The 57,671-nt window shown below is 60.7% G+C and carries 40 protein-coding genes and 1 tRNA gene (2 of these 41 running past the window's edge); 10 read left to right on the top strand and 31 right to left on the bottom strand.

Annotation, left to right across the window (positions count from 1 at the left end):
• From MWL89_RS02470 to MWL89_RS02455, 4 genes are all read right to left on the bottom strand, one after another.
• Nucleotides 1–3,440: the 5' portion of a cell wall-binding repeat-containing protein gene (locus MWL89_RS02470; protein ID WP_244411622.1), read on the bottom strand. It extends 211 nt beyond the left edge of the window; 3,440 of the gene's 3,651 nt are visible here — the first part of the coding sequence; its start codon is at nucleotides 3,438–3,440; the stop codon falls past the left edge of the window.
• A 52-nt stretch (nucleotides 3,441–3,492) separates the two neighbouring features.
• On the bottom strand, nucleotides 3,493–3,996 hold the full coding sequence (locus MWL89_RS02465; protein ID WP_244411621.1) for a MarR family winged helix-turn-helix transcriptional regulator: 504 nt from the start codon (nucleotides 3,994–3,996) through the stop codon (nucleotides 3,493–3,495).
• Between the two features lie 643 nt (nucleotides 3,997–4,639).
• The gene (locus tag MWL89_RS02460) at nucleotides 4,640–9,502 is read right to left on the bottom strand and encodes a leucine-rich repeat protein (protein ID WP_244411620.1); all 4,863 of its coding nucleotides are present in this window, start codon (nucleotides 9,500–9,502) and stop codon (nucleotides 4,640–4,642) included.
• Nucleotides 9,503–9,573: 71 nt separating this feature from the next.
• On the bottom strand, nucleotides 9,574–10,845 hold the full coding sequence (locus MWL89_RS02455) for an RNA polymerase sigma factor (protein WP_244411619.1): 1,272 nt from the start codon (nucleotides 10,843–10,845) through the stop codon (nucleotides 9,574–9,576).
• Between the two features lie 505 nt (nucleotides 10,846–11,350).
• On the opposite strand from MWL89_RS02455, the gene MWL89_RS02450 reads away from it, so the two are divergent.
• Nucleotides 11,351–13,243: an MDR family MFS transporter gene (locus MWL89_RS02450; RefSeq protein ID WP_102379181.1), complete on the top strand. Its 1,893-nt coding sequence runs from the start codon at nucleotides 11,351–11,353 to the stop codon at nucleotides 13,241–13,243.
• 344 nt (nucleotides 13,244–13,587) lie between these two features.
• Here MWL89_RS02450 and MWL89_RS02445 read toward each other — a convergent pair whose 3' ends face one another.
• On the bottom strand, nucleotides 13,588–13,770 hold the full coding sequence (locus MWL89_RS02445) for a hypothetical protein (RefSeq protein ID WP_102379182.1): 183 nt from the start codon (nucleotides 13,768–13,770) through the stop codon (nucleotides 13,588–13,590).
• Nucleotides 13,771–14,022: 252 nt separating this feature from the next.
• Nucleotides 14,023–14,634 (bottom strand): acetate uptake transporter, encoded by a 612-nt coding sequence (locus MWL89_RS02440; protein WP_244411618.1) that lies wholly within the window; start codon nucleotides 14,632–14,634, stop codon nucleotides 14,023–14,025.
• Between the two features lie 515 nt (nucleotides 14,635–15,149).
• Here MWL89_RS02440 and MWL89_RS02435 point away from each other — a divergent pair.
• Both MWL89_RS02435 and MWL89_RS02430 read left to right on the top strand, forming a co-directional pair.
• A complete protein-coding gene (locus MWL89_RS02435; protein WP_244411617.1) occupies nucleotides 15,150–15,656 on the top strand; it encodes a MarR family winged helix-turn-helix transcriptional regulator in 507 nt (168 codons plus the stop codon).
• A gap of 27 nt (nucleotides 15,657–15,683) precedes the next feature.
• Nucleotides 15,684–18,083 carry a monovalent cation:proton antiporter family protein gene (locus tag MWL89_RS02430; RefSeq protein ID WP_244411616.1) on the top strand — a complete coding sequence of 800 codons (2,400 nt, stop codon included), beginning with the start codon at nucleotides 15,684–15,686 and terminating at the stop codon, nucleotides 18,081–18,083.
• Here the strand turns inward: MWL89_RS02430 and MWL89_RS02425 are convergent.
• Nucleotides 18,034–18,951, bottom strand: a complete 918-nt coding sequence (locus tag MWL89_RS02425) for a tyrosine-protein phosphatase (RefSeq protein ID WP_102379186.1) — start codon at nucleotides 18,949–18,951, stop codon at nucleotides 18,034–18,036. The two genes, MWL89_RS02430 and MWL89_RS02425, sit on opposite strands and share 50 nt — an antisense overlap.
• Before the next feature lie 98 nt (nucleotides 18,952–19,049).
• A complete protein-coding gene (locus MWL89_RS02420; RefSeq protein WP_244411615.1) occupies nucleotides 19,050–20,456 on the bottom strand; it encodes a Sapep family Mn(2+)-dependent dipeptidase in 1,407 nt (468 codons plus the stop codon).
• 102 nt (nucleotides 20,457–20,558) lie between these two features.
• Between MWL89_RS02420 and MWL89_RS02415 the strand changes: the two genes are divergently transcribed.
• Nucleotides 20,559–20,642 (top strand) — tRNA-Leu (locus MWL89_RS02415).
• Between the two features lie 232 nt (nucleotides 20,643–20,874).
• Here the strand turns inward: MWL89_RS02415 and MWL89_RS02410 are convergent.
• The 18 genes from MWL89_RS02410 to MWL89_RS02325 all read right to left on the bottom strand — a co-directional run bounded on the left by MWL89_RS02410 (nucleotide 20,875) and on the right by MWL89_RS02325 (nucleotide 44,210).
• The gene (locus MWL89_RS02410; protein WP_244411614.1) at nucleotides 20,875–22,212 is read right to left on the bottom strand and encodes a serpin family protein; all 1,338 of its coding nucleotides are present in this window, start codon (nucleotides 22,210–22,212) and stop codon (nucleotides 20,875–20,877) included.
• 181 nt (nucleotides 22,213–22,393) lie between these two features.
• Nucleotides 22,394–23,149 carry a peroxide stress protein YaaA gene (yaaA, locus tag MWL89_RS02405; RefSeq protein ID WP_244411613.1) on the bottom strand — a complete coding sequence of 252 codons (756 nt, stop codon included), beginning with the start codon at nucleotides 23,147–23,149 and terminating at the stop codon, nucleotides 22,394–22,396.
• Nucleotides 23,146–25,752 (bottom strand): C1 family peptidase, encoded by a 2,607-nt coding sequence (locus tag MWL89_RS02400; protein ID WP_244411612.1) that lies wholly within the window; start codon nucleotides 25,750–25,752, stop codon nucleotides 23,146–23,148. Before MWL89_RS02400 ends, yaaA begins: the two co-directional genes overlap by 4 nt.
• Nucleotides 25,753–25,834: 82 nt before the next feature.
• Entirely contained in the window at nucleotides 25,835–27,028 is a 1,194-nt protein-coding gene (locus MWL89_RS02395) for an ABC transporter permease (RefSeq protein ID WP_102379191.1), read from the bottom strand.
• Nucleotides 27,025–27,822, bottom strand: coding sequence for an ABC transporter ATP-binding protein (locus tag MWL89_RS02390; protein ID WP_244411611.1), 798 nt, complete (start codon nucleotides 27,820–27,822; stop codon nucleotides 27,025–27,027). The genes MWL89_RS02395 and MWL89_RS02390 overlap by 4 nt, the downstream gene beginning before the upstream one ends.
• 5 nt (nucleotides 27,823–27,827) lie before the next feature.
• The gene (locus MWL89_RS02385) at nucleotides 27,828–29,264 is read right to left on the bottom strand and encodes an efflux RND transporter periplasmic adaptor subunit (RefSeq protein ID WP_244411610.1); all 1,437 of its coding nucleotides are present in this window, start codon (nucleotides 29,262–29,264) and stop codon (nucleotides 27,828–27,830) included.
• Nucleotides 29,265–29,541: 277 nt separating this feature from the next.
• Nucleotides 29,542–31,086: a catalase gene (locus tag MWL89_RS02380; protein ID WP_102379194.1), complete on the bottom strand. Its 1,545-nt coding sequence runs from the start codon at nucleotides 31,084–31,086 to the stop codon at nucleotides 29,542–29,544.
• 492 nt (nucleotides 31,087–31,578) lie between these two features.
• Nucleotides 31,579–32,517 (bottom strand): beta/alpha barrel domain-containing protein, encoded by a 939-nt coding sequence (locus MWL89_RS02375; RefSeq protein WP_102379195.1) that lies wholly within the window; start codon nucleotides 32,515–32,517, stop codon nucleotides 31,579–31,581.
• A gap of 137 nt (nucleotides 32,518–32,654) precedes the next feature.
• Entirely contained in the window at nucleotides 32,655–33,512 is an 858-nt protein-coding gene (locus MWL89_RS02370; RefSeq protein ID WP_244411609.1) for a TM2 domain-containing protein, read from the bottom strand.
• A 176-nt stretch (nucleotides 33,513–33,688) separates the two neighbouring features.
• A complete protein-coding gene (locus MWL89_RS02365) occupies nucleotides 33,689–34,558 on the bottom strand; it encodes a TVP38/TMEM64 family protein (RefSeq protein ID WP_102379197.1) in 870 nt (289 codons plus the stop codon).
• A 24-nt stretch (nucleotides 34,559–34,582) separates the two neighbouring features.
• Nucleotides 34,583–35,521, bottom strand: a complete 939-nt coding sequence (locus tag MWL89_RS02360; RefSeq protein WP_244411608.1) for a PRC-barrel domain-containing protein — start codon at nucleotides 35,519–35,521, stop codon at nucleotides 34,583–34,585.
• Between the two features lie 117 nt (nucleotides 35,522–35,638).
• The gene (locus MWL89_RS02355) at nucleotides 35,639–36,244 is read right to left on the bottom strand and encodes a YtxH domain-containing protein (protein WP_102379199.1); all 606 of its coding nucleotides are present in this window, start codon (nucleotides 36,242–36,244) and stop codon (nucleotides 35,639–35,641) included.
• Nucleotides 36,245–36,492: 248 nt separating this feature from the next.
• Nucleotides 36,493–37,476: a D-alanine--D-alanine ligase family protein gene (locus tag MWL89_RS02350; protein ID WP_244411607.1), complete on the bottom strand. Its 984-nt coding sequence runs from the start codon at nucleotides 37,474–37,476 to the stop codon at nucleotides 36,493–36,495.
• 75 nt (nucleotides 37,477–37,551) lie between these two features.
• Nucleotides 37,552–38,832: an aminotransferase-like domain-containing protein gene (locus MWL89_RS02345; protein ID WP_102379201.1), complete on the bottom strand. Its 1,281-nt coding sequence runs from the start codon at nucleotides 38,830–38,832 to the stop codon at nucleotides 37,552–37,554.
• A gap of 4 nt (nucleotides 38,833–38,836) precedes the next feature.
• Nucleotides 38,837–39,247, bottom strand: coding sequence for a cyanophycin synthetase family protein (locus MWL89_RS02340; RefSeq protein ID WP_102379202.1), 411 nt, complete (start codon nucleotides 39,245–39,247; stop codon nucleotides 38,837–38,839).
• Entirely contained in the window at nucleotides 39,244–40,062 is an 819-nt protein-coding gene (locus tag MWL89_RS02335) for a hypothetical protein (RefSeq protein WP_244411606.1), read from the bottom strand. Before MWL89_RS02335 ends, MWL89_RS02340 begins: the two co-directional genes overlap by 4 nt.
• Nucleotides 40,063–40,081: 19 nt before the next feature.
• A complete protein-coding gene (serS, locus tag MWL89_RS02330) occupies nucleotides 40,082–41,362 on the bottom strand; it encodes a serine--tRNA ligase (protein ID WP_244411605.1) in 1,281 nt (426 codons plus the stop codon).
• 220 nt (nucleotides 41,363–41,582) lie between these two features.
• Nucleotides 41,583–44,210, bottom strand: coding sequence for a hybrid sensor histidine kinase/response regulator (locus MWL89_RS02325; RefSeq protein ID WP_244411604.1), 2,628 nt, complete (start codon nucleotides 44,208–44,210; stop codon nucleotides 41,583–41,585).
• 181 nt (nucleotides 44,211–44,391) lie between these two features.
• On the opposite strand from MWL89_RS02325, the gene MWL89_RS02320 reads away from it, so the two are divergent.
• The 4 genes from MWL89_RS02320 (at nucleotide 44,392) to MWL89_RS02305 (ending at nucleotide 47,206) form a co-directional block, all read left to right on the top strand.
• Complete coding sequence (locus MWL89_RS02320) at nucleotides 44,392–44,595, top strand: DUF6724 family protein (RefSeq protein WP_102379206.1); 204 nt, start codon at nucleotides 44,392–44,394, stop codon at nucleotides 44,593–44,595.
• A 137-nt stretch (nucleotides 44,596–44,732) separates the two neighbouring features.
• A complete protein-coding gene (locus MWL89_RS02315; RefSeq protein WP_244411603.1) occupies nucleotides 44,733–45,605 on the top strand; it encodes a PfkB family carbohydrate kinase in 873 nt (290 codons plus the stop codon).
• Between the two features lie 156 nt (nucleotides 45,606–45,761).
• Entirely contained in the window at nucleotides 45,762–46,310 is a 549-nt protein-coding gene (locus MWL89_RS02310; protein ID WP_244411602.1) for a hypothetical protein, read from the top strand.
• Nucleotides 46,274–47,206 (top strand): response regulator transcription factor, encoded by a 933-nt coding sequence (locus MWL89_RS02305; protein WP_244411601.1) that lies wholly within the window; start codon nucleotides 46,274–46,276, stop codon nucleotides 47,204–47,206. Before MWL89_RS02310 ends, MWL89_RS02305 begins: the two co-directional genes overlap by 37 nt.
• A gap of 76 nt (nucleotides 47,207–47,282) precedes the next feature.
• On the opposite strand, the gene MWL89_RS02300 is transcribed toward MWL89_RS02305, so the two are convergent.
• Nucleotides 47,283–48,875 (bottom strand): FAD-dependent oxidoreductase, encoded by a 1,593-nt coding sequence (locus MWL89_RS02300; RefSeq protein ID WP_244411600.1) that lies wholly within the window; start codon nucleotides 48,873–48,875, stop codon nucleotides 47,283–47,285.
• A 257-nt stretch (nucleotides 48,876–49,132) separates the two neighbouring features.
• A complete protein-coding gene (locus tag MWL89_RS02295) occupies nucleotides 49,133–50,584 on the bottom strand; it encodes a response regulator transcription factor (RefSeq protein WP_244411599.1) in 1,452 nt (483 codons plus the stop codon).
• A 261-nt stretch (nucleotides 50,585–50,845) separates the two neighbouring features.
• Here MWL89_RS02295 and MWL89_RS02290 point away from each other — a divergent pair, with 261 nt between their 5' ends.
• On the top strand, nucleotides 50,846–52,579 hold the full coding sequence (locus tag MWL89_RS02290; RefSeq protein WP_244411598.1) for an FAD-dependent oxidoreductase: 1,734 nt from the start codon (nucleotides 50,846–50,848) through the stop codon (nucleotides 52,577–52,579).
• 366 nt (nucleotides 52,580–52,945) lie between these two features.
• On the opposite strand, the gene MWL89_RS02285 is transcribed toward MWL89_RS02290, so the two are convergent.
• Nucleotides 52,946–54,802, bottom strand: coding sequence for a serine/threonine-protein kinase (locus MWL89_RS02285; RefSeq protein WP_244411597.1), 1,857 nt, complete (start codon nucleotides 54,800–54,802; stop codon nucleotides 52,946–52,948).
• Nucleotides 54,803–55,111: 309 nt separating this feature from the next.
• Here MWL89_RS02285 and MWL89_RS02280 point away from each other — a divergent pair, with 309 nt between their 5' ends.
• Nucleotides 55,112–55,363: an FAD-binding protein gene (locus MWL89_RS02280; protein ID WP_102379213.1), complete on the top strand. Its 252-nt coding sequence runs from the start codon at nucleotides 55,112–55,114 to the stop codon at nucleotides 55,361–55,363.
• 66 nt (nucleotides 55,364–55,429) lie between these two features.
• On the opposite strand, the gene MWL89_RS02275 is transcribed toward MWL89_RS02280, so the two are convergent.
• Nucleotides 55,430–57,463, bottom strand: a complete 2,034-nt coding sequence (locus MWL89_RS02275; RefSeq protein WP_244411595.1) for an MFS transporter — start codon at nucleotides 57,461–57,463, stop codon at nucleotides 55,430–55,432.
• Nucleotides 57,464–57,492: 29 nt separating this feature from the next.
• On the bottom strand, nucleotides 57,493–57,671 hold the 3' end of the coding sequence (locus tag MWL89_RS02270; RefSeq protein ID WP_244411594.1) for a hypothetical protein. Its footprint extends 352 nt past the window's final position; only the last 179 of its 531 coding nucleotides appear in the window; the start codon falls outside the window, past its right edge; it ends in the stop codon at nucleotides 57,493–57,495.

Genomic DNA, 57,671 nt, shown 5'->3' with positions numbered 1-57,671 from the left:
TCCCGGCCCTGCAGCGCGCCGCCCGCCAGCGCGTCGGCGTGCTTGTCGCCGCGGGCCACGGCCACGCTCGAGAAGTCGAGGCGCTCGTGATCGGCGCGGTCAGCCGAGGTCGCCCACTCGGCTATGAGGGAGGCGGTGCGGTAGCGGTCCTCGCCGCCGAGGCGCACGACCGACGACGCGGGCAGGCCCGCGAGCGGGCGGGCCTCCGCCTCGACGGCGGCCGACACCGAGCGCTCGCTGCCGAGCACGAGGATGCGCTCGAAGCCGCCCGTGCGCAGGGCCTCCTTGGTCTTCTCGGACAGGCCCGTGCCGCCGAAGTGCGCGAGGAAGATCGGGCTCTTCGTGTGCGCCGCCCACGAAGACGCCGACAGGGAGTCGGGGAAGTCGGTCGCGAGCGCGACGATGGCGGTCTTGGACGCGGCGGGCCCGAGGCGCCCGTAGATCAGGTCGGCGGTCTCCTGGCGGGTGGCGCCGCCGATGCGCTCGACCGAGCCGGCGCCGACGACGGCGGCGACCTCGGCCTCGACCGAGGAGGTCACCGTGTTCGGGGAGCCGATTATGATCACCTTGGAGGGCGAGAGCGACAGGATCGTCGAGCGGGCGTCGTCCGAGAGCGCGTTGGGGTCGGTGAGCACGATGGGCGCGTTGCCCTCGGCGCCCGACAGCGAGCTCGCCGCCAGCGCGTCGGGGAAGTTCGCGTCGGCGCCCGACGCGAGGATCACGGTGCCGCCCGACTCGCCCGCCCGCCCGTGGGCGGCCACCGCGGCCGCCGTGGCGTAGCGGTGGGGGCCGAAGAGGCGCGCGACCGAGAGGATGCTCTCCTGATCGACGACGGTAACCTTTATCGTCGTTTCCACGCCGCCCGGCGAAGTGAACGACAGATAGTAGATGCCCGCGGAAGCCGGTATGGCGGCGATGCCCGATGCGCTCGGCGTGGCTTCAAGCGCCGTGTTGCTGCCATCGGTCGTCCACGCGACCGCCTGCGCCTCACGCGTGTAATCGTCGGCCGTGAACGCTTTCACATCGGCCGTCGATATGGTGATGCTGTTGGCAGCTACCGCCTCGCCTACGGTCAGATCGACCTCGAGCGCGTCGCGATCGTTGACGGTGAGCTTCGCCGTGGCCTCAAGCCCCTGGTTGGGCGTCGTGAACGCAAGCCCGTAGGTGCCGATGCCGGCATAGGGGGTCGACAGGGCGAGCGATGCGAAATCGATCTCGGACGGATCCTCGACGTCTTTGTCTTTATGGTAGCCGTACTGCCAGTTGACCGCTCCGACCGCATCGGCGTACCCGCTTATATCACCCGATGCGCGAAGATCCTCGAAGCCCTGCGCCTCGGTCGGCGAAACGACAACGTGCTCCTCGGCGACCTCGGGTCCCTCGTAGGCCCACACGCCGACGCCGATGGTGATTTCGGGGTAGCCGGGCTGCGTGTAGTCGTTGGTCGTATAGGTTTCGTAATAGGGGTACAGCCCGTTGGGGTATGTACTGTTCGGCAGCATCTTGAAGCATGCGATCTCGTCTTCGGTCACATCGCCGTAGCCCCATGTTTCGAGCGTGTCCTTCTGCACGAATATCTTGCCGTGGATGCCGCCGGGCATCACCTGGTTGTTCGTCTGGATGTACTCGTAGTAGATCGCGCCCGTCAACGGGTCACCCGCGCTGTTGATGTTCGTTACGGCGTCGCCAGCATGAACCGCAATGCCGCCGCCGAGATCAGGATCGCCGATTTCGACATTGCCCGAAACCCAGAAGTAGCCGCCGTGCTTGAATATTTCGTTGCCGTAGAATCCGCAAGTGAAATCGTGGCTATCGGTCATACCGAGGTCGGTGTGCGGCGAGGGCAACGTACCTTCGGCAACGTTGCCCTTGATGATGGAGTTCTCGAGCACGAACCAGCTGTAGGTCGAACCGTACACCCAGCTTCCGTCCTGGTTGAGCACGCCGCCGCCGTAGCCGTGCGCCGTGTTGCCGGTGATGGATGCGTTCTTGATCTCGAGATGGGTGATCTCGTTGAACACGCCGCCGCCGTGGTCGGCGGTGTTGTTAGCGATGGCGCCACCGAGCAGGTACATATGGTTGTAGCCCGAACTCGCCATGGGCTTGCCCGCTCCGCCACCGCTGCCGAAGGCGGTCAGCGTGCCGATACCGCCGCCGTACGCGGCGCTGTTGCCCGAGATCTCTCCCCCGTAGGTGTACAGACGGCCGATATAGACGCTGTCGGAATACACGCCGATCTTGACACGCGTCGAAACCGAGATGCCGCCGCCGCGCCCCGACGCCTCGTTATCAACGATCTTGCCGCCGTTGATGGTCGCTGTTGCGGCGTTCACATGAACGCCCGCGCCGTCGCCGTCGACGATGTTGCCCGCAATCTCGCCGCCTTCCATAGTGAGCAGTCCGTTGGGGTACGTGCTCAAGTAGAAGGTGTTACCGTAGAGCGCATAGCCGTTCACCATCACGCCCTGTACGGTGTTGTCCCTTATCTCGCCGCCGTTCATGGTGAAGGGACCTTCGGTCACCACCGCCGCATGTGCCGCGTTGAATTCGAAGTTCGATGCGCGCTGCGTGTCGCCCGCCATGCCGGTGATCAGTGCTCCGTCGTTCATGACGAGCTCGCCGTCTGCGTAGGTCATATGGCCGCCCTGCACGAACACGCCCGAGCCCTTCTGTAGGCTCTTGTCGATGGTCTGGTCGGCTGCGCCCGTCACGTCGTTGTTCTGGAGCACGGCACCTGCACCCAGCGTGAGTTTGGCACCGTTCCACATCACCTTGATAAGCGCGTTCTCGGCGGTCACGGCTGCTTTGCTGCCGTCGATGACGATGTCTTCGAGCACCAGGCTCGCGCCCTCGTCGACCATGAGCAGGTACCCGGTGTATCCGGGGTCGCGCGTAAGCTGTTGCGTGCTACGGAGTTGCAATTCGCTATCCGACTGCGCTTTGAGCACCACATGGCCTATGATCCGAAGCTCTCCGGTTACGGCAATGGAGCCCGCCACCTCGACGACGATCGGGTTGGCTTCGCTCGCAAGCAGGTTCTCGGGGTCTTCGAGCGCAGCCTTCAGCTCGTCGAAGCCTGATACCGGCACGGGCTCGCCGTCGAGATCGCTGAGCCCGACCGGCAACTCGCCATCTTCGTCCCAGTCGGAGAGAGGCGATGCTTCGTACACGCCATCATCGAGCACAACGGAACCATCGCCTTCGGACAGAGGCGCATCGGAAGCATCCGAACTATTTCCAGCAGTTTCCTGCGCGTTGCCGTCTGCCTCGATAGGCTCCTCGGATAAAGCGTTGGCGGAGCCATCCGCAAGCGCGCCGTGCCCCGCACCTCCCGCAGAATCGGCGACCTCTTCGCCGGGCAGCGCAGAGGCGACGCCGGGAACCATCGAGGTCGATAGCGTCAGCGCCAGCAGCACCGCCAGCAACCGTCTTGCATTCATAGTCTTGCTCCTTTCGATTGTTGCCGCATGGGACTTGAACCGGATATGATCGTTATCTGTTCGCAGAGGCAGCCGAAGCCCACTGCTCGAAGAACATCGAGGCTTTGGTGATGAGCACGTCGGGGTGCTCGTCGGTTTTGGCGGCGCGCTCGCCGCCATCCTCTACAGGACAGAGATCGACAAGCCGTTCCCCCTCTTCGGTAAGCGCTATGTCGATGCGCCGTTTATCACCGTCTTTCGGCTCGAACACGACGAGGTACCCCTCTTCCTGCAGGGCGTTCACGAACGCCCGCGCTGCCTGCGTAGAGCACTGGTTGGCATGGGCAACTTCGGTTAGCGTCGCCGAACCTCCCCTTGATGCGACTGCATCGAGCACGAGGAACTGCCGCCCCGTCAGATGCCCGTACTTCGTCCTCAGAATGGTGTCGATGCTCTTTTTGAACGAGAGCAGCTCGTACATCTTTTTCTCACGGGGCCGGACTTCGGAGACCGCCCAGACGGCCGGGGCCATTCCTTGCATACCGCCTGTGCCCTTGTCACGTGCTGGTTTTCCCATGGCTCGAACCGCTCCCTTCCTATCGGTGACTCGGCAACGCTACGGCGAGGCCCCGCGGCCGCGTCGAAGCGCATGTCCTTGTTTCGGAGATGAGGGGGCAGGCGAAGTTCGCACCCCGCAGGCGTCGCGCGTACAGGCAAAGCCGATCGGGCGCGATGAAGCGCTGCGCCGCCCGACCAAGCGCAAGCGAAACAACGCCGTCGTCGGCTCGACAAGCGAGCCGACGACGGCGCATATGGTAATATCTTTCATTTTTGCCTACAAGAAGCCGGAAAAACGCGCAGAGAAGCGAGGCGAGATATTGCGCCCCCCCCCAAGGGTTCTTGCTGTCCGCTCTCGTATGGCAAAGCCGATTCTCAAAGCATTTTCCTTCGTAGGTTACCGATCCATTAATGCAATATATTACATTGTAGAGAGAAATGAAAGAACTTTCTTAATTTGACGCAAATGCGCGCCTCCCGCACAACTCTTGCCGATCTGCCCCATTGCGCGATGCCGATGCGCTTGCCCGCCCATCGGCATTCGTCGCATCCGCCAGATTCCATACGTAAAAAGGCCGCCTGCTCTAGGGAAGCAGACGGCCCGTATCAAAACCCGGGCGAAAGCAGCTGGGTGAGATGCCGCTTTCGCACCGGGGATTGACCTACTGTGCGGCACGCTTTTTGCGACGCGACCGAACAACCAAGCTGACGATCGCGATTACCGCTGCGGCAATGCCTCCGACAACCGCCAAGGCGACGGCGATGAACGGTCCGTCTCCCGTTCTTACCAGATCGGAGAAGTAGCCGCCGAGCACCACAGAACCCGATTTTCCACTCGAGAACTCGAACGCCTCCCCGTCCTTCCAGTAAGAGAGCATGCCGACGTTGTTGAGCGTCTTCGAGGGCGGATTATCCCAGACCCTGAACTGCATGGTGATCTCGTTGCCCGTACCGAAACCCGCAGGCACGGTGCCGAAATCGACCACGAGACCGGTGATGTGCTCCCCTGCACTGAGCGAAGGGGCGTTGAAGCTGAACGGCTTGTTCGCATCGATGCCGGAATGAAGCACCGTGCGTCCCTTGTGGTTGGTGTAATACACCACATCGTAGCTCACGTCGGCGGCGCCCGAGAAGGCAGGCAACGATGCCGATACGAAATCGAGTCCTTGATCGGGCTTATCGGTTATGGCGTAACGGTCGAGCGAGGCGCCCCACTTGTTTTCGAAGCCCGTAAAGGTATGGGTGATCGTCTCGCCGGGCTTCACGCTCTTAACGTTGGGGGCCTTCACGAAGTTGTAGTTTTCCTCCTCGGGGCTTGGATCGGGTTTCGGACCCGGATCGGGATTCGATCCGCCGGACGCCTTGTAGACCAACGTGATGGCATGAGGGCCCGTCACGTTCGGAATGCTCGGATTGCCCGACCCCTGATCGGCGCCATTGAGCGCCCAACCGCTGTAGGTGTAGCCGGTCACCGCAGGCGGGGCGTACGAAAACGGATTGCGATGCGCAACCGTCGAGGTGGCTCCGCCCGGTATGGTCCTGCCCGCATCGTCGGCGTACGAGATCGTCACGGTATGGTCCACCGGCTGCACCGTCGCAGTCGCAAGCGGGCTCGTCCGACCGAACGCATCAGTTTGCGTTGCCGAAACAGCATCGCCCCGCGTGAGTATCACGCCAGCCGGCACATCGACTGACCAATAGCCGGTGGCAGCGAGAGGCGTCAAGGAGCTTGCCGATGAGGTTGCCGTCTGCCCGTTTGCGAACGTGACCGTAACCGAATTGCCCCGATCTGCCGACCCGGTGATCGTGAGCGCCGTCTCGAGCGGAGCCTCGATGCCCGGACCGTCGAGCGGAGCCGCGTATACGTAGGAGACAACACGGTCGCCGTTCGCAATGCTCGATTCGATGGCGGGGTCACCCGCATGGAGCGCATCTCCCGGCGCATCCTGGTCGGTCAGATAGCCTTGGTATTCGTATCCAGCGAGGATCGCCGGCGCAGGCGCATCGTCGTGCCCGAGCTCGAACGAGGTCCCCACATTGAGGATTTGGACATCCCGGTCGGTCGAGGGCAGCGGGGCAAGCGCCCCATCAACGCCCCTTGTCACCCATTGCCGGGTAAACGAGAAGTCCTCGAACCCGTCGGGATCGACTCCTCCCCCGCCCGGACCCGGAGGCGTCGCGCCGCCGTTATCGGCTCCGTAGACGTACCACACCTCGGCATTCGATTCGACGCTCGCGATCTCAGGAGTCGCCCCGCCCTCAACCGTCGAACGGTTCTCCTCCGAGGGGGTAGCGTAGTCGGCGCCGACGTACACCATACCGGTAAGGGTTTTGACGTTGGAGCCGTCATAGCGCTCGGCGTGCCCCAGCGTCTCGCTCGTATCCGCCGACACCATCTCGCCTGCACGGTCCACATGATGCTCGGTTACTGTATAGCTCGACTGCTCGTAGATGTAGTACACCTCGCGGTTGCCATCCGAAACCGATGCCGTAATGTCGGGCGCACCCGCATGGGGCGTGGTGCCCGCCGCATCCTGGTCGGTAAGATAGCCCGCGTACGAGTACCCGGTCGGAATGCTCGGCACGGGGGCGTCGGTATCGGCGAGCGCGAAGGCGCTGCCTATGTTGACGATCTGGGTGTCGGACGACGTTGAAGGAAGCGCCGTGAACGCACCGTCTTCAACGGTTCCCCAATGGCGCACGATATCGATGTCCTCGACGCCGTCGGGCTGCGTTCCGCCTCCCGAGGCGCCGGGGCTCTCGCCGCCGCCCGCATCGCGGCCGTAAATCAGGTACAGGTACGTATTGCCTTCAATCTCGTCGATATGGGGTTCGGCCTTGTCGGCGACCAGCGACGGGTTTCCCGACGTCGCCGACGCAAGCTGGAAGCCCTGATAAACGTAGCCGGGAATGTCGGTCGGTTCGCCGTCATAGGAATCCCCGCCGTCGCCCCTGAACCACTCATCGCCGTATCCGGCGATCGGGGTGCCGTTGCGATCCTGGTGGACGTGGATGATGTTGTACTCGGTCGTGAACTCGAAGTGGATTTCGGTATCCTCGGTCAGCGCGGGAAGAATGTAGGTGGTCTCGTTTTCGATGGATAACGGCTCGACGACCTCGCCGTTGTAGGTTATCTCCTTCAGCTTGCTGTCGAAGTACGGAAACACGGTGAACCGCAGCTCCTTGCCCTCTTCGACGTAGCGCCAGCCGCTTGCGAGGTTGCCTTTGGCGATCTCGCGCTCGTTGATCCGATCGTTTACGAAAGGGTTGTAGACGTTGTACGTGTCCACCGTAGCCGCACCTTCACCGCTCGACGTTATCTTGGTTTCGAGGTAGTAGTTGATCGCCTGGTATTCGGCATTCTCAACCGATGTGGGGGAGGTGGCCTCGGGGCCGCGTACGTAGAACTTGCTCGCCTTGGGCGTTGCGCTGAACGCTACCGAATCGATGGTCTCGGGCACGAACGCGGTATCGCTTCCCAGCGAGTAATTGGGAAACGACATCCCGTCGGCACCCACGTACACGATCGCGTTAGAAGCACCGTTGAGCTGCCAGCCACCGCTCGGGAACGTCATGGAGGAGAACTTCTCGAAATCGATGAATCCGCGCGAAGCCTGCGCGTTGAGGGCCGTGTCGCTCAAGGAGTGCATCGACAGGCAACCGGTGAACACGTAAGGGGGAAGCACGGTAATGTCGGTCCCCAAGGCAACGGTTGTGATGTTCCAGCAATTGGCGAACTGCCAGCCGCTTTCGTCGAGAGATGCGACCGCCGTCTTTTCGAGATCGATCACGTTCGGATTGGCCGTCGCGTTGATGAGCGAGTCGCTGAGCGTCCGCAGGGCCTTGCAGCCGGCGAACACGTTGCCGGGCAGCTGCTTTATGCCCGGTCCGAGCGTGACGGTTGTGAAGGCTTCGTTGTTCGCGAACTGCCGACCAGCCGCGTCGAGCGTTGTGACGCCCGTTTTCTCGAGATCGATGACCTTCGAATTGGCAAGCGCATGCTCGGGCGTATCGCTCACCGAGGAGAGGGCTTTCGAGTCGGTGAAGAGGTTTCCGGGAAGCACCTCGATGTTCTTGCCGAGCGCGACGGTCGTGATGGAGGAGCACTGGCTGAACGCGCTTTGGCCGAGCGCCGTCAGGTTGGTGCTCGAAAAATCGAGGACGCCCGGATACGCCCGCACATCGGCTACCGAACCCCCGAACGTCGTGAGCGAGCTGCATGCGCCGAACACGTCGTAGTTGAGCGACGAAACATCCGGCCCTACGGTAACCGCCGTGATGGAGGAGCACCCCCGAAACGACTGCATGCCCGAGAACTGCGTCACACCCGTCGAGGCAAGATCGACGATGCCGGGATTCACCGCCGCGTTGCCGAGCGTATCGCTCACTGTCGTAAGCGATGTGCAGCCCGCAAACGCCGACGCGGGAATTGCCGTGATGTTCGTGCCGAGGGCCACCGTCGTGATATTCTTCGCATTGGCAAGCGCGTACGCGTAGAACTCGCCGGTAAACGTCGACAGGTCGATCGTGGTGATGTTGAGGCTGTTGAGATAGGTCATCGAGGGAGTCGTCGACGAACCGCTTAATTGGAACCTGTTTTGGCCGCCGACTATCTTGAGCGTCGTTGCCGAGGCGATGTCCTCCTCGGAGAAGAGGCTCTTGAGCACGGTCTCGAGATTCGCCCAGTTGATCGGGTTATCCCCCATATCCACGATAAGCTCATCGAGCGCAAGCGGCCCAACAAGCGCTTCGTCCTCGACCGAACGCACGCCTGCGCCAAGCGCCGTGATGGCCGCGTCGGCCTCGACTTCGATCAGCTTGGTGTAGGCGATGGACTCTTCGTTTTCGGGATCGGCTTCGAACTTGTTGTCGCGCTCGGTATCGGCATCGGGAAGCGGCGGAAGGTATTCGGTTCCGTCGATCGTCTGCGCTTCGGCCTTCACGCGATAGGCGCCCGGCTCCACCTCGGAAAAGGAATAGGTTCCGTCCGACTCGGTGCGAGTCTCGGCAATAGGCTGCTCGCTATCGTCGCACAGGGTAACGGCGAACCCGGGAACAACCGCTTCATCGGCGGTGCGAACACCGTCCTCGTTTTCGTCGTGCCACACGAGTCCCGATATCGAAGCTGCGCCGTTCGCCTCCTCGCCTCCGCCGGCATCGGCTGGCGAAGGCGTATCCGTTTCAGGAGCAAGGTCGTCAGGGGCATCGCTGTCGGAAGCCGGCGCAGAGCCCCCGCCCGAAGGCGGCTGCGCACCGGAGCCAGGCGCCTGCTCGGAGGACAAATCGCCTGAGGCTCCATCCTGCTCCGCTCCCTCTTCGCCCTGCCCGGGATCCGAGGTTGCTTCCCCGGGTTCCTGCAGCGTCCCGTCGAGCATCGTCTCGGTGTACTCGAACGACTGGGCTGCCTCGGGCGACGGTCTCGCATTATTGTTATCGGCCGATGCCAGCGGGATCAGCGCCATGCTCGCCACCAGAAGCGCCGCGAGCGCCGCGCCCACTACCTTGCGTTTTCTCGTCTTTAGCATCGTTTCACCTCCTGCTTCGGATTGGTCTTCATGTAAAAGGTCGTTACTCTTCGGCTTTCCCATAGCGAACCTCATCTATCGAACATCGAGACGAACTCGAACATGTCGGGTACGGGACCTGTGCCCCCGAAGCGATACGCCACTTCGACGGCCTCGGTTCCCGGAATCGCCTTAACGATCACGAACAACTGCTTGTCCTGCTTGATGAGCTCGTAGACCGCAAACAGCGACCCTTCGAGCGTTTCGGCGTATCCTTGCTGCGCCGCGCCGAGCGATTCAACGAACGAGGCGACGTCCGGACCGCTGCCTCCCTGACTCGCCAAGGCGAGCAGCCGCTCTTCCCCGTCGCTCCCGATCATGTCGGCCAGCGTTGCGATAGGCGCTTCAGCGGGAGGCTCGTCGACGACGGGCTCGGGTTCTCGTTCGGGAGGCTCGGTCGGCTCTTCAACCGGTTGGACGAGCGCAGGCGTATCGGCCACCGACTCCGCGGGCTCGCCGGATACGACGACGCCCGTCGCAATACCGGCGACGAGCAAGACCGACGCTCCACCGATGGCAAGCTTTGCCGCGACCCCCTGGCCTGCGGCAGCAGCGGCGCCGACGCCGGCTACCGAAGTAACGGCGCATACGGAACCCGCATACTCCATAAGCCGCCGCTCCATATCAACCGTTACCAGGTGCGAGCAATCGAGTTCGTAGATGCGCGCGAGCGTCGGCATGGCCCCCGCCGGAAGCATGGCCGACGCCAGGACGGCACCGCCGTTGGCCTCCTCGATCTTCTTCCTGAGAGCCTGACGCGCTCGCTTGAGATCGTTCGTCACCTTGTTGGCGTTGACGCCGAGCGTAGCGGCGATCTCCTTGTAGGAGAACCCCTCGAAATAGAACAAGAGCAGCGCTTCTTGGTAGTTCTCGTTGAGCTCTTTGATGCGCTCGAGAACGAACGACCGCTTTTCCGCATCTTCGGCATATTCGGCAGGCAAGAACTCCGTACGCGCTTCTTCGATCGACATGATCGCATCGTTTGCCCCGGGATCGCCGCCGATCAGTATCGTATCTCGCTCCATCGCGCCGTTTCTCCGATAGCACGTGTACTTGACGATGCTGTGGAGCCACGAATCGAACGCATCGAGATCCTTGAGCTTCCCGATCCCCCGATACGCCTTGAGCACGGCTTCCTGTGCGCAATCCTCCGCATCGTCGGCATTTCCGGCATAGTGCAGCGCCAGATACAGTATCTTGGAGCGGCACGAGCCGATGAGCGCTTCAAAGGCTTCGCTATCGCCTCGCCGCGCTCTGTCAACCAGCTTTCGCACGTCTGAACGACGTGCCTTCTTCTCACCCATATGCATTCCCTAGTCCGTTCTATGCTCTCGAACGCGAGCGTGGTTTGCGCGCGTTCTATAGGTATAGTTCCCGGGCTGTACAAACATCTGTCACTAAAATGGTAGAAAATCGCAAAATTTGTAATTCATTCCATAAACTCTGATAGATATACCGTAAATCCTAGTTATTACCTATTATTTTTAAAGGGATCATAGTAACTACATAATATATTACCTGTTAGCGGACCCGGGAAGCGGGCGCCGATCATCGGAATCGCCGCATGTCGAACGACTTGTCGGCCCTGCTTCATACCAAACCGCCCACATGTTGCATAGGGTTAATAATTTAGGTACTAAAATAATTCTGAGAATGCCCATATCTGATTCACACGCTCATGGTAACTAAGCCGTAAAATAGTCAAGTTTCACAAAAATGAAAAACAACGCACAGAGGTTCTTCGGCACCGGGCGCGCAAGCGCTTTTTTTACGGCCGGAGCACCAAAGCACAGGCACAAAGGAGCGCATATGGGATTGAGCCGTAAACAGATCATGATGCTGGCCGTTTTGATGTTCGGAACGTTCGTCACCGTCCTCAACCAAACCGTCGTCACGCCGGCACTCCCCTCGGTCATGACCGAGATGAGCGTCGATGCCGCCACCGCCCAGTGGCTCACCACCGGCTTCACGCTCGTGAACGCCATCATGATTCCCATCACGGCCTACCTGACCGACCGCTATTCCACGCGCAACCTGTTCGTGGTCGCGATGGGCATCTTTACGGCAGGCAGCCTGCTTGCCGGCTGGGGGCCGTCGTTTCCCGTGCTGCTCGCCGGCCGTTTGCTGCAGGCGGCGGGCGCAGGCATCCTCATGCCGATGGTTATGACCGTGCTCATGCTCACCTTCCCCGTCGACAAGCGCGGTAGCGCGATGGGCCTGTTCGGCGTGGTCATCGCGTTCGCGCCCGCAATCGGCCCGACCGTCGCCGGTCTCATCATCGACAATGCGAGCTGGCACGACATGTTCTTCATCATCGCCGGACTCTCGGCGCTCGTTATCGCGTGCTCGCTGTTCGTGCTCGAGCGCACCTCCGCACCCGATAAGCAGACTTCGCTCGACAAGCCCTCGGTCGTATCTTCGTCCCTCGGTTTCGGCTGCCTGCTGTACGGGTTCAGCGTGATCGGATCGTACGGGATCAGCGTGCAGGCCGCCATCGCAACCGTCGTTGGCATCGTAGCGCTCGTGTACTTCTTCCGCCGTCAGCTCAAAATGGAAAACCCCATGCTGCAGGTGCGCGTGCTTTTGAATCGGAAGTTCCTCATCGGCACCATCATCGGCATGCTCGTACAGGCATCGCTTCTAGCTGCGGGCATCCTGCTGCCCATCTACCTGCAATCGCTGATGGGTTACTCGGCGACGGTTTCCGGCCTCGTCATCCTCCCCGGCGCCATCGTCATGGGTGCCATGGGGCCGATAGCCGGGCGCCTGTTCGATAAGCATGGGCCGCGCGTTTTGAGCCTGGTCGGCCTCTCGATGCTCACGATCACCACATTCGCCATGGCGTTTCTTGGAGACGGAACCGGCATCGCCTACCTGACCATCCTCTACACCGTCCGCCTGTTCTCGCTCTCGCTTGTGAACATGCCCATCACCACCTGGGCCATGAACGCACTCGACAACACGCTCATCAATCACGGCACCTCGGTGAACAACACCTTCAGGCAGGTTGCCGGCTCGCTCGGTACCGCCGTGCTCGTCTCGATCATGACCATCGCCACCAACGCAGGCAGCAGCTCGATGGATTACGTGCATGCGAACATCTTCGGCATCAACATGGCGTTCGCCGCTGCCGGCATCCTGTGCGTAGTCGGTCTCGGACTCACGATCGCGTTCGTGAAGGACAAGCCCGGCGAGACGGCGAAGACCGATGTCGACAACGCACGCCGCAGCGTGCTCGAAAGCATCATGAAGCGCGACGTGTACGTGCTCGACGCCGATGCGACGGTCATCGACGCCATGAAGCTGCTTGTCGACAAGCACATCAGCGCCGCTCCCCTCGTCGACAACGCCGGCAACGCCGTCGGCTTCGTATCGGACGGCGACATCATGCGCCACCTCTCGAAACGCAGCCAGATGTACGTGGATCCCGTCGTCATGATCATGCAGATGGGGCGCGACAGCACCGACTTTGACGATAAGCTGCGCGACCTCATGCAGATGCAGGCGAAAGACATCGGCGCAAAGGGCATCATCGGCGTCGACATCCACGCCGACCTGCCCGAAGTGTGCCGCGTGCTCGGAGAAAACCACCTCAAGAAAGTGCCCGTCCTCGACGACGGCCATATCGTCGGCGTCATCAACCGATCGGACGTCACGCAGTACTCGATGAAATCGTACCTCGAAAGCGAGCAACCCGCGTAAAGCTATAACGCCGAAGCGCTTCGGCGAAAAATCGAGCACTGCCGCACGAACGGCAGTGCTCGATAGCGCACAGCGGCACGCAACCCAAACGATGGCGGCCAACCATAGTGCAATTCTCCAAAATGAGGCCCAATCTGGCAGAGATTTTCGATCGTGACCCCAAAAACTGCAATTTGCGCGCTTTCTGAGTTGATAGTTTTATGCATCTGCACGAGAGGCGCAGGTCAAGAACGTCGCTTCTTACCTTCAGGGGGTCAGAATCGTAAATCTCTGCCAAAGTTGTACGGTTTTACCGAAAACCCTACCAGCAGCGCACATCTATGACAGCTTATGCGGGACTCCGCCTATTTCTCCGCCCGTTCGGGATGCCCGTGATCCTTTTGCCACGAATCCCATTGACGGTAGCAAACAGCAGCGCGCTGCTTTTGGTCGGGCCACTTCTCGCGATCTTCGGTTGTAACCTCTTCCATGCAACGTGATACGAACGTTTCCTTCTTCTCGTTCGCCCTCGGTTCCGGTAACGGCATGATACGCGCCTCCTATGTTCGCCTTCAGCCCGCTTCGGGCATTCATCGAGCATACCCGCGCGATATGGCGAGCGGGTTACGAGACGGGAAAACCTCTGATGCAGTTTGGCGACCAGCACCCAGCGCAAAGGATTTGCAGCAGCAACCTACCGCACCCGAATGCATCCGAACCAAAACGACGCGTCAGCTCAAGCCGCACATCCCGGCCCCGAACAGCGACACCCTGCCCCTGCCCTGTCCCGATCCCCGTCTCTACCCCTTGGCCCAAAACGCCTTCCCCAGCGGAAGGAATTCTTCTCCAAAATGGCGATTGAGCACGTTAGCGCCTGCTCCATAAAAACTCAGAAGCGAGATGACCAACTCGCTTACCGCTGCAAGCATGTGCGTTACCTCGGTAGCGATGCCAAACGAGCTCAACGCAAGGCCGATGAACAGGAAATCGATGGCAAGGAATATCAAGAAAAGCACCTTGGTCGTGCGCAATGCACCGATCGTCATGAAGGCGGTGAGAATCAGATACGCCAGAAACGCAACGCCGGTCTGCTTCGGATCGAATGCCAGAGCAGCCTGCTGGCCGAATATGCCGCTCGTAACCGCCCAGGAAAACGCCATTGCGCACCAGAAGAACCCGTAGGCGATAAACGCCGTACCGCCGAATACGTTGTTCTTCTTGAAATCGAAAACGCCCGCAATGAGCTGCATGCAGCCGCCCAGAAAGATCGCCCAGCTCATCACCCCAGTCACGCCTTCGGTGATGCCGAGCTTCTGCGTGCATGCCACCAGCGTGATCACCGCAAGCCCGAACAGACCCAACGCGCTCGGATCGGCCAGTCGATCCACGGATTGCGCTTTTTCCTCACCCATCGCAATACCCCCTGTCGTAATTCATAGTGAACTTCTCGAAAAAGTTTCCGCAATGATACTGGCTTTTCCTCAAAAAAGTATGACGATACCTGTTTTGTCAACGAACGTGCCGGATTGTCGGTAACGGCCCCGAAGCGAAACCGCCATTCGAACGGAATCGCCCATGTCCGCCAACCGCCTCCGTGCGACGTTTTTTCCAAGAAAAAACGCAAGGGCAATTATCTGAACTGGGAAAATATAAAATTTACCATGGAAAAACCGTCCAAAACGTCGCACGGAGGCGGTTGAAGGACATCGCGGGACGGGGGGGAGTGCCTTCCGCCCGAATGGCGGCGAACCCGCATGCCGAAGGTGCATGCTTCCTTGTCCATTGTGTGAACAATATAGGTAATGCCTTTCTAATCTGATATCTTCTTATAAAAGCTTTTACTAGAAGCATTATGAACCGAATCGACCGAGCGGAACGTTTGCATGACTAAAGCTCGGGCTGAGACTGCCGAATCGAGGATCTGAAAATGAACGGCCCCCATGCTGCAGAATCGATCGAATCGCGCTACGCCGATCTCGTTCCCGAATGGCTCGACGCGCTCAAGTTGATGGCTGCGCAAAGCGAAGCGTTCGACTCGCTGAACCACGGCGAAGGCCCCGCCCTGCTTTTGCTGCTCAAGGCCGATGCCGGGCTTTCCGCAGGTGCCATGAGCGAGACGATGGGCATCACGACGGGACGGATGGCGAACATCCTGCGCAGGCTTGAGGAGAAGAAGCTCGTCGATCGCACCGTCGTGCCCTCGAATCGCCGAAAGGCGAGCATCACGTTGACCGACGAGGGTCGCGCATACGCTCGCGGTCTGTACGACCATATCAGACGACGGGCGATCTCGGTGCTCGACGTGCTCGGCCGCGACGATGCGGAAACGCTGATTCGCATACTGCGAAAACTCGCCGACAACGTCGGCTCCGAACGCATCCCCGCCCTCGCCGAAGCCGACGACGCCGAGCACCCCGGCATCCGCAAGCCCTAGCCGAAGAACCCGCACGAAAGGATCCGCATGGAGCACATCCCGCAACTCGTCACCGATCTCGCCCTGCTGCTGGCGGTGGCCGCCGTAGTCACCATCGTCTGCAAGAAGCTCAAGCAGCCCCTCGTGCTCGGCTACGTCATCGCCGGCTTCCTCATCAGCCCGGCCATCGGCTGGATACCCAACATCTCCGACACCGAGAACATCTCCACCTGGTCGGAGATCGGCGTCATCTTCCTCATGTTCGGCCTCGGCCTCGAGTTCAGCATCGTGAAGCTTTCGACCGTTGGAAAACCCGCCATCATCACGGCGCTTGTCGAGATGGCGCTCATGATCGCTGCAGGCATGGCGTGCGGCACGCTGCTCGGATGGTCGTTCTATACGAGCCTGTTCCTCGGCGGCATGCTCGCCATCTCGTCCACCACCATCATCGTGAAAGCGTTCGACGAGCTGGGACTCAAGGGGAAGAAGTTCACCGAGCTCGTATTCGGGGCGCTCGTCATCGAGGACATCGTGGGCATCTTCCTCATGGTGTTCCTCTCCACCATCGCCGTAGGATCTGCGGTCGATGGCGGCGAAGTTGCGCTTAAAATCAGCCAGATGGCCCTTTATCTGGTTATCTGGTTCGTTCTGAGCATCATCATCGTGCCCACCGTGCTCAAGAAGGTCGCGAACGCGCTCAACGACGAGATCATGCTCATCGTGTCGATTGCGCTGTGCCTCGGCATGGTCGTGCTCGCCAACGCCATCGGTTTTTCGGCGGCGCTCGGCGCCTTCCTTGCGGGATCGATCCTCGCAGGCACCGTGCAGGCCCCTCGTATCGAGGAGCTGTTCAAGCCGATCAAAGATCTGTTCGGTGCCGTGTTCTTCGTGTCGGTCGGCATGCTCGTATCGCCTTCCATGATCATGCAGAACATCGGCCCCATCATCGCCATCACGCTTGTCACGCTCATCGGCAAACCCATCTTCAGCGGCCTGGGCGCCCTGCTCTCGGGCCAATCGCTCAAAACATCGCTCAAAACCGGCATGAGCCTCTCGCAGATCGGCGAGTTCTCGTTCATCATCGCCGCGCTCGGCGTATCGCTCGGCGTGACGGCCGACTTCCTCTATCCCGCCATCGTCGCGGTATCGGTCATCACCACGCTCACGACGCCGTTCTACATCAAGAACTCCGAGCGCGCGTACCGCTTGCTCGTCAGGATGCTGCCGCAATCGCTGCTCGATCGCCTCGCGAAGCGCGAGGAGAAGGCCGACGAGGACAAGGACAGCAACGTATGGATCGACTATCTCAAGCGATGGGGCATGAAGGTCGGCCTGGTCGTCATCGCGGCAGTCGCCTCCGCCGAGCTGCTCAATGCCGTGAAACCGATGCTTTCGGGGTTTGTGCCGGAGCCGGCGCTCAGCATCGGATTGTCGACCGTCGGCATCCTTATCACGGGGCTCTTCATGTCGAATCTGTTCTACAGCGGAAGAAAGGGCGAGTTCTGGATACTCTGGGTCGAGAACAGAAAGAACCACGTGCCGCTGCTCGCCTTGGCCGCAATCGGGCTCGCCGTCTCGTGCGCCATGGTAATGTACCTCGTGTTCGTGCTCGGAGGAGCGCGCACGCTTTGGTTCCTCGCGCTCGCCTTCGCCCTCACGTTCGCGCTTGCGCGGTCGAAGAGGATCCATTCGGGCTTCCTCAAGCTCGAAACGAGCTTCATCGGCAATCTCAACGAGAGCATCCTCGCCGAGCGGCAGGCCGAACTCGATGACGAGGAACGCGCCTTCTGGGTGGAGCGGCAGCTCTACGTGGTCGAAGTCGAGACGACGCGGACCTTCACGCGCAACGGCACCGAAAACTCAGCCGACTACCTGTTCGGAATCGCCTACAACCTCGATCTCATCGCCATCGAGCGCAACGGCACCATGATCGGCTCGAAGCTGCTGCCCACGCTCACCAAGGAAGATCTGCGCCGCCGCATCAGCGATCCGCACGACGAGCTCGGCATTCGCAAGGGCGATTTGCTCACCTTCCTCGGAACCGAGGACGAAGTCGATGCCTACCTGCAGAAGCTCTTCAAGGAAGATCTGATCGAGGAGGACGAGGCCGCGAGCATCACCCTCGACGAATACCTCGCCGGCGAAGACTCGAAGGTGGACGCATCCTGTTTCTCGTTCACCGTCGGTCCTGCCGCCGAGTTCAGGGGGCGCTCTATCGCTTCGGTCGACCTGCGGGGTTCCTACGGTTCGCTCGTCGTCGCCATCGAGCACAACGCGCTCATCAAGATAAAGCCGAGCCGCAACACGCGCTTCTCGGCAGGTGACCGCGTATGGGTGCTCGCCGACGATGCGCTTTCGCGACCGCTCGTCGAGAAGATCGACGAGATCGAGGCGGATGCTACCCTTCGAGAAACTTTGTCCGCAGCGCTTCCGCTTTCTCGGGCGTAACCCCGAGCACCTGGCAAAGGTACTCGTCAAGGCTGCCGTAGCGCTCGTCGACGGCATCGAGCGCCGCCCGCAAGAACCGCTCGTCAGCCGAATTGAGCACACGCACGCCTTCATCGAGCTTGCCGGCCATACCGTAAGCGGAAAGGGAGTCGAGCACCTCCTGCGTACGCGTTTCCATGTACTTGTTCGTGGCCAGGTAATCGGCGAGAATTGCCTCGTAGGGCACGCCGAGTACGTGGAGCAGCAGCACAGCGGCAAGACCTGCGCGGTCCTTGCCCGCCGAGCAATGCCAAAGCACCGATCCGGGCTGCGCGGACTCTTCGTCCTCCGCAACCGGGTCGGCACCGACGGGCGGCTCGTTTTCCAGCAGCTCATCGAAGAATTGCGCATAACCCTTGCTGCTCGTCTCATCGAGCAGCATGCTCGGGTATATCTCGATCATGAGATCCGCAGGGTTCTTCTCGATGGTCTTTACAGCTTTGAGCAAGCCTTTGATGCCGCCTTCGCGCGTGATGCCGAGCGCCTGGGTATTGAGGATCGGTATATCGACGAACTTCACGCCGTCGAACAGATCCTCGGGATCGGGGCTTTTCAGGCGCTCTTCTTCGGTGCGGAAATCGAGCACTTTCGCAAGCCGGTACTCGTCGATGAGCGCCGCCGCATCGTGTTCGGTAGCACCCGAAAGCGCGCCGGAGCGCAGCAGCATCTTAGGGCGGATCGACCTGCCGTCACGGGTCTTGATCCCGCCGAGATCGCGCGTGTTCGCAAGGCCTTCGAGTTCGATGTGCCCGTCGCCGTCGACGATCGCGCCGTCGGGCAGAGCGTCTTCTTCCAGTGCGATGCCCGGCATCGTGGGTATCAGATCCATGGGGTATCCCTTCTCGTAAACTGCGCGCTTACGCCGCCGAAACGGCAAAGGCGCGCAGCTCTCAATACGTTCGGGCCGCGATCGCGCAGCCCGCGTTCCTATGCGAAGTCGAGCTGCATGAGCCGATCGATCGTAAGGATGTAGATCTTGAGCGCGGTCTTGAGCATGTCCTCGCTCACACCCTCGTTCGCACTGTGCTCGCCCGCAATCCAATCGGGATGGGAAAGCCACGGCATGTTCGGCCCGAAGCTCGCGCCCGAAGCGAATTCGCGCGCGTACGTGCCGCCGCCGATCGTGAACGGCTTCTCGTGCATACCCGTCGCATCGTTGAACGAATCGAGCAGCGCCTGAATCATCGGCGAGTCGGGCTCGACCAAGAACGGCACCATCAGAAGCGTGTTCTCGAAGGTCGCCCCGATGGCGTCGGCGTAAGCGCCGAGCTTCTCGATGAGCTCGTCTGAAGTGATCGAAGTGGGATAGCGGATGTCGATGGTCTGCACGATGCGCCCGTCGTCCATGTGCACGGTGCCGCCGATGAGCGTCAGCGGCCCGAAGTACTCGTCGGAGGTCTTCACGCCGACGCCGCTGCCGTCGCTCGCCGAAAGCAGTTTATGCTGCAGTTCGAGGAAGGCCCGCTCGTCGGTCGAGCACAGGTCGTTCTCGAGCAGATAGTCCACGATGAGCCCGATCGCATTGATGGTGCCCTCGGGCTTGGAAGCATGGCCGCCGATGCCCTGGGCGTCGAGGCGCGCATAGCCGTCTGCGTCGGATACGGTGATGCGGTCGGTTTCCTTCAGATCGGCTGCATCCGCTTTGACGACGGCGAAAGCCTGGGCGGCAACGGCGTTGGTGGCATCGCCCCCTTGGAAGTCGAAGATCACCGCATCGTCGCCCATCTTCTTGCTCGTATAGCGCCCGTCGAAGCCGCCTTTCTCGCCGTAGCACACAGGGAAATCGGCATCGGGCGTGAAGATGAACGCGGGGTCGTCATAGCGTTCGCGGTAATAGGCCACATCGCGCATGCCGCTTTCCTCGTTGCCGCCCATGATCATGCGGATCGTGTAGGGCAGCTCGATGTCGTGCTGCGGGAAGAACTTCATGGCGTACATGGCAACGACGCTCGGACCCTTGTCGTCGAGGACGCCGCGTCCGATCAGATACCCGTCTTTGCGGGTAACCTGGAACGGCTCGAAGTTCCAACCCGAACCGGCGGGCACCACATCGAGATGGCCGATGATGCCGATCTGGGTTTCGCTCTTGCCCGCCAAATCGGCGTACGCAATATGGCCGTCGCAGTTATGGGCGTCGTAGCCGAGCTTTTCGGCAAGCGCAACGCCCGCCTTGAGCGCCTCGGCGGGACCCGGGCCGTACGGAGCTCCCGGCGCAGCGTTGTCCAAATCCTCGGTGCTCGGTATGCGCACCAGGGTATCGATATCCTCGACGACCTGTTCCCAGACCTCGTCGATGTACGCGTCGATCTTCATGCTCAGCTCTTCGTGCTCCATGCCAGCCTCCTGTCATGTTCCTGCACGAATATCGAAGATAAACCGTGCAGGTCTCGATTCTTCTTGGCGGTAGCTCCGCTATCCGCTATAATTTCTGCTTGCGCCCGAGTGGCGGAATGGCAGACGCGGCGGTCTCAAAAACCGTTGTCGAAAGACGTGCGAGTTCGACTCTCGCCTCGGGCACCATACCGCAAACGCAAGCAGCCCCGCAACGGGGCTGCTTTTATTATGCGACGAGCGCTGTTCGAGCGCATCTTTTGTTGCCGAGATGCAACGAGCCGTCACCGACGCGCACCGAAGGCTCGCGCGAAGCCTCGTCCGTACAGGTGCCGCTCGCGTCGTCTGCGGGGGTGCAACCGTCCGCCGCATGTGGGCGCATCGATCGAACCGCGCAGGCATCCCGAGTGCGAACCGGCTCCTAAGCGTTCGCCTCCGGATTTTCGCATACGCCTATGAAGAGCGGTACGCCTTGCGCCGAGCGAATCTCGAACAGGAACGGTCGGTCGAGCGTGAACTCTATCTCCTTGAGGTTATCGGGGGCGGCCGACATCTCCGAAATGCCGATATCGGTGTATGCGCTCGCCTCGGCGCCGTTCTCATCCCACATGATGTAGCTTTCCTGCTTGATGTGGGAGATGTAGGCGGGCGTTGAAGTCAGCTTCGAAAAATCGGCTTCGTCGGAAAACGCCGTCTTCATGCCGAGCGATTCGAGCGGCGGAATCAAGTCGAACGAACTTGCAAACGTCGTCTTGGGCACCGTGTAGGTGATGTAGGCCGCATCGTCGGGATCTGCGGTGAACGCCTCTTCGAGGAGCGCTTCGTCGGAGATGATGTCGTGCGCGCTCACGCCCTCGGCCGGCAGCACGAACGACATCGTGGCCCCGCCGACGAAATCGAGGCTGGCCCGCGTATAGGTATCGGTCTGTACGAAATCGCGCGGCTTGTCGAGCCGCTGCGTCATGAACTCGGCCGTCACATCGCCGCTCGCGGTATGAAACGTATCCTCCCTGGTGCTGGCAGCATCGAACTGGTCCGACCAGCTGCCCTTGAAATACACCGTGTTGATGATCGACATGAGCTGATCGCTCGTCGTCTGCACCTCGGGCTCGATCGTACCGTTCGTGTTCGCGGAAATCCAATCGGCAATCGCCGCATCGGCTTCGGGCGTGCCGAACTCGACCGAGAACGGCGTCGCGTAGAACTGCTGGGTGGCAACGTCGACGAAATCCTGCTCGAACGAATCGCCCTCGCGCATCCAGATGGAGTTGGCAAGATCGATCTTCGAGAACGGATCGCCGTAGAAGACGCGGTAGAGGTTGCCCGCCTCGAGGGGAACCTCCGAGGGGTCGGGCGCTTTGAGCACCGCGTTCATCTCGTCGGCCGTCTGCCCCGCCGCTCCCTGCGTAGCGAGTGCTAAAGCATAGTAGAGGCTGATGGGCGAATAGGTGCTGTTCTCGGATTCTTCCCCGAGCACCGCGCTCGCGGTCTTGTACGAAAAACCCGAAAGCGATTCGACGAACTCCTCGTCGAGTGGGTTTTCGTCAAGCGTTTTCATCCACGCTTCGCCGTCGTCCTCCGATGGCGTTTGTGGAAAGGCGGGCGACGCCACGGCATACGCATCCGCCGTAGAGGCGGACGCGCCGCCGGGCGCTTCGCCGCCCGATGGGGCATCGTTCGTACCGCCCGAACACGCAGCGAGCGTCAGCGCACCTGCTAAACAGGCGATCGCGCCGATCGCGATCAAGTGTCGTTTCATATCGATTCTTCCCTTCGACCTGCAGGATGCTGGATACGCAGCCTGCCGTGCCGCACGGCAGACGCTCGTGCCGCACGCATTGCCTATGCAGTATAGCGACGCTTAACCGGCTCGACAATCGCAACCGCCGAAACGTTGCTGCTACGAATACGAATCGGGCCCGCCGATTGTCGGATCTTTTTCAGCATGTTTCGAATACGAAGGTATCGTCGGTTGAAAGATCGGCGCAGAAGCGGTAGCCCATGACGTCGAACGCCCGCAGATCGGCGCTGTCCTCGATGCCGTTTTCGGCACACCAGCGCGCCATCGAACCGCGCGCCGCTTTCGCAGCCGTGGCCCGCTGTACGAGCCTGCCGCCCTGCATGCGGCCGAACAAGCACGTTACCACATCCATGCCGAGCCGATCGACATACGGCAGCACCGCCTTGGCGTACTCGACCGACGCGAGGTTGACGATGAGGTCGGTCTCCTCGGCAAGCGCCCGAGCAAGCGTGTCGCCCCAATAGCCGTACACGTCCTTCGCGCCGCCCACCGCCAGCTTCGCCTGCATCTCGAGCCGATACGGCACCACGGCATCGAACGGGCGCACCACGCCGTAGAACCCCGAGAGGATGCGCAGGTGTTCCTGCAGGTATTCGAGGTGGGACTCCTCCATCACCGTCGGCGCCAGATGCTGGTACTGGATGCCCTCGTACGAGAGCACCGCAGGCGAGAGCGGCGCGCCTGCACCCCGCAGATCCATCGTGCGAAAGCGCTGGTAGTTGAGCTCGGTCAGCGCATCACTCGTCTTCCAGAGCCGCTGCGCTTCGGCGTAGTCGAGCTTTCGGATCGCCCGCATGAGGACCTCCGCATGCTCGGTGAAGCGGGGCAGATCGCGCCACGCGAACCCGTCATCGACGACGTTCATCTTCTTTGCGGGAGAAACGATGATTTTCATCGAGAGCGCTTCGCCCCCGAGCTCCGACGAACCGCATACGAGGTGATCGCCGCAGCGAAAGCCAGCCCCGCCGCAGAACCCACGACCGCCATCGGCACCGCCGCGCGATCTCCCGCCGCCGCCAAGCTTTCCACCTGGCGGTCGGGCTGATCGACATCCGGGGTGGGCAGCGGCTCGACACCCTGGCTACCGCCGCCCGAAATCGTTACGACGCACTGAGCCGCAACGCTCATGTCGGCATCGCTTTCGGCGCGCACGGTTACGGTGCCCGGCTTGAGCGCCGTGAGCACCGTGACGGCTTCGCCGCTCGTGCTCCGGCCTGTTTCAAGTCGAACGCTCCCGACGTCTCCGGTCACCGACCAGGCCACCGTCGAAAGCGGCAGATTCTCGCTGCCTTCGAGCACGGCCGTCAATTCGACGGGCGCTTCCTCGCCCGCCGAGAGATCGAGGGAAACCTTGTTTCTGCTGAGCGAAAGCGAACGGGGGTACCCCGTCACATTGGCATCCGTTCGGGCCAAATAGTTTTCGGCGCAGGCCATGGCGGCAAAAGTCCAACACGACCCGAGATCGCCCTGGTTCCTCACCGGCGTGAGCGTTCCCTCTCGGCGCAGATCGAACGAGGAAGGCAGATCGGCCGTAAGGCTCAACGGGTCGATAGCCGAATCCTCCGCCGAACCGTCGATGCGCACGCCGATGCCGCCGTAGAGCTCGGGGTTGACGGAGGTTACCGCGATGCTGTCTTCGGTCCTCTCGCGCACCTCGTCTTCGCCGAGCGGATCGCGCTGGCGAAGTCCGACCTCTGCGCACGCCTCAACCTGCGCGTCGACCCCGTCGGCCGCGGGGGAAGCGGCGCGTCCGTACAAGGCATCTTGTCCGCCGCCACCCGAAGCCGGATCGTCGGTATAGGCGCGAATACTCGGGTAGAATCCCTGCTCGCCCACATCGGTAACCGTCCCGCCCTCGTCGATGAACGCCCGTCCGCTCACCTCGACGATACCGCTGATCTCGCCGGGCACGTTTGCGGATACGCCCATCCGAACCTTGTCGCCCTGCGCTGCGGGCCGCACGGTCACGTCGATGCGAAACGCATCCCCCGGCTCGATGGCCGCGGCATCGCCGAGATGGACGGTGTAGTAGCCGCCATAGCGTTTCTCGCCGGTGGCCACGGTTTCGGTCTGCCCGTTCGTCGTGACCGCTATCTCGTAGCGCGCCGCCGATCCGATCGAAAACGAAACGGCCCTGAGCGTTTCGCGTTCCGATTGCCGGTTCACGAAAACCTCCGACGCAGTGAATGCTTCGTCGCTGGTCCAGAACAGGTTCGTTCCGTACGGGTCGTTGAGGTACTGATGGTTGTAGCTTTCGGATGAATCCCCTGCCATGAACACCGTCGGATTGTTCGTGCCGATAAAGGCGTCTTCGTACGAAACGTAAAAGTACCCGCCCTCCCCGGCATCGTCGCCCCACGAGTTCTTGCAGATGAGCGCGCCGTCGTTGTGCGGCTTAGGGGTGGATGCGCCGGTATACCCGAAGCGGTCCAGCGCATAGGGATTGCCCTCGAAGCGATCTTTGGAATACGTATCGTCCCATCCGACCACCGTGACGATGTGGCCGCCGTCGTACGATACGCCGTCCTCTACAGCCTGGTACTCGAAATCCCGCTTGTCGACGAACAGATGCGTGTTGTCCTGCGTAGCGCAGCAGAGCGCCCACAGCACGTAGATGTCGGCAGCGCCGTACGTCATGACGGCCGCTTTCAAATCATCGAGGAAGCTCGCGCTCTGCCCCGAAGGCAGATACAGCGCATTCTGCACATGGTAGGGCGATTGCGTGCCCAGATCGCGGTATTCGAAAGGACCGGCAGCGCTATACGGATCGTCGGATTCCGCTACAGGGCCCGCCCACTGCGAGAAATACGCCTGCGACATGAGAAAATGACCGCCTCCGTTAACGCCGTAATCCCATGCAAAGCCCGAAGCGGAGTCGTTGAGCGCCGTAAGCATGTTCATTTCCGAAAGGTCGAGAGACGACACGGAGGCGGGTTCCATATGGCGCTGCATATCGAGCGTATAGGGGTTCGCCGGGTCGAACGCCCCGTCTAGGCTTTCGACTACCACGTAGTAGCGGCCGTCACCGACGGCGCAGCGAATGCTCTGCAAGCCCGATTCGAACGACGATTCGCGCAGCGTCACACCGCTTTCGTCGCAGAGCCGCATCCGATAGGCGGCTTGAACCGGCGAGGTAAGCATCAAAGCCACCTCACCCGTATCTTCGGTGTCGATCGCGTACCAATCGACATCGTCGGCCGAATGGACGGTCGCCTCCACCCGGGCGGGAAATCCCGTATCGGTAGCCTGCGCAGCCGTATCGTTCGGCTCGAAACGGTCGGGCGCTGCAGCATGCCCCCCTTCGGCCAAGCGGGTTTCTTCCAGCGGCGCAACGGGTTTCAGGGCATCTTGCGGAAGATCTTCCCCGCTCGACGGCTCATCGGCAAAGGCGCCCCTGGGGCCAACGCCCGCGACGGGACACGCCAGCAGAAATGCGAGGGTAAGCGCCAGCAGCAAGACGAGGGAGCGCCTGGCAGCCCCGATACGCATCGTAGTCATGATCACGAACCTCCAGCCTTTCGCGGTCTTCGGTGCGCATCAGTATACCAAGCCAAGCGCTGCGCGCAATCGCCCGAAACCCCTACTGGTACCTGAGCGACTCGACCGGATCGAGCTTTGCCGCACGGCGCGCCGGGTAATACCCGAACACGACGCCGATGAGCACGCAGACGCCGACGGCTCCGAGGATGACGGGCAGCGATATGGCCGGCACGACCGTCATGCCGGGCTGCATCGCACCGACCGCCGCACCGAGGCCCCATGCGCCGAGCAGCCCCATGACGATGCCGATGACGCCCCCCATCACGCACAGCATGATCGCCTCGAGCAAAAACTGCTTCGTGATGTCGCGCCGCCTGGCACCGAGCGATTTACGCAGACCGATCTCGCGAATGCGCTCCGTCACGTTGGTCAGCATCATGTTCATGATACCCACACCGCCGACGAAGAGCGAGATGGACGCCACCGATCCCATAAGCAGCGAGAACGAAGCCATGGTCGTCTCCATCTCCTTGATGATAGAGTCGAAGGAGAACACGTACACATCGTCTTCGCCCGCCAAACCGAAGTAACGCGCCACCGTAGAAGTGGTGGTGGCAACGACCGATTCGATATCGGCACCCTCTCGAACAAAGCCGGTGATCTGCAGGTAGCCGTCCGTGACGCCGAGGCGCTGCACGGCCGTCGAATACGGAACGTAGATCATCGTCCCGTAGGACACGAGCGTCGACGACTGGAGCACGCCGATGATCTGGTAGTCGTCGTTTCCGATATGGATGGTCTGCCCGACCGCCTGCGCATCGACGCTGCCGAACACCTCTTTGACCGAGTTCTGATCGATCACCGCGTAGCGGGCGCCGTTCTTCTCCTCGCTCTCGGTAAACAGCCTGCCCGATTCGAGATTCGAGCCGTTTGCGATAAAATACTCGGGCTTCGCGCAGAAGATCGTGGCGTTTTCAACGGTGGTGGTCCCCGTGCCGACCGAAGTGCCGATCTGCGTCGACCCCGTGATGAACTCGTAATCGGGCATCATCTGCTCAAGTGCATCGAGATCGTCGAACGTGATCCCCTGCGGTGCATTCACGCTGATCGCAACCTGACGGGCCTGAGCGAATCCCAGCTCGCCCATGAGCGTGTTCTGTATGCCCCCGATGAGCGAAGTCATGGCGATAACGGCCGATATGCCGATCACGATGCCGAGGATCGTAAGAAACGACCGCCCCTTGTTCGCCGCAAGCGCATACCACGTTTCGTAGAGGAGATCGCCGAGCTTCATCGCACACCGCCTCGCTGATGGCCGGCCTGTCCACAAGGGGACGCCCCGGGTCCTGCTATGCTGTCGTGCCCGACGGAGGCCGGCATCGGGTCGGTATCTCGGATATGCACCGGACAGTCTTTCCCCGCAAGCTTTCCGTCACGTATGTGGATGGCGCGGTCGGCATGGGCCGCCACATCCGGCTCGTGCGTGATGAGGACGATGGTCTTGCCCTGATCGCGCAGCCCTTTGAACGTCGCAAGCACCATCTCGCCCGTGGCCGTATCGAGGTTGCCCGTCGGCTCGTCGGCCAGAATGAGAGCAGGATCGTTGACGAGCGCCCGAGCGATGGCGACGCGTTGCATTTGGCCGCCCGACAGCTCGTTGCTGCGATGGTCGAACAAGGCTTCGTCGAGGTATACGCTCCTCAGCGCGGATCGCGCCCGCTCGGCACGCTCCTTCTTCGGGCATGCGGTGTACATGAGCGGCATCATCGCGTTGCGCAGCACCGTCGAACGCGGCAGCAGGTTGAACGACTGGAACACGAACCCGATGCGCGTTGCGCGAATTTCCGCGAGTTCGTCTTCATTGTAGGCCGCCACATCGACCCCCTCGAGAAAATACGATCCCGTCGTGGGCGTGTCGAGGCAGCCCAGGATGTTCATGAGCGTCGATTTGCCCGACCCCGAGGGACCCATGATGGCAAGGAACTCCCCTTGCTCAACCGAGAACGAGACGCCTCGCAAGGCATGGGTCAACCCCGATGCCCCCTCGTATATCTTGTGGATGTCGCGCGCTTCGAGGACGAGAGCCATAGCCGCTACCCCACGACTGTTTCAGCGGTAGCCTCCATCGAACCGGATGCGCTCCCACCCGCATCGGCCCCGTATCCCATCGATCCGCTCGCGCCAACGTCGCCGACCATCATGATCTCGTCGCCTTCCGCAAGAGCACCCTTGACGGCCATGGTCAGCCCGTTCGAAGCGAGTATCTCAACGGCGCGCTCCTCCATGTTCGCAGGATCTTCGGGATCGACCACGTAAACGAACCCCTCGGTTGCCGACATGGTCTGCACGGCCGATACCGGCACCATCAAGGCGTTCTCGATTTTCTGGGATTCGATCGATGCCTTCGCCGTCATGCCCGGTTTCAAACGCGGATCGGGCTCGGTTATGAGCAGATCGACCGCATACGTAACCGTACCCGTATACCCCATGTTCGCGCCGTCCGAAGCCCCGGTGTTCATCGTGGCGATGCGGCTCACCGTACCCGTCAGCGAAAGATCGGGGATGGCCGAAAACGTGAGCACGGCTTCCTGCCCTGTCTCGATTTTGAGAATGTCGATCTCGTTAACCTCGACGGACACCGTCATCTGAGAAAGGTCGGCGATCTGCATCGGCGACGCCGCACCTGACGCATTCGCCAGCGCCTTGCCCGGTTCGATGTTGACCGACACGACGCTTCCGTCTATCGCAGCGACCACCGTGCGCTTTTCCGCCTTGGCAACCGCATCGTCGTAGGCCGATTGCGCGTTCGCGAGAGCGGTTTGGGCGCTTGCAAGCGAAAGCTCCGCCTGTTTGATGGCGGAATCGGCTTGGGCGACATCGAACGTCGGAGCAGCGGAACCCCCTACCGCTTCGGCTTCATCGGCAACCGCCGAAGCCGATGCTGCTGCGTTGAGGCCCGCCTGCTTCGAGCGGTACGCCTCATCAACCGCCAGCTGCGCCTGGGAAACGCCGTTGCTCGCCTCGTTGATGCCCTGCTGCGCCTGGACGACCGCCTTGTCGAGATCGTCGTTAACGATCGTGTACAGCGTTTGGCCTGCGGTTACCGTATCGCCTTCCGAGACAAGCACTTCACCGACCAGCCCGTCCACCTCAGGCGTCGCGCTCACCGACGAAACCGGCGTGAGCTTGCCTGAAGCCGATACGGCATCGGAAAACGTACCCCTCTCGACGAACGCGGTCGGAAGCGGCGCATCATCGGTCGGACCCGCGGCCGACGAAGCGAAAAACCAGGTAAGACCGCCCGCGATGGCGATCACGAGAACCGTGCATACGATAGCGATGGTGATGGCCTTCTTGCGCTTCGCCTTCTTGCGCTTCTCCTTCAGGCTGCTGTACGCCCGCATATCGGCGAGAGCATCCGCATCGACGGCTGCTGGGACGATGGGATCGTATGCGTTGTATCCGTACCCCGCCGCCGGCATCCGATGCGGATCGGCTGAGTCGTTCGGGATTTCCTCATTGCGCGTCACAGCGGCCTCCAATTCTCTCGGAAACCAGCATACGGGGTGAGCGGTCAAAAGTACAGCACGACGATCAGGTATCGCAAGCTTGGAAAGAATACGGTCGCAGAAAAGCCCCTCGCGGTAAGGATCGGCGAGGGGCTTATCGGAAAGGAGGCCTTTGGGAAGAGAAGGCCCGAATCGGCTAGCGGCGGCCGAACCGAGGGAGTCGAGTTCGGCCGCGTATCGAGATGGTGCTGCGCGGTTGCCGGAAGCCGCCGGCAAACACGCGCAGCAGCGGTTTCGGCTACTTCATCGCGCCGCCCTTTTTGAGGGCCGGAACGTTTTGCCCGGTTGCGGCCATGCGCTCTTCATGCGACATGCCCGCAAGTTCGATCACCCGGTCGACCGGCAATCCGAGCGCCTCGGCCAAGCGGGTTCCGTACTCCGGATCGGCCTTGTAGCAGTGCGCCGCATGGCGCAGCTTGATGTTATCGGTGCACGGGGCAATGTCGACAGCCGTGTTGGAAACGAGCAACGCACGCTTGTCTTCGGTCATGAGGCGGTACAGATCGCCCGGCTGGTAAAAGGTATCGTCGGTCGGATCGTCCTTCGGATCCCACGCATCCATCGGACCGAACAGATCAAGCGGCGGTTCGGCCGCATCGGCCTGCTGCTGCCATTGCCCGTAGGAGTTCGGCTCGTAGCCGATCGTGCCGCCGAAGTTGCCATCGGTGCGCATCTGGCCATCGCGATGGAATTCCGCATAGGGGCATTGCGGTCGATTGACCGGAATATGGTTATGATTCACGCCGAGACGGTAGCGCTGCGCATCGCCGTAAGCGAACAGGCGGCCTTGGAGCAGCTTGTCGGGCGAAAGCCCGATGCCCGGCACGAGGTGCGTCGGCGCAAAAGCCGCCTGCTCTACTTCCGCAAAGTAATTCTCGGGATTACGGTTGAGCTCGAGGGTGCCCACCTCGATGAGCGGGAACTCCTTCTGGCTCCACGTTTTCGTGATGTCGAACGGGTTTTCCTTGTAGTTCTTGGCCGTTTCCTCATCCATAACCTGAATGCAGAACTTCCATTGGGGGAAGTCGCCCTGGGCGATGGCGTTGAACAGATCGCGTTGATGGCTCTCGCGGTCCTTGGCTATGATGGCCTCGGCTTCTTCGTTCGAAAGGTTCTCGATGCCCTGCTGGGTCTTGAGGTGGAACTTCACCCACGTGCGCTTGTTGTCTTTGTCGAGGAAGCTGTAGGTATGGCTGCCGAACCCGTGCATGTGGCGGTAGCTCTTCGGGATGCCGCGATCCGACATGACGATGGTCACCTGGTGGAGCGCCTCGGGCAAGCTCGACCAGAAATCCCAGTTTGACTGCGGCGAGTGCATGTTCGTATGGGGATCGCGCTTGACAACGTGGTTGAGGTCGATGAACTTCTTGGGATCGCGCAGGAAGAACACCGGCGTGTTGTTGCCGACAAGATCCCAGTTACCCTCAGAGGTGTAGAACTTGATGGCGAAACCGCGGATATCGCGCTCGGCATCCGCCGCACCGCGCTCGCCCGCCACGGTGGAGAAGCGAACGAATACCTCGGTTTCGGTTCCGGGCTGAAACACCGCGGCCTTCGTGTACCGGCTGACGTCGCCCGTTACCCTGAATGTGCCGTACGCGCCCGAACCCTTCGCATGCATACGGCGTTCGGGAATGACCTCGCGATCGAAGTGCGCGAGCTTCTCGATCATCCAGTTATCCTGGAGCATCATGGGGCCGCGTTCGCCTGCGGTCAACGTGTTCTGGTTATCGGCGACGGGCGCGCCGTTTTCGCTGTAGAGTTTGGTGGTGTCCTGATCCATGGGTTGGACCTCCTTGTTGCCAGTCGGCTTGCGCAACGCGGCTCGTGCCGTTTTGTCGACGCAGCCTCTAACCGTCCTTTGGTTGCTTGGTCCAGTGTATCAGGATTGATGCCTCTTATTAGTATTAATTATCAATAAAGATTGAGTACTCATAAAATGCACATCGACGGGAGCGCGCCGAGCTGCGAGCGATACCGAGCGAATCGGCCGCAATGCGATGCAGGGCGGGCGCGATGCAGGACGAGTGCGATGCAGAGGCGCAAACGGAACGGCTCACGATCGACCACTCGTCGTCTGCCCTGATGCGCCGAAATCTACCCAACCCTCGAATCGTCCGGTAGCGTCCCGCCCGAACACACCCGCACGCGCACCACGTCTTCCGCATCTGACGGTCATCCAAAACGGCGGTCTAGCGAAAACGGCAGCAGCCTCACGAAAAACGGGGCCTCCCGAAGGAGGCCCCGCAAGCTGCGCACTATCGAGACGAACGTTTTACAGTGAGAAATCCTCGTCGCCGTTGAAGATGTCGAGCGCATCCTCCACCGACATGTCGGCAAGCGTGATGGCGGAAATGGCCTTGGTCAGGCGCACGGCTTCGTCGAGCGAACGCTGATGGATGTTGCGGCCGGTTGCGTTGCCGCATGCGCCGCCCACGTGAATCTGGTCGTAGAGCTGCGTGAGGAACGTCTCGGCATCGACGGTCGAGCCGCCGGCGCACACAAGCCCGCAGCGGCCGGAGGCCATCGAAGCGATCTTGAGGGCCTCGGCAGGCGAGGTGCCGTCTTCGGGCTTCGGAGGATTGACTTTCACGAAGTCGGCGCCGAGGCAGAGTGCAACACCGGCAGCGCCGGCGATGAGCGCGGGATCCTTCTCAGCCGTGACGGCCTTGCCACGCGGATAGATCCACAAGACGACGATGAGGCCGTTGGCATGGGCCTGGGCGATCAGTTCGCCCGCTTCGGCCATCATGGTGGATTCGAACTCGGAGCCCAGGTAGATGGTGTAGCCGATTCCCACGATGTTCACGCCTGCCTCGCGCATGGCGAGCACGGCATCGAGATCGTAGAGCTGCGGAGAATAGGGATCTTCCTGCTTGGTACCGACGATGTTTGTCTTGGAGTTCATCTTCACGAGGTAGTTGATCTCCGGATAATCGGCTGCATACTGGGCGATCAGGCCACGCTGGCCTGCCAGCACACCGCACACGCCCTGGCTCCCGATCTTGAACAGATGCTCGGGCTCGGCATCGGCGATGTCGATGCCTTCGCCGTAGAAGTCGGCATTCAGATGCTCGATCTTCTGGTCGCATGCAAACAGCATGAGGCGACCCGTTCCACGCGTTGCCAACATGTAGTTGTCAATGTACTCTTCCCGCGATTCCGGCATCACGTCGACCGGCACCTTCACCTGATCACGAGTGATTTTGGGCATGTCTTCCTCCTTTATAGGAATTCCCTTGTAGGAACTAAAACCATGGACTCAATTCTATAGGAAAAGCCCTCGGGACGAAGGCTTTTCACAAGAAATATCGGGGATAGGCCCGAAGCGCTTACGCGCCCAGCGTACGCCTAGAACCATTCCCTCTTATTGAACACGTAAATCTGCTCGAACTCGCTTTGGGACTTCACGAGATAGAGAATGCCCTCGATGAACGCGATCACTCCCATCACGGCAGCGGCCAGTCCAAGCGTAATCAAACCGCCAAGAATGGTGACGGCGAGCATGATGAAGCCGGCCGTATTGTACCCGAGGTAGAACTTGTGGATGCCGAGCGATCCGAGAAAGATGGCGAGCAAACCGGCGGCAACATGGTCTTTCGAAGCCACCACGGGAGCGTACGGTTGCTGGTAATACTGCTGTTGCGGAGGTACGGAATAGGGATTCTGCGGCTGTCCGTACTGGTTGTACTGCGTGTTGTAGGCGCTGTAGGCGTCTTGCTGGGGCTGTTGCCAGTAGTAGCCGCTCTGCGGCTGGGCCGCATCCTGCTGGGGGCCGGCATACGGATTGACGGGCTCTTGCGGGGCGGCCTGTCCGGGATAAGAATAGGCAGAGCCTTGCGATGCCCCCCGATCGGCATACGAGCTTGCAGAATCCGGCGACGTGGCCTGCGCCTGCTCGGCTGCAGGCGCGTACGGTACCCAGTTGGGATCCTGCTCGTTTGCTTCAGGAACCGACACCGGCTCGGCCTCGAGCTCGATAGGACTGCTCGTCACAGCCACGGCCTCGACAAACGAGCCGTCCGCCGCCTCGGCGGACGCGGCGGAGCCGCCATCGGAAGGCCGCTCTGCTCCAGGGGCAGGCACCTCTTCGAGCGAGGCTTTGGCCTTCGCTGCATCGAGCTTTTCCTGTGCGGCTCTCAACTCGGCTTCGGCAGCCGCTATCTCATCGGAAATCGATGCTTTCGCATCGTTATCTTTGGTATCCATGATGACCTCTTTCGGTTGGATTGTTGCCACCATGATACCGAGCAGTATACGTGGTGAGTTGTTCCGTCATAGTTTCGTAAACCATGTTCCATGCCCGACATAGTGATTAACGCAATCGCGGTATTTCTTAAGGTTTGTGTGCGATTCCGATGGCAAGAATCACGCATCCGCACGGATCAATCGTCTTTGTGCTTGGTCGCCTTGCCCACGACATCCATGATCTTATCCTTGAACACGATGCCGAGAACGGCAATCAGCGCCGCTGCAACGAATATGATGACGCTCTCCCAAATACGCCCGTCAACCAACCCGTCGGCTGCGTAGGTCGAAACGATTACCCCAGGAATGCGGCCGATGTTGGAGAGCAGTACGAAATCGCGCATGCGCATATCGGTGAGCGGCACCAGGTACGTGAACACGTCCTTCGGCAAACCGGGAATGAGGAACAGGATAAACACGATCATGTTGAGCTTGCCCGACTTTTCGAACGCTCGGAACTTGTCGAGATACTTGGTCGGCACCATGCTCTGCACGAACGGCGCCCCGAGCTTGTGCACCAACGCGAAGATGAATGCGCTCGAGATGATGCACCCGATAAGAATGATGAGCGCCCCGAACCACGGCCCGTACAACATGCCTGCGGCTACCTGGGTAACCTCACCGGGGATGAACGCAACCACAATCTGCAAGAACTGGAGGCCGAGCAGGATGAACACGCCGACCGGACCGGCATCCCGAACCTTGTCGATGACGCGCTCGACGCCGCCGGGTTCGAACAGCTCCTTGATGTAGGGGAAAATAAGCGCGCAGATCAAAAGCATTACCAAGAAAAACGCAATGAGTCCGGCGAACTTGATGATGTCGCCCTTCTCGAACGACTTGCCGCCGATCTTCACTCGCTGATGCGAGCGCTCGGCAAGCTCCTCTTTCTTCTCGTGGAGCTCCTCGCGCTTTTCGTGGACGTCTTCCTTTATGGCGTGAAACTTTCCCGTATTGCCGGTCGAGCCGTGTCCCGCTGGTTCGTTGCTGCTGCGTTTCTGCGTCATATACCTGGTTCTTTTCCGACTGGATCAGTCGTCGTGGCGTGCTTTGTTGTATTCCTCTTTAAAGGCGGAGAACATGCCCTTTGATTTCTTGATCTGCTTGCCGACCGCTTTCGCCCCCTGATTGACCGCTTTGCCGATCTGCTCGCCCGTGGACTCGGTTTCTTCGACCTCGCCTTCGAGGGCCTTCTTCTTATCGGCGGTACCGCTTTCCTTCTGGAATTCCTCCTTGAATCCGATGAAACCCTCTTTGGTCGCCTCGGCGCGCTCGCCTACCGCTTTCGCGCCCTTGTTGACCGCCTCGCCCGTCTTCTTTACCGCTTTGCCAGCTTTGTCTGCCGCAACCGCCGTTGCCGCTCCTGCCTTTTCGGCAAGACCGCCTTCGGCGACGATCTCTTTGGCTTCGTCGGAAATCAGAATCGCTCCGTACTCGACGTTGTCGGTCTGCACGCCCTCTTTGCCCGTCTGCGCGATGGCTGCACCGACACCGCGCTTGAAGCCGGTGATCAGCTCGACGGGAATCAGACGCTTGCCCAAAAGAGCGTTCGACGTTGCACCGGCATCGGTTTCGACCATCTCCACGGCACCAGTCAGGCGATTGAACGTCACATTGCCCACGAAACCGAACTCGGTACCGTCTTCGGTTAGGATCGGCAATCCGATCCAAAGAACGCAATCGTCCCATTCGACGCCGAGTTTCTTGCAGGCGGCTCGATCGGTTGCATCCGCATCGAGGCGAATGCAGATGCGCCCGTCGATAAGGTCGTATCCGTCGATGGCGACGAACTTGTCTTTGCGATGGAACATCCACAGCAAATCGGGCCTCTTGACAATGAATCCGACAACCCGCTTCTCCTTGGGATGAAACACGATACGGCGCACCTTGCCGATACGCCGCGTTCCCCGTTTGCCCCCGATAACGCGGGTGCCGATTATTTCGTTCGTGGTAATGGAGTTTTTAGCCATGCTTCAGTTTCCAAGGGCACCCGAATATCGGGTGCCCTATTCTCTCGTGATCTGACAGGATCATAGAATGCCAAGCTGCCTTGGTGCCCGAAAGGCACCGCGAGGCGCATGCCCAGCTTACTTGTCGTCGGCGTTTTTCGCCGCGTCAGCTATGGCATCGGCTACCTTGTCGACGGTTTCTTCCGCAGCATCGGCAACCTTATCCTGCACGGGCTCGTCGGCCTCGCTGCCGGAAATCTTGACGGCAACGGAATCGAGCGCGTCATGCGCCTTTTCGGCGACGTTCTTTGCGGCGTCGGCCGCAACGGGAATCTTCTCGTTGACCGCATCGTGAGCCGCCTCGGCGTTCTTGGCAACCTGCGAGGCGATGCGCTGGCGCGCCGCTTCGATCTTCTCGCGCAGTTCGTCGTTCTTCTCGGAGAAGACCGGCTTGACGTTGCTGGCAGCTTCCTGCACCTTCGAGGTGGCCACGTTCACAACCTCGGAGCCCTTAGCGGCAGCGTTCTGATACACTTCCTGGCCCTTAGCGGTTGCATCCTGGTAGAACTGCTGGACGTTCTCGGAAGCCTGGGCACCGAATTCCTGAGCTTCGCCCCAAGCTGCGCCGACCTTATCGGATACTATCGCACGGGTCTCGGAACCGCTGCGGGGAGCGTACAGAAGCGCGATGATCGCGCCGATGGCACCGCCTGCGAGAAACGCCCCGAATCCTTTGTTACCCATAACTGCCTCCTTTGGGATTGCTTTCGATGAGCCACATTATAGGGCATCGCACCTAGCGGCCCTGCCAAAACATCCTTCGCCCACGAAACAGTTGCTTTTCCGTAACCGATACGACCATGGGTAAACAGGCGACACGCCGTGCCTATCGTTGCGCGGGCGGCCTGCTGTCCCACCAAAAAAAGAAAACGGGGTCGGAAGCTCCGACCCCGTCACCGTTTCATCAATTCCTCAGCCGATCCCCGACAGGCCTATGCGTACTGGCTGACCAACCGATCGAGCACGCCCGAAAGCGAGAGGCCCGCCGCCGCACACGCCGCCGGGAACAGCGAGAGCTCGGTCATGCCGGGCGATACGTTGGTCTCGATCACGCATGCCTGCGCACCATCCCAGATGACGTCGATACGGCCCAGATCGTGCAGGTCGTAGGCGCGGTATACCTCGAGCGCCGCACGCTCGATCTCGGCGCGGATCGCCTGAGCCTGAGCCTCGTCAGGGGAAAGCGATTCGAGCCGCACGGGCGTGTAGTATTCGACGGCATCGGCATCGAGGCGGGCGGCGGTGTCGTACAGCCCCGACTTCGGCACGATCTCAACCGGCGGAAGCGCGTGAGCGTCCCATCCGTCGCCGAGAATCGATACGGCCATCTCGACGCCCTCGATCCACTGTTCAATCACCACATGCTCGTCGAAGGAAAGCGCATCGAGGATAGCCTCGCCTAGGTCCTCGACGCGATCGACGCGGTGGACGCCGAGCGCGGAACCGCCGTGAGCGGGCTTGACCGCAACGGGATAACCGCCGATCACGCGATCCTCGACTAAATCGAGCGCCGTCGCGGCACCCATATCCTTGAAGGCATCGCGCGCGATGCTGATCCCCTGGGGCCACGATGCAATGGGCGCATCGCCGGTCATTGCACGGTACGCCGCCATGGTGGTATGAAGCGAATCTTTGTTCCAGGTGCTGCGGCACACGCTCGCAGGCGATCCCACGAAGGGAATGCCGAGGAACTCGAGAAGGCTCTGAATGGTGCCGTCCTCGCCGTGCTTGCCGTGCAGCGCACTGTACGCCACATCGGGGCGCTCGCTCCTGAGCGTCGGTACGAGATCGGATGTAGTGTCGAGCGGCACGACCTTGTGGCCGGCCTCTTCGAGCGCCTCGCACACCTGCTTGCCGCTCGCCAAGGAGAATTCACGTTCGAACGAGCTTCCGCCCATCAAAACTGCTACCTTCATGCTGCTTCCTTATCGTCTCGTTTCGGCGTACGCCGCGCGCCGCCGAATCGGGTGTACATCCAACGTGCGCCGAACTTACCGCTGTGCCGCCTCCGGGCTTGTTGCCTTAATGGCTCCCGCCTCGATAAACGCGCGGTACAGCTCGAGCTGGTCTTCGATAACGGCGGCAAGGCGGCGAATCGCCTCGTCGAGGTTTTCGGGACTCTCGAAGCAGAATGCGAGCCGCATGCAGTTCTGCCCAGCCGATGCATTCGGGAAGAAACCGTCTCCGGGCGTATACGTCACGCCCTTGTCGAGCGCCACCGACAGCATCGAGCCGGTATCCACATAATCGGGCAGCGTCACCCACACGAAGAAGCCCCCTTCGGGATGGGTCCACGTCGCCTCGGGCGGGAAGTATTTTTCAAGCGCTGCGAGCATGGCATCGCGACGGGTCTTGTAGGTATCGACGAACTTTTGCAGCGTCTTCTGCCACGGCGTGTCGGTGAAGTAGTGCTGCACCACAACCTGGTTGAACGCGCTGCCGCACAGATCGGTGCCCTGCTTGACCAAGTTGAGCTTGGCCAAGAAGCTCTTCGGCGCGACAACCCAGCCGGTGCGCAGCCCCGGCGCGAACACCTTCGACACCGTACCGAGGTAGACGACCTGATCGTTCAAGGCGCGCAGTGGCTTCACATGTCCGCCATCGTAGCGAAGGCGCCCGTACGGATCGTCTTCGACCACGAAGAAATCGTATGCTTCGGCAAGTTCGAGCAGCCGCTTGCGACGGGCGGGCGACATGGTCACGCCACCCGGATTCTGGAAGTTCGGAATCGTGTAGAGGAACTTCGCCTTGCCCTTGCCGATCTTCTCAAGCTCGGCTTCGAGCAGATCCATCCTCATACCCTCGTGATCGAAGGGAATGCAGCGCACATCGGGCTCGTACGCAGAAAACGCCTGCAGCGCACCCAGGTACGTGGGGCCTTCGGCCAAGATGATATCGCCGGGATCGATGAACGCCTTCGCGATAAGATCGAGCGCTTCCTGCGCACCGCTCGTAATCATGACTTCGGCGGGCTTACAGCGCACCCCGATATCGCGCATGAGATCGCAGAACACCTGCTTCGTCTCCACGCGGCCATCGGTCGAACCGTACTGAAGGGCAACGGCGCGATCGTCTTCGGCTGCCGCCCTCATGGCCTTCTTGATGGCGCTCGGTGGAAGCAGCGACACATCGGGCATGCCGCCTGAGAGCGAGATGATATCGGAACGGGAGGCCGCCGCGAACAGATCGCGCACGGCCGAAGTCCGCATCTTGATGACGCGGTGAGCGACTTTGTCGCCCGTTTTGTCGAATATGATGTGTGCGGATGACATTTTTTTACTTTAGCATTGCGGCGATGATTTTTTCCGATGCATCACGAAAAGCCCGTAAGGCAACCAAATCGTCGGTGAAACTCACCTGCACAGTCGCCCGGCCCCTTGCCTCATCGACCCACTCCGTCGTTCCGACGAACGTATCGTCGGGACGCCCGCCCGAACGCGCCTGCAGATCGATAACAAGATGCTCGAGCAGATGCGGAACCGGCGTACGCTCGATAACGCACCCGAACGTATCTCCCACCTCGTTCACGCACGCATGACCCGCAAGCGTCGGATGCTCCCCGAGCAGCGTCGCTGCAAGGCGCGGCGTGGTATAGCGCTGTGAGGGATCGACGGCCACCTCGCACACGATACGACCGGGCTGCACCACCAGCGATTCGATGCGCAGCGGATCGGGCGCTTCGGTCATGATGAAACGCCCCGATCGTTGATCTCGTCGAACAGGATAGCGCCGCCGCCCGAGCCGCTACCGTCCCTCGAGGCGGCATCGTCTGTGCCACCCGAAGAACCCGCATCCGATCCGTCTTCGGGAGCGGACTCTCCCCCATCCGCTCCCTCGCCGTCGGTATCGCCGCCATCGGAAGGGCCGCCCGCATCGGCACCTGCGGAATCGCCGTCAGACGAATCGTCGCCATCCGGATTTTCCCCAGCGGGTTCGCCGGTTTCGGATACGAGCGCAGCGGCGTCGTCCGCCGCTTTCGCGAAAGTGGTTGCCGGCAGATCGCTCTCGTTTTCGGCGCCGATATCGAGACCGAACATCCTCAGGAAATCACGGAGCAGATCGGAGTTACCGCCCTCGATTATCGTCAGGGTGCGCCGATCGTCGGAGAAGCGGTAGGTGCCCGACCCCGACAGCTTGCCGAACGAGAAATCGATGGTCTTCGCCCAGGTATCGAGCGTGTAATCGTAGGCGACCTCATCGGTCAGGTGCATCTGCTTGCCGTCGATCACCACAACGGCCGCCTGGCCCGACGCCTGCCAATTACCCTGAAAGTCGGCAGCATCGTCAAAGCGGAGCCATCGATTCCAGGAGAACGCGGCAACCACGACGAGAACGGCTGCGACGAGCAACCCTATGGCAACGCGAAGCCACCGATGCCTTTTCGGTTGCTTCGCGTCTTTTTTTCGAGTCCGGCCCGACGAAACCGCCTTCGGGCTTTTCGCCTTCGAACTGCGAGGCGCTCCCTTGACGCTCTTGCGCTGTGCCGATTGTTTTGCAGCCACGTCTTTGGTCCGTCGGCCCTTACGCCTTCTCGATGACTTCCACGCCGCCCATGTAGGGCACGAGCACATCGGGCACCTTGATGGAGCCGTCCGCCTGCTGGTAGTTCTCGATGATGGCGGCCATCGTACGGCCGACTGCGAGGCCGGAACCGTTCAGCGTATGGACGAAACGCGAACCCTTGAAGTTTTCGGGATCGCGGTACTTGATGTTCGCGCGGCGCGCCTGGAAATCGGTGCAGTTCGAGCAGGACGAAATCTCCTTGTACCCGTTATAGGAAGGCAGCCACACCTCCAGATCGTACGTTTTCGCCGCCGAGAACCCGATATCGCCCGTGCAGAGCGAAATCACGCGGTAGGGCAACCCCAGAAGCTGCAGGATGTTCTCCGCATCTTCGACCATCGACTCAAGATCGTCGTAGCTTTCTTCGGGCTTGGCGTACTTGACCATCTCGACCTTGTCGAACTGGTGCACGCGGATGAGGCCGCGCGTGTCGCGTCCCGCGCTGCCCGCTTCCTCGCGGAAGCAGGGGGTGAAGGCGCAGTACTTGAGCGGAAGCTGCTCGGCGTCGAGCACTTCCCCGGAATGAATGTTGGTAAGCTGCACTTCGGCCGTCGGAATGAGGTAGAGGCCCTCGGAGGTCTTGAACAGATCCTCCTCGAACTTCGGAAGCTGACCGGTACCGGTAAGAGTCTCGGCGTTTGCCATGGCAGGGCACCACCACTCCTTGTACCCGCGCGAAGTGTGCGTATCCGCCATGAAATTGATGAGGGCGCGCTCAAGACGGGCCCCCAAGCCACCGAGCAGGATGAAACGGCTCTTGGCGAGCTTCACGGCGCGCTCGAAATCAATGATCCCCAGCTCGGGTCCAAGATCCCAATGCGCTTTGAACTCGAAGTCGAACTCGGGCGGCGTGCCCCAGCGGCGAACCTCGGGGTTATCGTTCTCGTCGGCGCCGACAGGCGTCGAGTCAGCCGGCATATTCGGCGTAGCGAGCAGCATCGCGCTCAGGGCGCTTTCCGCCTCGTCGCGCTTTTCCGACAGAGCGGCAATTTTCTCGTTGATGGCGCGAACCTGCTCTTTGGCAGCTTCGGCCTCGTCGTTGTTGCCCTGCGCCATCATCTGCCCGATGGCCTTCGACGCGGCGTTGCGCTCGGCCTGCAACGATTCTTCCTCGGTGATGGCGGTACGGCGCGCCTCGTCAAGCTCCGAGAAGCGCGAGGAATCCCATGAAGCGTTGCGGTTCTTCATCGCAGTAGCGACGGCCTCTTGGTTTTCTCGGACAAATCGAATGTCTAGCATACGACTGCGCTCCTTAGGTCTCGGACGGATTCAGTAGACGGTTTTTCCAGTATAACGCAGACGAATTGTCGGCGGGATGCGTTTTCGCCAACAGCACGGCTTCACCAATTCGGGTGGTCGCAAGCGCATCATGCGGGCGGTTCTGCGAACAGCGATTCGCCGCTCAAGCACCAGTGCCCAAACGAGCCGAGTACGCGAACCCGCCTCGCGCACTCGCACGTCAGGCAGACTCGCCACCCGAATCCCCGTTTCGCGCACGCTCGACCTGCTCGGATATGGTTGCGAGCACCTGAGCCATATCGATCGGTTTCGAGAGGTGCGCGTTCATTCCGCATCTGAGCGATTCTTCGACATCCTCCATAAACGCATTGGCCGACATCGCGATGATCGGCACGGTTGCGGCATCTTCGCGCTCCAGAGAGCGGATCGTCCGCGCCGCTTCGTAGCCGTTCATGATCGGCATCTGGATGTCCATGAGCACCACATCGTAAGCACGCGGCTCGGAATCCTCGAACAGCTCGCACGCCTGCTCTCCGTTTTCGGCCCAATCAACCTCAAGGCCGGCATCCGCGAGCAGCTCTTTGGCAATCTCGGCATTCAACTCGTTGTCTTCGGCAAGCAGCACCTTAAGGCCCACGAGCCTATCCTTGTCGCTCGGTTTCAGCGCCTCCCGCGTACGGGGAATTTTCGAAGCCGGCGCATCGGTGACCAGGAGGTTCTTCTCGTCCTCGGTCGCACGCGGAAGGGCTATCGAAACCGTGAAGGTCGTTCCTTTGTCAAGCTCGCTCTCGACGCGGATTTCGCCGTTGAGCATGGTGACGATGTTCTTCACGATGGGCATGCCGAGCCCGGTGCCCTGCACCGACGAGCGCCCCTCCATGACGAATGGCTCGAACAGGTGCTCGAGGTACTCTTCGCTCATGCCGATACCGTCGTCGGAGACGACGAAGGTTACGTGCGTGTATTTCTTCACGTTGCTCGGCTTCTCTGAGACCTTGAGGCGTATATGCCCGCCCGCGGGCGTGTACTTCGACGCGTTGACCAGCAGATTGAGCAGCATCTGCCGCAGCCTGACCTGATCGCCCACGAACGCATCGGTATCGATGTTGCGCCATTCGACCGTCATCGTCTGGCCGCGGGTTTCGCACTGCCCCCTCATGCTGGCAGCCACGCGATCGATCACGTCCGACAGGCTGAATACTTCGCTCGCAAGGATCATCTTGCCGCTTTCGATCTTGGAGATGTCGAGCACGTCGTTGATGATGGTAAGCAGATGGTCGGATGCCAGATCGATCTTGTCGAGGCTCTCTTTGAGCTTCTCGTTGTCGCCGAGGTTTTTTCGCGCTATCTGAGCCATGCCGACGATCGCGTTCATGGGCGTGCGGATCTCATGGCTCATGTTCGACAGGAAATCGGATTTCGCCTTGTTCGCAGTTTCGGCGGCCACCATCGCGTCGCTCATGGAGACCTGCAGCGTCTTTTCGTCGGTTACATCGCGAAACACAATGAGCAGCTGCAGCTTGCCTTCATACTCGAACGGAGTCACCGAGTAGAACACCCAGCTCGGTCTGCCGCTCCACGGCTCACGGAAAGCGAACTCCCCCTGCTCGAGGCTTTCTATTGCACCGCTGCGTATGCGGTCGAGCAGGTCGCGGCCCTCTTTCGAAAGCGCGATCTCGTCGGGGACGCTGCTCTTGCCCATGATATCGGACATGGGATAGCCGAATATCTCGCTCGCTTTCGCCACGATGGGCGTTACGATCGCGTCGTCGGGCGAATACATGTTCACCGCCATATCGAGGCTCTCGGATAGCGCACCGTACAGACGCGTCTTCATCTCGACGCCCCGCTCCTGCATGCGCTTGCGGTAGAACAGATACGATACGACGAGCACGATGAGCAGGCAGCTTATGGAGAGGGCGAACACAACCTGAAAAGCCGCCATGACCGCGCTTCCCTCGGCCCTCACGTTTTCGACGGGTATGACGTTGCACACGAACCAATCGCCCGCATGGACGGGAGCCACGCACACGTAGCTCTCCTTCCCGTCGATAACTCCTGTGAACAGGTCGCAGCGCTCATCGGCAACGGCGCGCTGCAGCAGGGCGATATAGTTTTTCTCCTGCGCGTAACGATCGTTTTGGAACAGCGCGTCGTCGGATTCGCCGGTTCGCTGGGATTCGTAGAGAAAATCGTAGATCAGCGTATCGGAGGTGATGGGCACCTGGGTTTGCTCGGTTGGCGCCACGATGATTTCCTGCGTATCGGCATCGAAGAGGATGAAGTAGCCGCGTCCGTCGAACATATCGAGGCTGCGCTCCATGGAGAACATGCTGCACGGAATCTCGACGTAGAGCGCCCCCACCAGTTCCCCGTCGATGTAGAGCGGGTTCTGCGCGAGCTTTCCCCGCTGGCCGTCTCCTACGTCGTAGTTGGCCGAATACGTGGCTTTTTCCATGGAGAGGGCGGTTTCGGGAACCGCAAGCTGATCGGTGGAAAACGGCTCTCCGTCGGAATAGAGGCCCACGCCGTCCAACCCGGCGAATGCCACCGACGAAAAACCGAACCGCTCTTTGAACACCTCCATCATGGGGCGGACCCGCTCAGGATCGGGATTCTCCACCGTAAAGGCGCCGATCGCATCCTGTACGTAGCCCATGCGATCGCTCACGTTGCTGGCAGCCTGCTCGGTGAACGTCATGACCTGCTGTTCGGCACCTTGGCGAAGCTTCTGATCGATGTGGACGAGCAACGTGACGGACGCCGCCAGAACGGCGAGCACCACCACCACGGATATGACGACGAACAGCACCTGGCTGCTATGCAGTTTTCGATTCCGAGGCCGCACGTTTTCTACTCCCGCTCGTCGCCTTAGTGACTGTTCCTAAACCAAACGGAGGATTTATGGTGTCACGTCATACCTGCTCTTGATCGGGCATAGTATACTCTACTAAAATATGTTTCTATGTGAACGGGCTCGTTCGATGACAATTTGTTGATCAGCCCTTATGTAAATCGGAAAGGCACTCATGGATCTCGGAGAACTCTATCATTTCTTGTTTGAGACCATCCCGGGCATCGGCGTGCTCATCGGGGTCGGTTTGGTGCTGAGCATTCTTGCAAGCGTCATCATGGAGCGCAGAACACGCAAACGCTTCGCAAACCACGAGCCTGCCGAAGACGACTGGTCGTTCTTCGACGACGAAGAAGACGAGGACGAAGACTCGAAATAGTCGAGCACTTCCTTCGATAACGAATCGGTAGCACTTAGCGCCGCTTTTTCTTTGCGCGCGATATCGTGTTATCCGTTACCCACCCTGATGCCGTACAGCGCAACGGCGCAAACGATACGAGAAGAAGGCGACTTTCGATGGAAAACCAAGAACTGCATCTTTACCAGCGCGAGGGCGATTACATTCCCCGCGTAGCCGCCGTGCATGACCTGTGCGGGTACGGCAAGTGCTCGCTCGGCGTGGCGATACCCGTCCTTTCAGCAGCGGGCTGCGACGTGTGTCCCGTTCCCACCGGCTTGTTCTCCTCGCACACCGCTTATCCCGGCTGGTACATGCACGACACCACCGACATGCTGTCCGATTATCTGGCAGCCTGGAAGAACATCGGCGTCGAGATCGACGCGGTATACTCGGGCTTTCTCGGGGCGCCCGAACAAGTCGACCGCATCCGCGACCTCTACAACATGTATCCCAGCGCCCTGCGCGTGGTCGATCCCGTCATGGCCGATCATGGCAAGGTGTACCCCACCTACACCCCCGAGCTCTGCGACGCCATGGCCGAACTCGCCTGCGGTGCCGACATCCTCACGCCCAACCTCACCGAAGCGTCCATCATCCTCGGCCAGGACTGGCCCGGCACCGACATCGATGACGACACCGCCAAGCGCATGATCGAGGGCCTGCTCGAGAAGGGCGCTAAGAACGTCGTGCTCAAGGGCATCCAACGCGAGGGCGAATCCTGCATCCGCAACTTCGTAGCGGGCCAGGACTGCGAGCTGTTCGAAGCGAAGAACGAATACCTCCCCTACATGCTCCACGGCACCGGCGACCTGTACTGCTCGTGTCTGCTCGCCGCCATCATGGCGGGCAAGAGCCTGCAGGGGGCGGTCGTGTTCGCAGGCAATTTCGTGCACGACGCCATGATCGTCTCGGCCAAGCAACCCGATTTCAAAGAGCGCGGCGTCAGCTTCGAGCTTATCATCGGGAAAATCGCCGACCTGCTGAAGTAACGCTCGATCGACTTTGCTTCCATCGCAGCCCGCCGTACGTACGGCGGGCTGCTTTGCTATAGGACCCATCTGAGCCGATCGCATAGTATACTGAACAAGCTCCTTTCACCGCGTCGCGCGGCGAACACGGCACCGCTTCGTTTACCACGGAGGCCCATGAACGAACAAGCAACCATATCGCGCAAAACGATCGTCCTGATGGCGCTTAGCGTTGTCGGATTCGGTTTTCTGCAAGGGGCAAGGCTGATCGATCTCGGAACGGGGCCGTACTCGCCCGAGCCGTTCGCCATAGCCGGAATCGCCGCCGGAGGAGCAACCTACCTGCTTCTCGCATTGCTCTCGTATTTCGGACGTCTGGAAGAAACGCGCCCCGTGTTCATCGCAAGCCTGGTGACCATGGCGCTGCGCTTCGCCCTCTCGTTTGTGCCGGCAACCTCCGATGCCATGATCTTGGTCTCCCAGGTTATCGCCGGCATAGGCTGGGCGCTCATCATCTTGTGCTGGATGCAGGTTTTCACGAGTTATCGGCCGGTCTACTCGCTTCCCATGATCGCAGGCGGCTACATCGTCGACATGCTTTTGGTTCCCCTCACCAACACCCTGTTTTCGGGGGATCGCCACATAGCGCTGCTCGTCGTCGTCGCCCTCTCGCTCGTCGCGCTGGGGGCATGCCTCAAAACAACGAAACCGTCGCCAAGAGCATGATCGACGATGCCGCGCCGAAAACATCGATGGCCGAGCTCACCGCCCGCACCAAGCGGACGATCATCGGCACGCTCGTATTCTCCGCATCGTGCGGTTTCATCGTGCAGATGGATATAGTCAGGAACATCGAATACGCCCAAACCGATCTGACCGCCGTTATCGGGTTGGGCGTGGCTTGCATCATGTGCATCGCACTCGTGATCGCAAAGCCGCAGAAGGCGAACATCGACATGGCGTATCCCCTCGCAACCGCCTGCCTCGTCGGCGTGCTCCTGTACCGCAGCATCGCACCGTCGGGCGACACGTTGTCGGGAAGCCTCATGGTCGTGCTGCTCATCACCTTCTTCGCCATGCTGTGGATGACGTTCGTCAGCGAGGCCCACGAGCGCAAGCTGCCCGCCTTTTTCCTGCTGGGCCTCGCAGTCGGCACCGCCCAGCTCTCGATTGCCGCAGGTCGCACGCTTGCGCTCTCACCTCTAAGCGCTCCGCTCGTCGCGCAGCCGCAGCTGACGCTCACCTGCGTAATCGCCGTACTCGCAATCTCGCTTGCGATCATCTTCGTAAGCTATCTGCGCTTCTTCACCAAAAGCAAGGAGCTGCGCTACGCGGACGCACCCGACGAGATGGGCGATTCGATCACCACCTCGGTGGGCATCAACGACGCCTCGCTTGAGCTGCTGAGAGAAACCTACGGCCTAACCGAGCGCGAGTTCCAGATAATCGGAGAGTTCTCGACCGGCCGCAGCGCCCGCTACATCGCCGATTACTACATGCTCTCGGAGCACACCATCAAATCGCACCTGCGCCGCGCGTACGCGAAGATGGAAATCCATTCGAGGCAGGAGCTTTTGAACCTCATCGATCACATGGAGCTTTCGATTCACCAGCGCTCCTGATCTCAAATAATGCCTCGCATAACGACGAAAGCCGCCGAAGTTTCGGCGGCCTTCGCAGGCAACGGGAAACGCAAGGCTATTCGGCGACAGCTTCTGCAGCGACGTTCTCGCCTGCGATGCGCCCGAACACAAGCGAGCTCATCTGCCAGTTGCCCGATATCGTGATGTATCCGAGCGGTCCGCCCGTGCACATGCCCGCAGCGTACAGCCCGGGAATGACCGCACCGTCCAAATCGACGACATGGGCGCCCTCGTCGGTCTCAAGACCGCCATGGGTGTACATGACGCGGCACGTCTCAGCGGGACCTGCGTAGAACGGGGGCTCGTCGATCGGGGTCATATGGTGGGGGTCCTTGCCGAAATCGGCATCTTCGCCTGCAGCGCAGAAACCGTTGTAGCGGTTGATCGTCTCAAGAGCGGCGCTTTGCGGAATGCCGAGGTTCGCCTCCATCGAAGCAGCAAGCTCCTCGAGCGTCTCGCCCTTGGCCATGATGCCCATCTCGACCCACTCGTCGAGCTTCTCTTCGGGGAATTTGATCGACCCGGTCGGATCGGGAAGATGGCGCTTGTCGATCACGGGATAGTACACGTTGCCTTCGAGCTTGAGGATGTCGATGGCGATATCGCCGCGCGATTTGCCCTCATCGGTAAAGCGCTCGCCTTCGGGCGTGATAAGGATCTGGTTGACGGCGCGCGTAAGGCCCGCGGGGGCGATGCGCTGCTCCATGATCTCGGGGACAGAATAGTACGGGTCGAACATGACGTACTCCATGTGGCGCGTAGCGGCGCCGACACTCTGGGCGCTGCGGATGGCTTCGCCGGTGTAGGGGCCGTACGGCATGCCGAACGCCGCCAGCGTCTCGGCGCATTGCTTGACGATCTCGGGGGTCTCGGGCACATGGCGCGGGATGAGAACCTCGTCGTCAGACCACGGGCCCGTGCAGATGACGACGCCTTTACGGGCCCTGATGTGCTTTTCGCCCTCGTCGCACTCGATGCCGATGACCCTTCCGCTTTCCTCATCGCGCACGAGGCCGGTTAGGGGCGTATCGGTCATGGTCTTGCCGCCTGCCGCCTCGATATCGGCGGTGAACTTGACGGTCAGATCGCCTGCCGCCTTGAGGATGTACTTGCCCTGGCCATGGCGGCCGTCGGACACGCGCAACGTATCCTTGAACTCGCAGCCGTGCTCGAGCATCCAGTCGATGGTTTCTGCGGAACGGTCGCAGTAGATTTTTGCAAGTTCCCGGTCGGCGGTACCGCGCGACACGCGCAGGGCGTCTTCGAGCATGATCTCGGCGCTGTCCTCGACATCGTCGAAGTTCTGGGGAAGATGCAGCGACGAATCGTATGCGCAGTACTGCTCGCACACGCTCGTGATTCCGCCGAGCGCGGCGCCTTTGTCGATCATGATGACCTCGGCGCCTCCGTCGAGCGCGGCCATTGCCGCTGCGACGCCCGCGGCCCCGGAGCCGACGACGACAACGTCGGTTTCCTCGTCCCACGTTATGTCGGCGGAACCTGCCGCATTCGCCGACGAAGCGGAAGCGCCCGAAGCGCATGCGCTCAAAGCGGTTGCACCGAGCAGACCTGCCGCGCCGATGCCCGCGCCCTTGAGGAAGCTTCTCCGCGAAAGCCCGTCTTTACTGATGGATACCGATTCTCCCATGATGCTCATCCTTTCCTTTCGGTCCGTCGAAGCGGATCCCTTCACCGCCCGACCGCATGCCACTATGGGCCTTTGCAAAGCCGAGCTATCGCACGAAAGGAGTCAACCGTGTGACACGAAAAGGATGAATTAGAGTAAAGGTGCTGGTCAGCAATACCCGAAAAGAAAACCGAATGCGAGCCGTACGCCGCCGCGACCGAGCGCCATCCAAATCGCCAGCCGTTCCAGCAGCCCGCCGCATCGTCACCGCACTTCGCCTACCTCCCTTCGAACAGATCGAGGAGCTCTTGGCGGGAATGCACGTTGAGCTTCTGGTAGATGTGCTTCACGTGCGTGGCCACCGTGTTCTTCGAGAGGATTAGCTCATCGCGGATGTAGGGCTGCGAGCGGCCTTTCGCAAGGTATTCGAGAATCTGCTGCTCGCGCGTCGACAAACCGAACCGCTCGGCAAGCCGTGCGCACTGGTTCTTGGTTTCCCATTCGTCATCAGGCGCATCGGGGCGATCGCGTACGAACGGCTTTTTCGCACCCTGCGGCACGAGCATCGTCGCAAACGAAATAAGGCAGATGAGTCCGAGCGCCAGCACGAACACGCTGAGCGTTCCTTCAGAAACCGCATGCCCGGCCCACACTCCGAGCAGATTGCCCACAAGCACCCCAAGCTGCACGAACCCCTGCGTAAGGCCGATGCCCAAAACCGGCGACATCGCTTTGCGTTTGGCGAGGCCGATCACGTAGATATAGGCGATGACCTGCATAGAAGTATCGGCAATACAGATTATCGTGGTCGAGATGAAGTTCGGCGCAACCTCCTGCCACGGAAAAAGCGCCACCGACAGCACGAGCAGCGGCGCCAGCCATCTGAACAACGAAGAGAAATCGATGCGCACCGAGAACATGATGAAGCAGATGGCGAGCACGAGTCCAAAGCCCGATCCGATGAGCGTCGGGACATCGACGCCTGAAACCTGCTGGACGAGATCCTCAGATTCGCTCATGGCGCCGAGGCATCCAACAAGCAGGTACGCCGCGAACAGCACGACCGCGATACGAACGAGGTCGAGCACGATCCCCCGCTCCGGCCTATCGACGATGCGGGCGGCAACGGGCTTTCCCTCCCGTTCGCGGTAGAAAAGCTTAAGCAGTGCGCCCGATATGAGGGGAAGCGAGGCAACGGCGAGAATACCGGGTACCCCCTGGATGTAGGGAAAAACGAGACAGCACAAAAGCGTAACGAGAGAGGCGGCCGGAACCGCGATCTCCATCTGCTCGATCTCCAACCTTGAAAGGGCATCGCCCCACATGAGACAGATGAGCGCCGTACCGATGCCCGTCGTAATCCCGCTTGTGCAGTACAGCAGCCACGGCTCGATTCCGATCAGGGGAACAATGCCCGAGAGAACGGTGCCGAACGCCACGAGCACGGGAGCCGCAACACGCATGCACTTCGACGTCGAGAGGTCCGTTTTCCGCAGCACGATGCCGCCGATTATCATGGCGGCGACCACCACAGTAGCCGAAACCAACCACGAAGGATCCGCATTGATGCTGATGCCGTCCCTGTCGGGATAAACCGCCGAGGTTTCGAACGAGCAGTAGATCCACGCCCATACAAACCCGATGCCCAAGTAACGAACCTTCAGGTTCTCCTCGATCTTAGCGAATGCCGTCGCCAGACTGTTTCTCTTGACCGTAGTCGAATGCCGCATCGATCCTCCTGATACGGGCGCGTGCTGCGATGTGCTCCAATATGATCGCGCCGCACGATGCGGCTCGCACAAAGCCCGAGCAACCATTCCTCTTCCCTTGTTCCATCATAGGGATCACCTACGAGATTTCCGTCACCTATTCTAGGTGAAAACCCAACAATCCAGCTTTCAGGCGATGCCTTGCGCCCCCATTCGATGCATGCTCGTTTGGTCGAAACGACAGCAGGGAATCGCAACACACAAGCACAGGAGGGATCAACCATGGAACAAGAAACGCAAGCACCGAAAGCCACCGTGAGCCGCCGCACCTTTTTGTCGGGAGCCGCAGCCGCGGGAGCCTTGGCGGCGCTCGGTGCCATGACCGGCTGTTCGCCGAAAGCAAAAGGCGAAGCGAAAGCCGAGACCGTTGCCAACGCAAACGCCCCGACCTCGCAGGCGGATTGGCTCGGGGAAGCACCGCAAACGAGCGATGCCGACTGCACCGAAATACTCGACTTCGACGTGCTCGTTATCGGCGCAGGCACTTCGGGATATTTCGCCGCAGCATCCGCTGCCGAGAGCGGCCTCAAGACCTTGCTTATCGAAAAGTCGACGGCGGGCAACTCGGTCAGATCTTCGGCTCTCGGCGCCGTGAACTCGAAACAGCAGCAAGAGCATGGCGTATCGATCGAGCCTGCCGATATCGTAAACGACATGGACCACTACGCGCTCGGCCAAATCGACGCGCGCCTCGTGCGGAAATGGGCCGAAAACTCCGGCGAGGCCATCGACTGGTACACCGATCTCATGACTGAAAACGGTATGGAAGTACAGCTCGAATGGAACATGCCCGAAGGCACGCTATACAAAGAATGGGCGACCGGTCACGGCACCAACGGCGAATACCCCTCCCGAGAGCAGGATGTCGCCCGAATCCTCGACGCTTACATCACCTCCTTCCCAGGATGCGAAGAGCGCTTCGAAACGCCGATGGAATCGCTGATCGTGGAGGACGGCAAGGTTGTAGGAGCCTACGCGAAAAGCAAGGACGGCTCCATCCGCATCAACGCCTTGCGAGGCGTCGTTGTCGCCACCGGCGGCTACGCATACAACCAGGATATGTACGCCGCGCTCCAGCCCACGCGCCTCTCGTGCCTCGGCACGTTCGACGCCTTCCCTACCTGCACAGGCGACGGCATCAAGGCGCTCATGCGCATTGGCGCACAGATGGATGCCGTGCATACGTCGCTCACGTTCAACCGCTGCCTGCTCGCGCAGGATCAGGAGGTTGGCGATGCCTATATGACGGGTGCAAACTATGGGTACTACTTCTTTAGCTCGCAGCCGTTTTTGCGCGTCGACCATGCGGGAAACCGCTTCCACAACGAAAGCGCACCCTACGATTTCGTGATGAACGCCTCATCGAAGCGTGCAGTGGGCGACCGCTTCTGGCATCAGATCTGGGATTCCAATTGGCAGGACGACATCTACCGCCTGCACACCACAGGCTGCTCGACCATCTGCTACCACGAAGGAGCCGACCACGACGCTTGGCCCGAAATGGTTGACGAGTGGATTGCGCCCGAAATGGAAAGCTTCGTCGAGGCCGGCTACATCCAGAAGGCTGACACGCTTGAGGAGCTCGCTGAAAAGATCGGCATCACTGACAAGGAAACGTTCCTCGCAACATGCGAACGCCAGAACGAGAACTTCGACAACCAGCAAGACCCCGATTTCGGCAAAGAACCGTTCCGTTTGACCGAACTGCGCAACCCCCCATTCTACGGCACCGTGAAATCGTGCGGCCTCACCCTGTGTACGCTCGACGGCATCATGGTGAACGAAAGCCTCCAGCCCCTCGGCGAAGACGGCGCGCCCATCGAGGGCGTCTACGTCATCGGCAACGACCAGGGCGGCTTCTACGCGGGAACCTATCCGAACCTCGCTGTGGGCATCAACGCCGGCAGATGCGCCACCTTCGGTCGCATGGTGGGCAAAGCGCTCGCCGAGAAGTAAGGGCAGGGCATCGAGCGCGCATATTCGCCAAGCTTCACGAATGCTGTTTAGCAAGCAGGCCGTTCGAGAGCAAATCTCGGACGGCCTGCTTGCCCAGGGATGCCATATGCGGGCAAAGCGCTCCCAAGTTGGCAGAAAAACGGACTTTTTCGTCGCAGTGCAAGCAGGCTCAACGGCTCGCTCGAGAAGGCATGCCAACAACCAGGCAAAACGTAGCCGCTTGCGTGCTAACGGTCTCCTTAGAAGATGCTCGGCGCCTTCTGGCGACGAAAAAGTCCGTTTTTCTGCCATAAACTAGAAGCGGCTGCCGCCGAACCGATCTACCAGCGCGTCTCGATGGCTCTCAGCGGCAATGAGCCGGCTTTCCTACTCCCAATCTTCTTCTCCCGCACGGATCGGCACGCCGAATGCGCAGGCCACAGTCATGACCACACCGGCTCCAACCGTCGGAAGCGCATACTGCCAAGCGGGAATCCACGAGACCATGCCCGAGGAAAACCACGCGCCGAGGCACAGCGCAACGATCATGAGTGCCGAAGCCAGCACGACGCCGAGGCCCGCCGAGAAGCGCGTCTGCCTACGGCACAGCAAAGCGAGGATCGCCGCTCCCCCGAGCCAGCTTGCGAGCATGCACCACGTAAGGGGCTGCTGCAAAAGCACGGCCATGTTGTGCTGTACATCAAGCGATCCGAAATCCCAAAACGCCAGCGCGTTCCATCCGAGCAGGCTGTTGGAGCCGAAGCCCGCAAGCACGACGCTCAAAACGAACGCCATCGCCGCTGTGATGACGGCTTCTTTCACGGAAAGGAAGAAACCCGCAACGAGCGGCGAGACGGGATTGAAGCCAAACGAGCCGAACAGCACGGGGGAAAGCGCGGCGTTCGGCGCTTCGTCTCCCATACGGCCGACGAAGAACCACCAGGCTATCACGCACACTGGCAGCAGAATACCCGCCACAAACGCCTCGTTGAACAAAAGCGCCGCCGAAAGCGAGAGCAGCGAGAGCAGCGCGCCCAAGTGGGGCTTCAGCACCCCCGCAAGCACGAACAGCGCAAACAGACCCCAGAACACAGGATTCGCCCATCCGCCGACCGCTTCGATGTTCGAAAGCGATACGAAGCTTAAGAGTCCGACGCCAAGCGCCGCCCACACACGGACAAAGATGGATTGGAGCCTTCCGGTGCCGATGCGGTCGAACAGGCTGATGCGCTCGACGACCTCTTCCTCCTCTTCGAACTCCTCGATGGCCGCTTGGCCCACCAACACGGCAAGCTCCTTGTGGCCGCGCGCGGAGTTTCCGAAAAAGCGACTCATCTCCTCGGCGAAATCTTCGACGTTGTCGTAGCGCTCCTCGCGGTCGGGGTCGAGCGCGTAGAACAGCACGTCGTCGGCTTCCGGATCGAGCCCGTCATAGCACAGCGACGGCAGCAGCAGTTCCGCATCCTCGATAGCCGCCTCGGCCTTTACCAGATCGGGCGCGAGGAAGGGATTCGTGCCGGTGAGCATCTCGTAGGTCATGCTCGCAAGCGCCCATTCATCGCAGCGAGCATCGAGCGCCTCTTGGCGCATCTGCTCGAGCGGCATGTAGCCGATCGTGCCGCCGCCTGCCGTGCCGAAACCCGAAGCATCGGAGAGCGTGGCCAGACCGAAGTCGGTCACCTTCACCTGCCCCTGATGGTTGATAAGCACGTTATCGGGCTTGATATCGAGGTGGAGCACCTGATTTTCATGGGCGACCTCGAGCGCGTGGGCGACCGAGGAGAAGATGGCGGCAACCACGTCGAGCGACAGCTGGTCGCCGTACTGCTGAAGCAGGCCCGTCAGCGTGGTGCCGTCGACGTATTCCATGATGAGGTACGCGGTTGCACCCTGCACCTCGAAATCGTATACACCCACGATGTTCGGATCGGAGAGCATTGCCGCCGTTCGAGCCTCGTCGAGGCCAGGAAGGTTCTCAAGGGAAACGGCGTACGGGTCGAGAGGCTCGTCGTAGCCGTACGGGTCGCCGCCGTAGGGGTCGGCACTGCCGTACGGGTCGCCGTATGCGGCGCGTGCCTCGACCTGCAGGGCGCGAAACGCCTGGCTTTCATCGAGCTGGATGCACTTGATGGCAACGCGGCGCTGGATGCGTGTGTCCCACGCGACCTGGACCGTACCGAACCCGCCCGATCCCGCTTCGGCGATCGGTCGATACCGGTTCAGTATGAGCTGTTCGTTTGCCATGCGCCTTCCGTGCTGCGGTTGTATCGGGTTCAGAAAGCCTTCACGTCATGGGTTGTCTGCGCCTATGATAGCGCATTCGAGTGCGAGGTGCACCTGCCGAGAAAGACAACGGAACGGAAGGAGGACTCGGTATCCGATGACCCCAACGGAAAGAAACCAGCTGCATGCCGCGCGTCCCCGCCCGGCCCCGTGCTCAAACCGTCTCGGGTCGAACCGAAGCGGACGTACAGTACAGGCTTACAACCATATCGACGAACAGCCCTTCGAGGCCGTTGAGCTTTCTATCTTTCTTCCAGAACAGCGAGAGGGATCGCGAGAACCCCGTTCTACGTGGCGAAGCTTTGGCCGAAGGTCCATCACACCATGGACGGCCTCGTAACGAACCTGCAAGCGCAGGTCATGGGCCAGGACTACCAGCCGATTCCCGGCCTGTACGCTGCGGGTGAAATCGCCGGCGGAACGCATGGGGCCGTGCGTCTCGGCAGTTGCGCGATCACCGACTGCGTCGTGTTCGGACGAATCGCCGGGCAGGAAGTAGCGAAAGAGGAAGCGTCGGCGTAAACGAAGGCCGACCGAAGCCGCAAGCCATGCGGGGACTGTATCGTTTCGATACAGTCCCCGTTTCACTTAGCCGTTTTCAGAACTTCTTGGCGCGGCACAGGGGCTTGCGGAAAGCTGAAAGGGTATGCGGCGGTCGCGTACCACCTTCTTGGCGAAAACGGTGAACGCCGTAGTGGTCGTCATGCCGATTTCTTGGCATACGGATTCCATATCGCGCATCGCATCGAAGTCCAGCACCAAGGTCACCACGACCGTATCCCTTGGGATGTCAGCCAGAGCCGACGCGCCGGCAGAGGCATGTGCGGCGGGATTCGGCGCATCTTCAATCGGGCATATGGCAGCGGGATTCGGCGCATCGACAACCGAACCCGGCGCACCGGCAGCAGATTCTGCGACAACGGCTGCAACCGGCACATCCCCAATCGACAAGATTGCAGGCGCGGCGGCAGCCGGCGCGGCGGCAGGCACCTGCGGCTGCGCGGAAGGCGCAAGTTCGGGTTCAACAGGGGGAACAACCGTCGCGCCGCCATCCGCTTCTCCGGCCGAAGTCCCCTCTGCCGGCTCCTCGCTCTCGGCAATGCTCATTCCTTTCGGGATAAGCGACCACACGATAACGGCTACCACTATCGTCAGGACACCGCCGATAATGGCAGTAGTGACGATGGAGTCGTCAAACGCCGCAGCGCCCAGATCATGCAGCTTGTCCAAACCGGTCTGTTTGGCGATTTCCGCAGTAACGGCAAACGATTGCTCGCAGAGGTCGATTGTTTTGCCGTCCAAGCCCAAAGCTGCCAGCTTGCCCGTGCTCAAACCTCCGCGGTAGATGATAGACGCGACGCTTCCCAAGATGGCGACGCCCAGCACATTGCCCATATCGTAGGATACTTCCTGCAGGCTGCCGGCACTCGATGCCTTCTCCGCAGGCGTTTCCTGCATCATGAGCGTCGCACCGAGAGCCAGCGATCCCGAGCCGAGACCCACGAGGCACGTAGAAGCGATGACGGGAACAAGCTCCAGGTTGTCGCGGAAGAACGCGAGCATGATCATGCCGAAGGCTGCGACGATCAGGCCGCCTGCCACCACGTTGCGCGGACCCATCTTTTGCGCAAGCACCGGTGCCAACGTGCAGCCGATCAGGCTGGCGATGGCCATGGGCACGAGCTTGATGCCCGCTTCAAGCGGATTGTCGCCGTTCACCAGCTGGAACCACTGCGCCAGCAGATACAGCAGCACGGCCATGGCGAACGTGGAGAACAGCGTGGCAACAACGCCCGCAGAAAACGGCTTACTGCGAAACAAAGAGAAATCGACGAGGGGATTCTTCGATTTTATGCAGCGGAACACGAACAGCGCCATGAGAACCAATCCGACAGCAAGCGCGATAATACCTGCGCGATCGAACTCGAGCTCGGCCGCCACATGCTTGATACCCCACAGCAGCGCCACCATGCCCACAAGGAACATGACCGATCCCAGAAGGTCGAAGCTGCCGGGGTTTTTCAGCTTCACCTCGGGAAGGATGAGAACGCCCGCAACAAACGCCACGCCCATCAGCGGCACGTTCATGAGAAACGCCGCGTGCCACGAAAAGCTATCGAGCAGCAGGCCGCCCACCAACGGTCCGAACGCCATGCCGAGCGCGCTGACGGCCGACCACACGGCGATGGCGACGGCGCGTTCCTTCGCATCGGTGAAGATGCTGCGAATCATGGCGATAGTGACGGGCATGATGGCGGCACCGCCGATGCCCAGCAGGGCACGCAAAGCAATGAGCTGCTCGGGGTCTTCCACCAGCAACGCGCCAGCGGATACACCGCCGAAGATCAGAAAGCCCATAAGCAGCATGCGCTTTCTTCCGAAACGATCGGAAAGCGAGCTGGTTGCCACGATAAGACCCGCCAAAACCAGCGAATAGGAATCGACGATCCAGAGCAGCTGTTCGGAAGTCGGTTTCAGGTCTTTCGTAATATCCGGCAGTGCGATGTTGAGCACCGTAAGGTCGATGGTAACGACGAACTGCCCCAGTAAAATGACGGCAAGCGACGCCCACAGCAACTTTTTGGGTATAGCGGACGGCTTCATAATGATGTTGTTGTCCATAAGTGATCAGCCTTTCCTCGACACCGACACTACGCCAGCTCGACGCTGTCAACGATGCCGTCAAGCGAGGCCGCACTGCCGATCACGCGAATCTGGTAATGGGCGGTTTCGCTGTACACGTAGGCGACGGCGTACTCGTATTTGCGCGAAATGTCGTCGATCTCCTTTTCGAAGCTGTATTCGTACACGGAGGCCTGCGCGCCGTCGA

This window comes from Raoultibacter timonensis (assembly GCF_022845715.1).
GTDB classification, from domain to species: domain Bacteria; phylum Actinomycetota; class Coriobacteriia; order Coriobacteriales; family Eggerthellaceae; genus Raoultibacter; species Raoultibacter timonensis.
Note: the sequence above shows the minus strand (reverse complement) of the source record. Positions and strands in the feature narration are given on the sequence as shown.

Coding starts and splice junctions, on each gene's coding strand:
- MWL89_RS02450 (WP_102379181.1), top strand. CDS start 11,351: ATGGGATTGAGCCGTAAACAGATCATGATGCTGGCCGTTTTGATGTTC.
- MWL89_RS02340 (WP_102379202.1), bottom strand. CDS start 39,247: ATGACCGAAGCGCCCGATCCGCTGCGCATCGAATCGCTGGTGGTGCAG.
- serS (WP_244411605.1), bottom strand. CDS start 41,362: ATGCTAGACATTCGATTTGTCCGAGAAAACCAAGAGGCCGTCGCTACT.
- MWL89_RS02460 (WP_244411620.1), bottom strand. CDS start 9,502: ATGCTAAAGACGAGAAAACGCAAGGTAGTGGGCGCGGCGCTCGCGGCG.
- MWL89_RS02305 (WP_244411601.1), top strand. CDS start 46,274: ATGCCTCAAAACAACGAAACCGTCGCCAAGAGCATGATCGACGATGCC.
- MWL89_RS02465 (WP_244411621.1), bottom strand. CDS start 3,996: ATGGGAAAACCAGCACGTGACAAGGGCACAGGCGGTATGCAAGGAATG.
- MWL89_RS02435 (WP_244411617.1), top strand. CDS start 15,150: ATGAACGGCCCCCATGCTGCAGAATCGATCGAATCGCGCTACGCCGAT.
- MWL89_RS02295 (WP_244411599.1), bottom strand. CDS start 50,584: ATGCGGCATTCGACTACGGTCAAGAGAAACAGTCTGGCGACGGCATTC.
- MWL89_RS02400 (WP_244411612.1), bottom strand. CDS start 25,752: ATGACTACGATGCGTATCGGGGCTGCCAGGCGCTCCCTCGTCTTGCTG.
- MWL89_RS02355 (WP_102379199.1), bottom strand. CDS start 36,244: ATGGGTAACAAAGGATTCGGGGCGTTTCTCGCAGGCGGTGCCATCGGC.
- MWL89_RS02410 (WP_244411614.1), bottom strand. CDS start 22,212: ATGAAACGACACTTGATCGCGATCGGCGCGATCGCCTGTTTAGCAGGT.
- MWL89_RS02315 (WP_244411603.1), top strand. CDS start 44,733: ATGGAAAACCAAGAACTGCATCTTTACCAGCGCGAGGGCGATTACATT.
- MWL89_RS02310 (WP_244411602.1), top strand. CDS start 45,762: ATGAACGAACAAGCAACCATATCGCGCAAAACGATCGTCCTGATGGCG.
- MWL89_RS02390 (WP_244411611.1), bottom strand. CDS start 27,822: ATGGCTCTCGTCCTCGAAGCGCGCGACATCCACAAGATATACGAGGGG.
- MWL89_RS02430 (WP_244411616.1), top strand. CDS start 15,684: ATGGAGCACATCCCGCAACTCGTCACCGATCTCGCCCTGCTGCTGGCG.
- MWL89_RS02350 (WP_244411607.1), bottom strand. CDS start 37,476: ATGAAGGTAGCAGTTTTGATGGGCGGAAGCTCGTTCGAACGTGAATTC.
- MWL89_RS02445 (WP_102379182.1), bottom strand. CDS start 13,770: ATGCCGTTACCGGAACCGAGGGCGAACGAGAAGAAGGAAACGTTCGTA.
- MWL89_RS02420 (WP_244411615.1), bottom strand. CDS start 20,456: ATGGAGCACGAAGAGCTGAGCATGAAGATCGACGCGTACATCGACGAG.
- MWL89_RS02375 (WP_102379195.1), bottom strand. CDS start 32,517: ATGCCCAAAATCACTCGTGATCAGGTGAAGGTGCCGGTCGACGTGATG.
- MWL89_RS02440 (WP_244411618.1), bottom strand. CDS start 14,634: ATGGGTGAGGAAAAAGCGCAATCCGTGGATCGACTGGCCGATCCGAGC.
- MWL89_RS02455 (WP_244411619.1), bottom strand. CDS start 10,845: ATGGGTGAGAAGAAGGCACGTCGTTCAGACGTGCGAAAGCTGGTTGAC.
- MWL89_RS02360 (WP_244411608.1), bottom strand. CDS start 35,521: ATGGCTAAAAACTCCATTACCACGAACGAAATAATCGGCACCCGCGTT.
- MWL89_RS02395 (WP_102379191.1), bottom strand. CDS start 27,028: ATGAAGCTCGGCGATCTCCTCTACGAAACGTGGTATGCGCTTGCGGCG.
- MWL89_RS02275 (WP_244411595.1), bottom strand. CDS start 57,463: ATGGACAACAACATCATTATGAAGCCGTCCGCTATACCCAAAAAGTTG.
- yaaA (WP_244411613.1), bottom strand. CDS start 23,149: ATGAAAATCATCGTTTCTCCCGCAAAGAAGATGAACGTCGTCGATGAC.
- MWL89_RS02370 (WP_244411609.1), bottom strand. CDS start 33,512: ATGGATACCAAAGATAACGATGCGAAAGCATCGATTTCCGATGAGATA.
- MWL89_RS02285 (WP_244411597.1), bottom strand. CDS start 54,802: ATGGCAAACGAACAGCTCATACTGAACCGGTATCGACCGATCGCCGAA.
- MWL89_RS02425 (WP_102379186.1), bottom strand. CDS start 18,951: ATGGATCTGATACCCACGATGCCGGGCATCGCACTGGAAGAAGACGCT.
- MWL89_RS02320 (WP_102379206.1), top strand. CDS start 44,392: ATGGATCTCGGAGAACTCTATCATTTCTTGTTTGAGACCATCCCGGGC.
- MWL89_RS02345 (WP_102379201.1), bottom strand. CDS start 38,832: ATGTCATCCGCACACATCATATTCGACAAAACGGGCGACAAAGTCGCT.
- MWL89_RS02300 (WP_244411600.1), bottom strand. CDS start 48,875: ATGGGAGAATCGGTATCCATCAGTAAAGACGGGCTTTCGCGGAGAAGC.
- MWL89_RS02290 (WP_244411598.1), top strand. CDS start 50,846: ATGGAACAAGAAACGCAAGCACCGAAAGCCACCGTGAGCCGCCGCACC.
- MWL89_RS02380 (WP_102379194.1), bottom strand. CDS start 31,086: ATGGATCAGGACACCACCAAACTCTACAGCGAAAACGGCGCGCCCGTC.
- MWL89_RS02365 (WP_102379197.1), bottom strand. CDS start 34,558: ATGACGCAGAAACGCAGCAGCAACGAACCAGCGGGACACGGCTCGACC.